Origin of the sequence: Acrocarpospora corrugata (assembly GCF_009687845.1) — a bacterium.
Classification (GTDB): Bacteria; Actinomycetota; Actinomycetes; order Streptosporangiales; family Streptosporangiaceae; genus Acrocarpospora; species Acrocarpospora corrugata.
On the sequence record NZ_BLAD01000084.1, the window covers coordinates 1 to 57,671 of the forward strand.

37 protein-coding genes (1 of these 37 running past the window's edge) are annotated in these 57,671 nt (G+C 68.7%); 21 read left to right on the plus strand and 16 right to left on the minus strand.

All coding sequences use genetic code 11. From position 1 onward, the window contains the following. The 5 genes from Acor_RS32880 to Acor_RS32900 all read left to right on the plus strand — a co-directional run. Positions 1-1,104 (plus strand): DUF3427 domain-containing protein (locus Acor_RS32880; RefSeq protein ID WP_155340677.1); only part of this gene is annotated, 1,104 nt, incomplete at its 5' end. Between the two features lie 74 nt (positions 1,105-1,178). Beyond that, positions 1,179-1,550, plus strand: a complete 372-nt coding sequence (locus Acor_RS32885; RefSeq protein WP_155340678.1) for a DoxX family protein — start codon at positions 1,179-1,181, stop codon at positions 1,548-1,550. 1 nt (position 1,551) lies between these two features. Continuing rightward, on the plus strand, positions 1,552-2,010 hold the full coding sequence (locus Acor_RS32890) for a MarR family winged helix-turn-helix transcriptional regulator (protein ID WP_170317187.1): 459 nt from the start codon (positions 1,552-1,554) through the stop codon (positions 2,008-2,010). Positions 2,011-2,026: 16 nt separating this feature from the next. After that, positions 2,027-2,614 carry a phosphoribosylanthranilate isomerase gene (locus tag Acor_RS32895; RefSeq protein ID WP_155340680.1) on the plus strand — a complete coding sequence of 196 codons (588 nt, stop codon included), beginning with the start codon at positions 2,027-2,029 and terminating at the stop codon, positions 2,612-2,614. Positions 2,615-2,844: 230 nt separating this feature from the next. Continuing rightward, complete coding sequence (locus Acor_RS32900; RefSeq protein WP_218034622.1) at positions 2,845-4,686, plus strand: DUF2075 domain-containing protein; 1,842 nt, start codon at positions 2,845-2,847, stop codon at positions 4,684-4,686. Here Acor_RS32900 and Acor_RS32905 read toward each other — a convergent pair. Next, complete coding sequence (locus Acor_RS32905; RefSeq protein WP_246239468.1) at positions 4,676-6,529, minus strand: DUF2075 domain-containing protein; 1,854 nt, start codon at positions 6,527-6,529, stop codon at positions 4,676-4,678. The genes Acor_RS32900 and Acor_RS32905 overlap by 11 nt on opposite strands. A gap of 202 nt (positions 6,530-6,731) precedes the next feature. Here Acor_RS32905 and Acor_RS32910 point away from each other — a divergent pair, with 202 nt between their 5' ends. After that, positions 6,732-7,976: a cytochrome P450 gene (locus Acor_RS32910; protein ID WP_246239475.1), complete on the plus strand. Its 1,245-nt coding sequence runs from the start codon at positions 6,732-6,734 to the stop codon at positions 7,974-7,976. On the opposite strand, the gene Acor_RS32915 is transcribed toward Acor_RS32910, so the two are convergent. Beyond that, positions 7,963-8,760 (minus strand): response regulator transcription factor, encoded by a 798-nt coding sequence (locus Acor_RS32915; RefSeq protein ID WP_170317188.1) that lies wholly within the window; start codon positions 8,758-8,760, stop codon positions 7,963-7,965. The two genes, Acor_RS32910 and Acor_RS32915, sit on opposite strands and share 14 nt — an antisense overlap. A 151-nt stretch (positions 8,761-8,911) precedes the next feature. Between Acor_RS32915 and Acor_RS32920 the strand changes: the two genes are divergently transcribed. Next, positions 8,912-9,754: a hypothetical protein gene (locus Acor_RS32920; protein WP_155340682.1), complete on the plus strand. Its 843-nt coding sequence runs from the start codon at positions 8,912-8,914 to the stop codon at positions 9,752-9,754. Between the two features lie 10 nt (positions 9,755-9,764). On the opposite strand, the gene Acor_RS32925 is transcribed toward Acor_RS32920, so the two are convergent. After that, positions 9,765-10,121: a nucleotide pyrophosphohydrolase gene (locus tag Acor_RS32925; protein WP_155340683.1), complete on the minus strand. Its 357-nt coding sequence runs from the start codon at positions 10,119-10,121 to the stop codon at positions 9,765-9,767. Positions 10,122-10,329: 208 nt separating this feature from the next. Here Acor_RS32925 and Acor_RS32930 point away from each other — a divergent pair, with 208 nt between their 5' ends. The 7 genes from Acor_RS32930 to Acor_RS32960 all read left to right on the plus strand — a co-directional run bounded on the left by Acor_RS32930 (position 10,330) and on the right by Acor_RS32960 (position 20,107). Continuing rightward, the gene (locus tag Acor_RS32930; RefSeq protein WP_155340684.1) at positions 10,330-10,500 is read left to right on the plus strand and encodes a hypothetical protein; all 171 of its coding nucleotides are present in this window, start codon (positions 10,330-10,332) and stop codon (positions 10,498-10,500) included. After that, complete coding sequence (locus tag Acor_RS32935; RefSeq protein ID WP_155340685.1) at positions 10,497-11,378, plus strand: hypothetical protein; 882 nt, start codon at positions 10,497-10,499, stop codon at positions 11,376-11,378. Before Acor_RS32930 ends, Acor_RS32935 begins: the two co-directional genes overlap by 4 nt. A gap of 103 nt (positions 11,379-11,481) precedes the next feature. Next, the gene (locus Acor_RS32940; protein WP_170317189.1) at positions 11,482-11,946 is read left to right on the plus strand and encodes a hypothetical protein; all 465 of its coding nucleotides are present in this window, start codon (positions 11,482-11,484) and stop codon (positions 11,944-11,946) included. Between the two features lie 164 nt (positions 11,947-12,110). Next, a complete protein-coding gene (locus Acor_RS32945; protein WP_155340687.1) occupies positions 12,111-13,640 on the plus strand; it encodes a TIGR02677 family protein in 1,530 nt (509 codons plus the stop codon). Further along, the gene (locus Acor_RS32950; RefSeq protein WP_155340688.1) at positions 13,637-14,794 is read left to right on the plus strand and encodes a TIGR02678 family protein; all 1,158 of its coding nucleotides are present in this window, start codon (positions 13,637-13,639) and stop codon (positions 14,792-14,794) included. The genes Acor_RS32945 and Acor_RS32950 overlap by 4 nt, the downstream gene beginning before the upstream one ends. Next, positions 14,794-18,882 (plus strand): TIGR02680 family protein, encoded by a 4,089-nt coding sequence (locus Acor_RS32955; RefSeq protein ID WP_155340689.1) that lies wholly within the window; start codon positions 14,794-14,796, stop codon positions 18,880-18,882. The genes Acor_RS32950 and Acor_RS32955 overlap by 1 nt, the downstream gene beginning before the upstream one ends. Then, positions 18,875-20,107: a TIGR02679 family protein gene (locus Acor_RS32960; protein ID WP_155340690.1), complete on the plus strand. Its 1,233-nt coding sequence runs from the start codon at positions 18,875-18,877 to the stop codon at positions 20,105-20,107. Before Acor_RS32955 ends, Acor_RS32960 begins: the two co-directional genes overlap by 8 nt. Positions 20,108-20,153: 46 nt before the next feature. On the opposite strand, the gene Acor_RS43545 is transcribed toward Acor_RS32960, so the two are convergent. The 6 genes from Acor_RS43545 to Acor_RS32995 all read right to left on the minus strand — a co-directional run bounded on the left by Acor_RS43545 (position 20,154) and on the right by Acor_RS32995 (position 33,531). Next, positions 20,154-26,813 carry a discoidin domain-containing protein gene (locus Acor_RS43545; RefSeq protein WP_218034623.1) on the minus strand — a complete coding sequence of 2,220 codons (6,660 nt, stop codon included), beginning with the start codon at positions 26,811-26,813 and terminating at the stop codon, positions 20,154-20,156. Then, positions 26,810-29,410: a glycoside hydrolase family 2 protein gene (locus tag Acor_RS32975; protein WP_155340691.1), complete on the minus strand. Its 2,601-nt coding sequence runs from the start codon at positions 29,408-29,410 to the stop codon at positions 26,810-26,812. The genes Acor_RS43545 and Acor_RS32975 overlap by 4 nt, the downstream gene beginning before the upstream one ends. Then, positions 29,407-30,237: a carbohydrate ABC transporter permease gene (locus Acor_RS32980; protein WP_155340692.1), complete on the minus strand. Its 831-nt coding sequence runs from the start codon at positions 30,235-30,237 to the stop codon at positions 29,407-29,409. Before Acor_RS32980 ends, Acor_RS32975 begins: the two co-directional genes overlap by 4 nt. Beyond that, on the minus strand, positions 30,234-31,127 hold the full coding sequence (locus Acor_RS32985) for a carbohydrate ABC transporter permease (RefSeq protein ID WP_155340693.1): 894 nt from the start codon (positions 31,125-31,127) through the stop codon (positions 30,234-30,236). The genes Acor_RS32980 and Acor_RS32985 overlap by 4 nt, the downstream gene beginning before the upstream one ends. Positions 31,128-31,192: 65 nt before the next feature. Continuing rightward, positions 31,193-32,518, minus strand: a complete 1,326-nt coding sequence (locus Acor_RS32990) for an ABC transporter substrate-binding protein (RefSeq protein ID WP_155340694.1) — start codon at positions 32,516-32,518, stop codon at positions 31,193-31,195. Between the two features lie 149 nt (positions 32,519-32,667). Further along, positions 32,668-33,531, minus strand: a complete 864-nt coding sequence (locus tag Acor_RS32995; RefSeq protein ID WP_218034624.1) for a LacI family DNA-binding transcriptional regulator — start codon at positions 33,529-33,531, stop codon at positions 32,668-32,670. Positions 33,532-33,618: 87 nt separating this feature from the next. Here Acor_RS32995 and Acor_RS33000 point away from each other — a divergent pair, with 87 nt between their 5' ends. The 4 genes from Acor_RS33000 to Acor_RS33025 all read left to right on the plus strand — a co-directional run bounded on the left by Acor_RS33000 (position 33,619) and on the right by Acor_RS33025 (position 41,933). Continuing rightward, positions 33,619-34,848: an ROK family transcriptional regulator gene (locus Acor_RS33000; protein ID WP_155340695.1), complete on the plus strand. Its 1,230-nt coding sequence runs from the start codon at positions 33,619-33,621 to the stop codon at positions 34,846-34,848. A 182-nt stretch (positions 34,849-35,030) separates the two neighbouring features. After that, the gene (locus Acor_RS43550) at positions 35,031-37,997 is read left to right on the plus strand and encodes a lamin tail domain-containing protein (RefSeq protein WP_218034625.1); all 2,967 of its coding nucleotides are present in this window, start codon (positions 35,031-35,033) and stop codon (positions 37,995-37,997) included. Positions 37,998-38,181: 184 nt separating this feature from the next. After that, positions 38,182-40,545 (plus strand): alpha/beta hydrolase family protein, encoded by a 2,364-nt coding sequence (locus tag Acor_RS33020; RefSeq protein WP_155340696.1) that lies wholly within the window; start codon positions 38,182-38,184, stop codon positions 40,543-40,545. A 122-nt stretch (positions 40,546-40,667) separates the two neighbouring features. Next, positions 40,668-41,933, plus strand: coding sequence for a hypothetical protein (locus tag Acor_RS33025; protein WP_155340697.1), 1,266 nt, complete (start codon positions 40,668-40,670; stop codon positions 41,931-41,933). On the opposite strand, the gene Acor_RS33030 is transcribed toward Acor_RS33025, so the two are convergent. Together Acor_RS33030 and Acor_RS33035 are read right to left on the minus strand one after the other, a co-directional pair. Next, the gene (locus Acor_RS33030) at positions 41,930-43,630 is read right to left on the minus strand and encodes a sensor histidine kinase (RefSeq protein ID WP_170317190.1); all 1,701 of its coding nucleotides are present in this window, start codon (positions 43,628-43,630) and stop codon (positions 41,930-41,932) included. The two genes, Acor_RS33025 and Acor_RS33030, sit on opposite strands and share 4 nt — an antisense overlap. 101 nt (positions 43,631-43,731) lie before the next feature. Then, a complete protein-coding gene (locus Acor_RS33035; protein ID WP_155340699.1) occupies positions 43,732-44,391 on the minus strand; it encodes a response regulator in 660 nt (219 codons plus the stop codon). Between the two features lie 173 nt (positions 44,392-44,564). Here Acor_RS33035 and Acor_RS33040 point away from each other — a divergent pair, with 173 nt between their 5' ends. After that, a complete protein-coding gene (locus tag Acor_RS33040; RefSeq protein ID WP_155340700.1) occupies positions 44,565-45,011 on the plus strand; it encodes a hypothetical protein in 447 nt (148 codons plus the stop codon). Between the two features lie 83 nt (positions 45,012-45,094). On the opposite strand, the gene Acor_RS33045 is transcribed toward Acor_RS33040, so the two are convergent. The 3 genes from Acor_RS33045 to Acor_RS33055 form a co-directional block, all read right to left on the minus strand. Next, on the minus strand, positions 45,095-46,417 hold the full coding sequence (locus Acor_RS33045; protein WP_218034626.1) for a HAMP domain-containing sensor histidine kinase: 1,323 nt from the start codon (positions 46,415-46,417) through the stop codon (positions 45,095-45,097). 200 nt (positions 46,418-46,617) lie between these two features. Beyond that, positions 46,618-51,063: a caspase, EACC1-associated type gene (locus Acor_RS33050; protein ID WP_155340702.1), complete on the minus strand. Its 4,446-nt coding sequence runs from the start codon at positions 51,061-51,063 to the stop codon at positions 46,618-46,620. Further along, positions 51,050-51,454, minus strand: a complete 405-nt coding sequence (locus Acor_RS33055) for an effector-associated constant component EACC1 (RefSeq protein WP_155340703.1) — start codon at positions 51,452-51,454, stop codon at positions 51,050-51,052. The genes Acor_RS33050 and Acor_RS33055 overlap by 14 nt, the downstream gene beginning before the upstream one ends. A gap of 402 nt (positions 51,455-51,856) precedes the next feature. On the opposite strand from Acor_RS33055, the gene Acor_RS33060 reads away from it, so the two are divergent. Beyond that, entirely contained in the window at positions 51,857-53,962 is a 2,106-nt protein-coding gene (locus Acor_RS33060) for an ATP-binding protein (RefSeq protein ID WP_155340704.1), read from the plus strand. On the opposite strand, the gene Acor_RS33065 is transcribed toward Acor_RS33060, so the two are convergent. Together Acor_RS33065 and Acor_RS33070 are read right to left on the minus strand one after the other, a co-directional pair. Beyond that, entirely contained in the window at positions 53,930-54,886 is a 957-nt protein-coding gene (locus Acor_RS33065; RefSeq protein WP_170317192.1) for a carbohydrate kinase family protein, read from the minus strand. The two genes, Acor_RS33060 and Acor_RS33065, sit on opposite strands and share 33 nt — an antisense overlap. A 2-nt stretch (positions 54,887-54,888) precedes the next feature. Next, positions 54,889-56,031 (minus strand): hypothetical protein, encoded by a 1,143-nt coding sequence (locus Acor_RS33070; RefSeq protein ID WP_246239476.1) that lies wholly within the window; start codon positions 56,029-56,031, stop codon positions 54,889-54,891. 240 nt (positions 56,032-56,271) lie between these two features. On the opposite strand from Acor_RS33070, the gene Acor_RS33075 reads away from it, so the two are divergent. Beyond that, positions 56,272-57,671: the 5' portion of an AfsR/SARP family transcriptional regulator gene (locus Acor_RS33075; RefSeq protein WP_155340707.1), read on the plus strand. It continues 1,750 nt past the right edge of the window; only the first 1,400 of its 3,150 coding nucleotides appear in the window; its start codon is at positions 56,272-56,274; its stop codon lies off the right edge, out of view.

Sequence of the window (57,671 nt, forward strand, 5' to 3'; positions counted from 1 at the left end):
TTGGATTTCATCGGCAACCAGCACCGGCGGTTCCGGTTCGACCGTCGCTATCGCGCGCTGACGGGCGCGAGCCGTACCGGCGTGGCCCGGGATGTGGAGGCGGGGTTTCCGCTGCTTCCCGCCGGCTGCCATATCGATCTCGATCGTGAAGTGGCCCGGCTGGTGCTGGCCAACATCCGGCAGACGCTCCAGCTGCGCTGGGCCGACCTGGCCGCCGAACTGGCCGCGCTGCCCGAGCCGACCACGCTGGCCGCCTTTCTCGAAGAGACCGGGCTGGAAGTCGGAGACCTCTACCGCCGCAGGAAGGGCTGGTCGGAACTTCGCCGTGCGGCTGGGCGAGGAAAGGCGGCCGGGCCTGACGACAAGAAGCTCGGGCAGGCGTTCGGACGCATGCTCCACACCGACGACGCGGAGCGCCTCGATTTCGTCCGGCACATTGTCGACGGCGGGGCCCTGCGCGGCGTCCGCCACCATCGGTTGCTCGCCATGTTGGACGCCACGCTTTGGGGCGGCACGAATCCGGCGTCCACCGCTGAGGCGCGGCTCGCGGATTTACTCCGTCATCCCGACCGGGTGAGCGAACTCCGCGAGCTGTCCGCCCTGCTGGCCGACGGTCGGCGGCGCGTGACGCTCCCGTTGTCCGGCGATATTCCGCTGCATGTGCACGCGACGTACAGCAAGAACGAGGCTCTGGCCGCATTCGGTGTGGACAAGCCCGGCCATATGCGGGAAGGCGTGAAGTGGGTGCCCGAGGCGCAGGCCGACCTGTTCTTCGTCACCATCGACAAGTCGACCGGCCACTATTCGCCCACCACCATGTACCACGACCGGGCGATCACCCGGGAGAGCTTCCAATGGGAATCGCAGTCCACCCTGCGCCAGGTCAATCCCACCGCGCAGCGCTACAGGTCCGGGCGGTCCTCGGTTCACCTGTTCATGCGCGAACACAAACGAGACGAGGGTCTCGGCGCCCCGCCGTACACCTATGCCGGACCCATGTCCTTCGACCACTGCGACGGCGACCGGCCCGTCCGGTTCCGCTGGCGACTGGAGCACGCGCTCCCCGCTGAGGTCTTCCACTACGCCAAGGTCACCGCCGGCTGATCCGCCCCGGCCAATACATGAGGCTTCAAGTTGCCTCCGATAGCTTGAAGCATCAAGTTTCTAGGGAGCGCAATGTGAACGTATTCCTCTGGGTCCTGCAGGGACTGCTCGCCGCCTTCTTCGGGCTCGCCGGGGTCATGAAGGCCACCCAGCCGAAGGAGAAGCTTCAGGCGAACATGGCCTGGACCGAGGACTTCTCCGACGGGGCCATCAAGGCGATCGGCGGGCTCGAACTGCTGGCCGCGATCGGCCTGATCCTGCCCGCCGTCACCGGCATCGCGCCGATCCTCACCCCGCTCGCCGCCACCGGACTCGTCATCGTCATGATCGGCGCCGCGATCACCCACCTGCGCCGCAAGGAGCCCCAGGCGGTCGCCATCAATGTCGTCCTGCTCGTCCTCGCCGCCGTCGTCGCATGGGGAAGGTTCGGTACGTACGCTTTCTAGCGTGGAACCACGGGGCGGATGGCTGGACGACACGGAACAGCGGGCATGGCAGGGCCTCCTCGCCTTCGCCATGCTCGCACTCCCCGAACTCGAACGCGCCCAACGCCGCCACGGCCTCGTCCACATCGAGTACGGCCTGCTCGCCGCCCTCACCGAACGCCCGTTCCGGCTGAGCGACCTGGCCTCGATGCTGAACATGTCCCAGAGCCGGCTGAGCCACCGCATGAACAAACTCCGCGACCGCGGCTGGGTGTCGGTCCGCCAGTGCCCCGAGGACGGGCGCGTGACGATCGCCGAAATCACCCCGACCGGCCGCTCCCTGGTCGAGAAGATCGCCCCCGAACACGTCGAAGACGTCCGCAGACTCGTCTTCGACAACCTCGACCCCAAACAGACCCGCGCCCTGGCGGACGCGCTCACCGCCGTCATGTCCGGCTTACGCACCTGCTCCCCGGACTGACGTAGTCTCTCGATTCGTGTACGTGAAGATCTGCGGCCTGCGCGAACCCGCCCATGTGACCGCCGCCGTCGAAGCGGGCGCCGACGCCATCGGTTTCGTCCTGACCAAGAGCAAACGCCAGATCACCCCCGCCGAGGCGAGAACGCTCGCGGAGGCGATTCCTCCGCATGTCCTCACGGTCGCGGTGTTCGCCGGTGAACCACCGGAAGTCGTGCGCGCGCTGGCTGTCGAGGCGGGAGTGCAGGCCGTCCAACTGCACGGAAACCATCCGCACAGCGACTTCGTCGCCCTCAAAGACCTCGGAATCACCCTGGTGCGCGCGGTGACTTCGGACGCCGACCTCCGCTGCGGCGCCTACGACGAGGACCTGCTGATCGTGGACGCGCCCAAACCCGGCTCCGGCGAACCATGGAACTGGTCGGCCGTCCGCGACCGCCCTACGGGCAACTGGATGCTGGCCGGCGGCCTCGACCCACACAACGTGCGGCAGGCCATCACGGAGGCGAACCCCTGGGGCGTGGACGTATCCAGCGGCGTCGAACATGAAGGCCGAAAGAGCCCCGACCTCATCCAAGAATTCGTGGCAGCGGCCCGGCACAGCTGAATCCTTGGATCACTACTGATTCATGAGACACCTGGGCCTTTCGTCCGACTACTGCCGTTAGCATCGAACCCGTTGATACCGCGGCCGACGGGCTTCCGCTCAGAACCTGAGCACGGATACGTCCCCATACCGCACGAGCTTTCGTGCTGTCTGGGGGTCTACTGGTGGTACCCGCTCACCGATCATCGGCCGCAGCCTTACGCCGTGATCTGTCCGCGAACAGATCACTCGTGGAGAACACCCTGCTCAAAAAGCTGGCCGAGAATGTCAAACGCCAGCGCGGGCAGGCGGTCAGGACGGCTGAGAAGAAGGCGTGGCTTCATAGCCTGTCCGAATTCGTCCGCGTGCTGGACGACGCGGGGTTGGGCGCCGTCGAGGTCCTGGTCGAGTTCCCTATGCCGCACTGCAAGCTCAGCAGTGCCGACGTGGTGCTCGCAGGTGTGCACCCGGTAACGCGAGCCGACGCCTATGTTGTCGTCGAGCTCAAGCAGTGGGGCAGCGCCACTGCCGTCGATGCAGATGCAGACCTGTTCGAAGTACCCGGACTGCCTCCCAAAAGCCACCCAGCCGAGCAAGTCCTCAAGTACCGCAACCAGATAGCGAACAACTTTGGAGCGCTCGATGGGCATCCCGAAGCAGTCAAAGCAGTGGTCTATTTACACAACGCCACCCACACCACCGTGGGAGACCTTCTGCTCGGCGCGGCTGTCGAGGGCGTCCCTCTGTTCACCAGTTCCGAGCGCGGCGGTCTGATCGAGTATCTGCGCCGCAATCTCGCCGACGAGCCGGGCCATCTGTCAGCGGACCGGCTGCTGCAAAGCCCCATCCGCCCCAACCAGCACTTCCTACGCAAGGCCGCCGACGTGATTCGCGGGGTTGGGCAATTCGACCTGCTCGATCAGCAGCTCGACGCGTATAACCTGGTGAACGCCCGGACACGCCTAGCCTCCCAGGCGAATACGAAACGCGTGGTGATCATCGTCGGCGGGCCGGGCAGCGGCAAATCGGCGATCGCCCTTTCCCTGGTTCGGGAGCATATTAGGCAGAACAACAGGGTCGCATACGCCACCGGCTCACGAACCGTCACCAAGACACTGCGCCAGCACGTGGCTCGGAAGGACGCGCAATTCGAGGGGTTCTTCAGATACTTCATGGAATTCGCCAACAGCAAGCACAACGGACTCGATCTTCTCATAGCCGATGAAGCACACCGCGTGCGCAAGAACTCCTCCGACCGGTTCCGAGCGGAATGGCGAAGCAACGATCCGCAGATCAAAAGCATCATTAACGCCGCCCACGTGCCGGTCTTCCTGTTGGACGAGCACCAGGTCGTCAAGCCGGACGAGGTCGGCACCGTCGCGGCGATCATCGCGCAGGCACAGGCACTGGACGTTGCGTATGACGTGATTCGCTTGGATGGGCAGTGGCGTTGCGGCGGTAGCGCGGTCTATGACCAGTGGGTGCTAGATCTGCTCGGCCTCGGTCCCTCCGACGGCGAATGGAACGGCGGTATCGACCCGGAGAAATGGCCCGGCGACCCGAACTTCGACGTCGTTCTCGCGAACTCTCCGGAAGACATGGAAGAGTTTCTGCGTGCCAAGCTCAGCGACGGGCTCAGCGCCCGCATGACCGCGGGGTTCTGCTGGCCGTGGAGCGATCCCAACCCCGACAAGACGCTGATTCCCGACGTCATCCTTGGGACGTGGGCGCGTCCGTGGAATGCCAAGACCACACGTGACAGGATAGGCTCCGCCCCTTCCAGCCACTACTGGGCCACGGCGGACGGCGGATTCGAGCAAATCGGCTGCGTGTATACGGCGCAAGGACTGGAATTCGACTGGGTGGGCGTGATCATCGGTCCAGATCTGGTGGCGCGCGCGGGAAAATTCGTCCCGCGCCGCGAGTACAGCAGGGACAAGGACCTCATTCCCGCCCGCGTAACATACGAGCAGTTCGGCCGACATGTACGGAATGTCTACAAGGTTCTGCTAACCCGAGGGCTGCGAGGAGTCGTGATCTACGCCGCCGACCCGGAGACCCGCGAATTCCTGGCGGCGCTGATCAACGCATGATCGTGGCCAGGTAGCGCTGGAGGTCCGGATCCACGGCATAAATCAGTGTTCCGCGCATGCCTCTGGTCAGCAAAACCTTGTAGACGTTGCGGACGAGCTGGTCGAAGTCCGTGTCGGGGACGGATCGGCTCTTGAACGCGGGATCTCTGTTCTTGCTGCGTACGGTGACCAGACGCCCGTCCCGGACGGTGAGGTCGGGGCCGAGGATGACGCCATTCCAGTCGTACTCGAAACCCTGCGCAGTGTAGACGCAGCCCACCTGGCCGAAACCGCCAGGTTCGCTGGCCCAAAGCATGCTGGGCGGTGCGTCGCCTACGGAGCGGTCCTTCTTGACGTTCCAGGGCCGGGCCCAGTCGCCTATGACGATGTCGTCGACGAGGGTGTCGTTGGGGAGTGGGTCGCTCCACGGCCAGCAGAATCCGGCGGTCATTCGGGCGGTGCCGGATTTGCGGCGCAGTTCTGATTCCAGCTCGTCCGGAGAGCCGACCAGCCGGACTTCGAAATCATCGTCTCCGTTCCAGGGCCGCGGGGCGTCGTCAGCCAGGCCGAGAAGGCTCAGCACCCATCGTTCGTATTTGCGGCTGCCGCCGCATCGGAACTGCTCGTCGAGGGAAACGTGATGCACCTCGTAGCCCTGGGCGCGGGCGAGGGTTTCGATGCGTTCCACGGTGCCGACTTCGCCGGGCCGTACAACCTGGTGCTGGTCGAGGAGGAAAACCGGGACGCGCGCGGCCGACAGGAGTTCGTCAAGCTGGCTGCGGCCGGTGCGTTTCGCGGCGGGGGTGAAGCGATTGGTGGAGGTTTCGCGGATCCGGTGGGCCTCGTCGCAGATCAGCACTTCCAGGTCTTTGGGGTCGGCGTCCGTGAAACTGTTGAAGTAGGTGAACAGGTTCTTGATCCGGGTGCTGCCCCGGCCCGGGTAACGGCGCAGTGTCTGGGTGAAGGATTGGGAACCTGTGGCATGCAGGGCGGTGCGGCCCTGACGGTATAGCTCGCCCAGCAAGGACAGGGCAATGACGCTTTTTCCGCTGCCGGGACCTCCGGTGACCAGGACCACTTGTTTGGTGCCGGTTCGGCGGGCCCTCACGACGGCGCGCATCACCAGTTCATACGCGACTTGCTGTTCGTCCAGGAGAGTGAACTGTTCTCTTTCCCGGATCTCCTTGGCCGCGTACGCCATGAGTTGCTTGCTCGGGGCGACAGCGCTGTGCAGGAGCCGGTCGGCGGCGTCGGCACCGGACTTGTCGGCCAGCCGATCGCCCAGATAGCGCAGGAATTCGCCGCGGCGCTGTTTGGTGAAGAGGCGGCTGCGGTCGTCGCGGACCTGGTCGGCGAGACCGTCTACATCCAGGTCCATGGCATTGTGCAGGTAGGCGGCACCGTGCACGGCGTCTGGGCTGTCCTTGAGGACACCCAGGAAGTCGCGCATGTATTCGCAGTAGCGGCGGACCTGTTCGGCTGGGTTGAGGGTCTCCCCGCCGGGAGCGCCGTCCACAATGACCAGGTGTTCGCCCTCTTCGGACGGCTCGGCGCGGCTCCACTGCTTCAGTTCGACCACCACGTACGAGTCTGCGCCCGTACGGGGATGGACGCCGGCCAGAACCACGTCGGCGCGTCTGCTGGTCAGCGGGAGTTTGTACTCCACCAGCATCTCGACCTTGTTCAAGCCCGCGTCCGCCAGGTCGCGAGCCAGCGCGGGCAGACTCCGCTGCCAGGACCTGACCTCCGCCGGGGACGGGCCGCGCCCGGTCGTCATGCGCACGTGTTCCGCGATCGCCGCCGCCAGGGCGGCCTCGTTCGGTGACGCGAGCAGGTTCTCGACAGACAGCCGCAACGCCGTCACAGATTTCCCCCGGGCAGCACGAGAAGACTCGTGCGGGTGGGGGCCTATCCAGATAACGCCGGAAGCCCGTCGGGCCGCATCACATGGTCATCTAGAGGTTAGCGGGGGCACCTCGCAGACGGAACCGAGATCTCACATCATCGAGGGCCATACGTAATTCTCCTCATATGCCGTTGCTGCCTGCCATTTTACTGTCGGCGCATTGGGCCAAGAAGAGGAGATCGTGCCCGTGGCCAGCAACGACCTGACTGCTCCGGACATCCTGTCGACCGACTTCGCACTCGATCCCTATTCGGTGTACGAGACGCTGCGTTCCGGCTATCCGCTGATGTGGCATGAAGCCATGGGGAGTTACATCATCAGCCGGTACGCCGATGTGGAACGCGCCATGAAGGATCCGGCCTTCTCCAACAGGAACTATGACTGGCAGCTCGAACCCGTGCATGGGCGGACGATCCTGCAGATGGATGGGCGTGAGCATGCGACCAAGCGGGCGCTGATCAGTCCCGCGTTGCGGGGGCGGGATCTGGCGGAGAAGTTCACGCCGATCATCGAGCGGAACAGTCGCGAGCTGATCGACGGGTTCGCCTCGGAGGGGCGTACGGATCTGGTGGCGAGTTTCGCCAACCGGCTGCCGATCAGCGTGATCGTCGACATGCTGGGGCTGCCCAGGGACGATCATGAGCGGTTCCACCAGTGGTACAGCTCGATTGTGGCGTTCATCTCCAATCTCACGCAGGATCCGGCGGTGGCCGAAGCCGGGTTGCGGACGAAGGAGGAGCTGACGGCCTATCTCATGCCGATCATCGAGGCGCGCCGGGCCGCGCCGCGCGACGATCTGCTGTCCACGCTGTGCACAGCCGAGATCGACGGGGTGCGGATGACGAACGAGGAGATCAAATCGTTCGTGAGTCTGCTGCTCGCGGCCGCGGGTGAGACCACTGACAAGGCCATCACCTGCCTGGTCCGGAATCTGCTCGACAATCCCGACCAGCTGGCGGCGGTCCGCGCCGACCGTACCCTCATCGACCGGGCCCTCGCCGAGACCCTGCGCTACTCCCCCGTCGTCCAGATGGTGATGCGCCAGCCCGACGCCGACGTCGAACTGAGCGGCGGCGTGATCCCGGCCGGCAGCACGGTCACCTGTCTGATCGGCGCCGCCAACCGCGACCCTGACCGTTTCGCCGAACCCGATGTGTTCGACCTGTTCCGTACCGACCTTGACCTGAAACGGGCCTTCACCGCGGGTGCCAATCACACCGCGTTCGCGTTGGGACGGCATTTCTGTGTCGGCGCGCAGCTCGCCCGCGCCGAAGTCGCCGTCGGCATCGGCCTGCTCCTCGACGCCGTACCCGACCTGCGGCTGGCTCCCGGCTTCACCCCCGTGGACGCGGGCGTGTTCACCCGCGCGCCCGAACGCCTCCTCGTCGAGTTCACTCCCGCCTGACCCCGGGCGCGCGCAGGATCCCGAGGCGCTGCGCGCGCAGGACGGCCGACAGGCGGTCGGCGGCGCCGAGCTTGCGGTAGAGCTTCTCCTGGTGTTTTTCGACGGTACGGATGGAGATGTTCAGGCGGCGGGCGATGCCGTACGCCGAATGACCGTCGGCCATCGCGGTGAGGACCACCAGCTCCCTTGGGGTGATCTTGAGGTCGGTCACCACCGCGTCCGCCGAGCGTGACCCGCTCTCGCGCCATCGGTCCAGGTAGCGCAGGTGCCGGTCGACGGCGATCAGCAGCGGCTGGAGCCGCCGGGCGACCGAGAGGTCGCGTTCGGCGAAGTCACGGTTGGCGAGCTGGATGGAGAGCCCGCGGAACGGTTTGGCCTGTAGGGGGACGCCGAGCGCGTGGGTGGTGCCGAAGAGTTCGCGCATCTTCGCGTACGCCTCGGTGCGGCGCCACGATCGATTGGGCATCAGGTCGCTGCCCCGCATGGGGGTGAGCGATTCGGTCACGCCGTAATGCACGGAAAGCGGATGTTCGGTGATGATCGTCCGGTGGACCGGCGAGCCTGGCGGGACCTGGTGGGCCGCCAGGCCTGGCTCGATGTCGAGCATTTCGCCGTCGAATCGGGAGTAGTCCACCTTCACGCGGGTGAACACGTCGGCCCGGAAAAGCGAGTCGAGCAGTTCCTGGCCGATGAGCTGCCACGCGTCCCCCGGTTCGCGGGCCTGAATGAGGGCGGCGGCGAGCCCGATCATCCGGTCGTAGTCACGCGTGGACGGCTGCGACATGGACTCCCCCGACCTCGCTCGTCTCCCCTCCATTGATACGTAAGCGGAGACCTGCCGTCGATAGCCGCCTTGTTTCGGCTCTGGAAACCATTTGTGCACGCCGCCGGCCGCGCGGTTCCATTGGATCACTACCAGTCACTCATGGAGAAACGTGGCCCACAAACAGCTGAGACCTGCCAACGCGCGCCAGACCGACGACCGGCTCAAACTCCACCTGCGGACGATCCGAGCCGACGGCCGCGAATTCCAGGTCATCACCCTGCGGCCCGGCACCCGAGCCAGATTCTCGACGAACTATTACCACGGAACCTGGCACGTCCTCTCCGACCCACACGGCGCCCGGCTACTGGCCAGACTGCTCTGGGGCCTTTCCTACCAACGCCGTCCGGACACCCTCATCGTCATCGGCCACGACCACCTCGACCCCAACCCCTTCGACGCGGAAACGCCCACGCCCATCGCGCTGGTCCCCGCCGACCTGACCCACCTTCCCCACAAGACCGCCAATCGAGTACGGCAAAGCCTCTCCGCGCCAGGACCCTCGCGAAGCACGGTTCGCTGGCACACCTGGGGACTGGACGCCGAAGTCGACCGCTACCGGTCGATGCGGGCCGATCGCAGCTGGTGGCAGGAATACCACCCCGATCCCGACAGCCGGGGAGCCGAAGTGAACATGATCGGCGGCATGCTCACCTTCCGCGGCTCCGCAACCCTCCTCCGCAGCTGGGCACTTGGCGTGGCCACGCTGGGCGAGCACCTCTACTACGGCATGGACTACGTCGAAATCGACCATCCCGATTACGAGGTATGCAGATCCAACGGCGAAGTCCAAACCTTCCTCGACTACCACCGGAAGGTATCCACCGCCAAAGTCTCCAGACGCGAAATCCTGAGTTCCGCCCCGGCATCAACCGACCCGGCCACTCTCCGCCCACTCATCTGGAACCACACCGAAACGATCCGCGACCGCCGACGGCCTTTGAAGGCTACGTAGAGCGCCGAATTCAGTTGGTTGCCGGTGGCGCCTTGCGGGCGGAACCCCGGTAGAGAGCAGGGTCGTAGCGGCGGGCGCTTTCATCGAGCTTGGCGTGTGCGGCGGCGACTAGGTCGATACCGAGAACATCGGCGAGGCGGATCAGGTAGAGGGTTACATCGCCGATCTCCGCACGCACCCGACCAAGCGCCTCGTCGTCCAGGTGCTGGGACTCATCAGCCGTCAGCCACTGAAATTCGGCCACCAACTCGCCGACTTCACCGGAAAGCGCCATGGCGAGGTTCTTGGGCGTGTGGAACTGCTCCCATTCCCGGACCCGCACGAATTCCCGCAGGCGCACGGCCAGCTCTTCGAGATCGGTCGTCATGTCTGGTGACCCTAACGCACCTGAGCAGGGCGTCCTGGTGTCGGCCAGCCCTCCTGATATCAGGATCCAGTCGCACACATGCTCGACATCTCCTGTACCTTGATCGCTGCGCTTCGTTTCCTCACCAAGCGGATCAGGCCAGCCGACCATGAGCACTCCCTTTGACGTGTACACCCGACTGCGTCACCTTTTCCCCGATCATGGGTGTTTGTCCTGGATCAGAACCGGCGACACAACCTTCCCCAACCTGGTCCGCTGCTTAGGCGGGGACGAAGCCACCACAGAAGCGGCCACGTGGGATGAGGTGGGAAGCACGGCGTACGAGGATCTGGACGAGGACACCGCGGGCATCATGCTGGTCGCCCGGCACGGCGAGTGACGGTGCTGGTGGAGCCGTTCACCGTGCGCGGCTCCAGTCCGACGATCCTGCGTGCAGTCGCCGCAGACATTGAGGCTTACAGCATCCTCTGGACGACAAATCTGGATATCGCCATCACGTACGTGGCGAAAGGGCAGCTTGTCGCCACTCTTGACGCGTTCGATCTGGACAGTATGCCCCCGAGATCCGGTCGTGCCTGGCTGGCGGCGCTGCCCGTGACGGCGGAGCAGTGGTCGGACAACTGGATGGCCGCCGCGCTGGCCGTCGGCGAAGAACTGTCCGGGGTTCGCCTGGACCGCGCATGGCTTGGACAATCACACCAAAGCGTCCGGCTCTATCCTCTTCCACCCCGGGAACCGAGCCTGGAAGACCTACTCGACGCCGACATGCGCGCCATCGCCGCCCAGGATCCCCGCATCGGGGCAATCACGGCAGAACCCACCCACGACAAACTCCCGGAGATCATTCGCATCGCAGCCGAACTGGCCGTGACCACCACCGGCCTGGACGGCCCTCTCATCGACGAGGCGATGCGCCTGATCGACACCGGCGACCGTGGCGAAGCCGCCCGCGAGGTGAGCGACCGCCTCCACGCCCTCCGCGACGAATACCGGGCCCAGATCCCCATCGCGCAACGCGCTACGACCGATCGGGGAGAGGTAGACATCGTTGGTCACGACAGCGAATATGGCCGCCTGGTGCTGAAGACCAACGCGGTGGAAGCGCTCTGCTACGCGCTGAACCCCACCATCGAACTCGTCGACGCGGCCCGTCGAACCGTCCTAGCCGCCGGCATGACCCAGCTCAGCCAGGAAAACGGCGACAGCGATCGGGAACGCACACTGAGCGTGATCACCTACTGCCTCCAAACCCGGTAGTTCGCACAAACAGATCCGGAGGCAGAAAGTGGCATATAACGCTCGCGTCGCCCCGGTGCGGCAGTCGTATACCCTGTTCTGGTGGTGGTGGCTGGCCTTCGGCGTGGCGTTGTCGGACTCGGCTTGGATGATCTTTTTTCTGGTGCTACCCGAGTTCGCGATGTACGGATCGATCAGCTGCGGTTGGACGACCTACAGCGATTCGCCTCAGTGGAAGTGGGAGTGGCTGGCCAGGCTCGCACCCGTCGACGCCTTCCTGGTCATCGCGATACCCGTCCTGCTGATCCTGTTAATCATCCTGATCGCCCGTCGCGGCGCAGGTCATCCCCGCGCACATCAGTGGAGCGCTTTCGCCGCCATCACCCTGTTCGTCGTCGACTATCTGGTGATGCGCGCCTCGATCTGCGTGAATCCAATCCCGCTGGGCGCCAACTGCACCGCGGACCCGGCCACCTTCAGCACCCTGACCTGGGAACAGGTCACGTGGGCCTTCGCTCCGGCCATATTCGTCGTGATCGGCGCGGCGATGGGCCTGCGCCCGATGACAGCCTCGCGGCGCCGGCCCTGAGGTCGGCGAGAGCCACCCCGACTAGCACCCACACCTGAGGATCCAGCCGGGCCACCCGCGATTGAGGTCATGCTCTTGGCGAATGAGGTGCCGTCATTGTCCGAGACGGATAATGATCTGCGATTCCGCCGTCGTTCGTCCTTTCCATCGGGGAAACTGGCGGCATGGCCCCTCAACCCGAGGATGTGCTCACGTTCGCCCATCTGAGTGCGCCGAATTCGGCGCTGTACCGGGACATCCTGCGTGTCTTCGCGCGGGCGAAAGAACGGTTCACCGTGCATCTCCGCCCGGAGGACGTCGCCGCCGAATTGCGCCGGGACAGCGATGAGCAGATCGGGGCGGCGCTGGAGAAGCTGGTGGCCTGGGGCAACCTGCACGCGGACGCCGACACCAGCCGGGTCACGTCGGTGGAGGATTTCCACCGCAAACGACAGCTGTTCCAGCTGACTCCGGCGGGACACGCGACCGAGCAGGCCATCGCGTTCTACGAGGAGGCGATCGGGCGGCGTGGCGCGCTGCAGTCGGTGGCGCTCGGCGATATCGCGGAGCAGCTCCGGGCGCTGGCGAGTCTGGCGGGTGAGGCCGAGCCCGATCCGGCCAAGGTGCATCTGCTCCTGATCTCTCTGGCGGAGCGGTTCTCGTCGCTGGCCGACAACGCGCAGGCGTTCATGGGCTCGCTCCGGCGGGCGATCGATTTCTCCGACGGCAATGTGGCGGGGTTCATCGCGTACAAGGAACGGCTGATCGACTACATCAATCGGTTCATCGCCGATCTGGCGAATTCGGGTGCTCGAATCGCCACCCTCCTGAACGAATTGGAGGAGCGCGAACACGAACGGCTGCTGTGGCAGGCCGCGCATCGCGAGGCCACCGACGCCGTGCCTGAGGGGGACGACACCGCCGACGCGTACGCCATCGCGGCGAACGACGCGTTCACGTCCTGGCAGAACCGGTGGCGTGGGCTCAGGGACTGGTTTCTCTCCCGGGACGGCGGGCGGCTGTCGCAGGCCAGGCTGCTGCGGCAGGCGGCGATCACCGCGATCAAGCAGCTCATCGACACCGTCGGGCTGCTCAACGAACGCCGCTCGGGTCGTTCGGACCGGGCCGCGGACTTCCGCGTGCTGGCTCGCTGGTTCGCCGAGGCCCCGGACGAGGAGGCGATGCACCGGCTCTGGCGGTCGGCCTTCGGGCTGACCTCCGCGCGGCATCTCACCGTCACACCCGCGACGGTTGACCTGTGGCAGGACGTCCCGGCCTCGACGCCTTGGCGCGAGGCGCCGCCGATCAGGATCTCGCCTCAGCTTCGCCGTACCGGATCGTATGAGCGCCGGGGCAAGCCGAATCGGGTCACCGATCGCAGTCAGGCTCGCCAGTTGCTGCGGGAGTTCGCTGACCGGGAAGCCGCGGAGACGGCCGCCGCTCGGGCGCGGCTGCATACCGATGGGCCTGTGCTGCTGTCGGAACTGGGGGTGCTCGATCCTCGGGCTTTCCGCCTGTTTCTCGGGCTGCTGGGTGACGCGCTGGCCGCGCGGCACCCGGACGAGACCGAGGTGAAGACGGTGACCAGTGACGGCTCGATGGAGGTGCGGCTCACCGTGGTCCCCGACGGGGGTCCGGTCCGCGTTCTGACGGCCGACGGTGTGCTCACCGGGCCCGAGCATGTGATCGAGATCACCGACCTGATGGCCTCATGACGCCGGAAGACCTGGCCCAGGCCCGGAAGGCGCTTCGGGGCCTGCTGGTCAAGCCGCTCCTGACCGTCGAGCACGACGCCGAGCTGCTGATCCTGGTCCGCCGTCATCTGACCGTGCTGCGTGAGTGGCTGACCCGCGAGACCGGATGGCGGCTGACGGCCGATTCGGAGACCGCACGGCTCTTCAAGGTGACGGCGGACACGTCCGACGTCACCCATCCGGCCAGGAGCGCACGGGGCGAGCCGTTCGGCAGGCGACGGTATGTGGTGCTCTGCCTGGCTCTGGCCGCGTTGGAGCGAGCGGATGCGCAGACGACGCTCGGAAGGTTGGCCGAGGACGTGCTCAGCTCCGCGGCCGAGCCTGAGCTGTCGGGAGGATCCTTTGTGTTCACCCTCGACAGCCGAGGCGAACGCACCGATCTGGTGGCCGTCGTGCGGCTGTTGCTGAACTGGGGAGTGTTGCGCAGGGTTTCGGGTGACGAGGAGGCGTACCTGACCGAGACCGGCGACGTGCTCTACGACGTGCGCCGGCCGGTGCTGGCGGCGCTGCTCACCGGGACGCGAGGACCGTCCACCATCACCGCGACCGCCTTCGAGGAACGGCTGGCCGAACTGACGGCCGAGCCCGTCGCCGACACCGACGACCTGCGCAATCAGGAACTCCGCCGCCGCCTCACCCGGAAGCTTCTGGAGGACCCCGTGCTCTACTATCGCGGCCTGGACGAAGCCGAGCGCGCTTACCTGACGTCGCAACGGCATGCGATCACCAACAGGATCGAGCAGGCGACCGGCCTGATCGCGGAAGTGCGGGCCGAGGGCATCGCGATGGTGGACCCTGCCGACGAGCTGACCGACGTACGGATGCCTGAGCAGCGAACCGACGGCCACGTCACTCTCCTGGTCGCCGAACGCCTGTCCACGGGCGAGGAATACACTCTCGACGAGCTCAGAGCTTTTGTCCGGCAGGCCGCCCTGAAGCACCTCGGGTTCTGGCGTAAGGGCGTCACCGACACCGGCGCCGAGCACGGCCTGCTGGCCCAGGCGCTGACCAGGCTCACCGCCCTCCGCCTGGCCGAGGTGGACGGGGATACCGTCCGCGGCCTGCCCGCCATCGCCCGCTATGCCGTGGCCAACCCCGTCATCAAGGGAGACTGATGCCGACCGCCCCGACCTCGGAACGCTGGAAGCCGCTGCGTGCCGGGCTCGTCGACATGTTCTACTACGACGTGGAAGAGTTCCACTTCCACCAGGGCCGCCTGCTCCTGCGCGGCAACAACGGCACGGGCAAATCCAAAGTGCTGGCGCTGACCCTGCCTTTCCTCCTCGATGGAGAGCTCTCCCCGCACCGCGTCGAACCGGATGGCGACCACCGGAAGCGGATGGAGTGGAATCTGCTGCTGGACGGCAAGCACCCGCATCCGGAACGGCTCGGCTACACCTGGCTGGAGTTCGGCCGCCTGAACGCGGACGGAAGCCCGGAGTTCCGTACCATCGGGTGCGGCCTGAAGGCGGTCAAGGACCGCGGTATCGCCCGGAGCTGGTTCTTCGTCACCCAGCAGCGCGTCGGCGTCGACCTGCACCTGATATCTCCGAGCGGCACCGCGCTCACCAGGGACAAGCTCCGCGACGCCGTCGAAGGAGCCGGACTGGTCTTCGACCGCGCCGCCGACTATCGCCGCGCGGTCGACGACGCCCTGTTCGGACTGGGCGAATACCGTTACGCGGCGCTGGTCAACCTGCTCATCCAGCTACGCCAGCCGCAACTGTCCAAGAAACCGGATGAGAAGCGCCTCTCCCGAGCCCTCACCGAGGCACTGCCCCCGCTGAGCCCCGCCTTGATCGCGACGGTGGCCGACGCGTTCCGCGGCCTCGACGAGGAACGCGACGCGCTCCGCACCCTGACGGAGGCGCGCCAGGCGGCGGACGACTTCCTGACCCACTACCGCCGGTACGCCGCCATCGCCGCCAAACGCAAGGCCGCCGCCCCCCGGCAGACCCACAGCCGGTACGAACACCTCAGCCGCGACCTGATCGACGCCGACACCCGGCACACCCGCGCCGACGCCGACCTGGTGACCGCGCGTGCCACGCTCGACGACCTGGCGGCCCAGCAGGTCAGACTCGACGCCAGAGCCGAAGCGCTCCGGCAGAGCCCCGAGATGCGGGACGCGGAACGCCTCAGGCAGACCGGCGCCGAGGCGAGCCGGCTGGCCGCTCACGCCCTGCGGAGCGAGCAGGAACGCGACCGCCTCGCCATCGACGTCGGCCGGGTGCGGATCAGGGCCACGGCCGCCGACGGCAAAGCCGAAGCGGCGGCCCGCGAACTCCTTGCCGCCGGTGACCTGGCCGTGGCGGCGTCCCGCGCGGCGCGCTGCGAGACGGCGCATCTGGCCCTCGTGGACGGGGTCACCGATCCCGGTCAGGTGCGCGCGGCCAAGCGGGAATCCGAAGCCTTGGCCGTACGGCGCGAGCAGGCGGTGACCGGCCTGGAACGGCTCCTGAAACAGGTGGCGGAGGCGCGAGGACGGCTGGCCGGAGCGCAGGCCGACGTGGATCGGCTGAGTGCGGAGCTGCAGGCCGCCGCCGAACGCATCGGTGCCGCCGAGGAGGCCACGGACGCGGCGAGGGACGAGCTCAGCCGCGCCTACGGGCGCTATCTGGCGGAGCTCACCGAACTGCGGATCGAGGATCCCGACGCCGTACTGGCGGCGATGGACTCCTGGGCGGTCACGGCCAACGGGCCCAACCCGGCCACAGTGCTGGTGGACGACGCGGCCAGAGCCGCCCCCATCCTGCTCGGCGGCCAAGGGGCCGAGCTCAACGGCGCACTGCGCGCAGCCCGCGCGACCGCCGCCGAACTGGGCGCCGAGATCGCCAAGCTGGAGGCGGGCGGCCATGACACCCCGCCGATCCCGCACACGCGCGGGCCACAGGCGCGGCTCGGCCGTCCCGGCGCGCCGCTGTGGAAGGTGATCGACTTCGCCGGGGCCGTACCCGCCGATCATCGCGCCGGGCTCGAAGGCGCGCTGGAGGCCGCCGGGATCCTGGACGCCTGGGTGACTCCGGACGGAAACCTCCTCGTCGAGAACGACACGGTCGTCCTGCCAGTCGGGCCCGTGGCCGGACCTACCTGCGCCGGTCTCCTGCGTCCGGTCATCGATCGCGCCGACCCGCAGGCCGCCGCCCTGTCCGATGACGTGGTCGAGCGCGTGCTCGCCGCGATCGGGCTCGGCGCGGGGCACGGGCCGGCCTGGGTGACCGTGGACGGGCGATGGGCCAACGGCGTGCTCACGGGGTCGTACCGCAAAACCAGCGCCGACTACATCGGCGAGGGGGCCCGCGAGGCCGCGCGCCGCGCCAAACTGATCGGGCTCCGCGCCGAGCTGGCGCGGAAGGAACGCCAGATCGACGACCTGGCTTCGCAGGTCAGGGCGCTGACCGTGCGCCAGGACGCGCTCGCCGCCGAACATCGTGCCCTGCCGTCCGACGCCCCCGTCCGTGAGGCGCACGTCAGGCTCGCCGCCGAGCACGGCAGACGCCGGGAACTGGTCGCCCAGCACACCCGCGCGGCCACGATCGCGCTCGAACGGCAACACGACCTGACGGAGGCCCGCACCCGTACCGACGAATTCGCCGGCGACGTCGGCCTGCCCACCGACGCGGAAAGCCTGGCCGACGTCAAGGCCGGTGTGGGCGAATATCGGCTGAGCTTGGCCCGGCTGTGGCCGGCCTTTCACGCCCTGCGCGAAGCGCGCGAAACCGTCGCCGACACCAGGACGCAGCTGGCCGAGGCCCAGCAGCGCCTGGACGCCGCGATCGAACTCTCGCTCGGCGCGCGAGCCGAGGCGGACGGGGCAGCGGAGATCCACCGCGTGCTGACCGAGACCGCCGGCGCGGCCGTCTCGGCTCTCAACCAGCAGTTCGATGAGGTACGGAAGGCGCAGCAGACCCGCGCGCAGGCGGAACGCGAGGTGCGCGGTCAGGAGCGGAAGGCGCTGGAGGAACGCGGGAAGGCGGAAGGCCAGCGCAACAACCTGCGCGTCCAGCTCGAAGAGGCGGCCATCGCGCGGGAAACGGCGATCCGGGAGTTCCGCGCTTTCACCGCCACCGGTCTCCTGAAGCTCGCCCTCCCCGACCAGGAGATCCCCGACCCGGCCACGGAGTGGGCCGCCAAACCGGCCGTGCTGCTGGCCAGAGAGGTGAACGCGCGCCTCGAAAGCATCGACGACGGGGACCCGCTTTGGGAGCGGATCCAGCGAAAGGTCGCCGAAGAGCACAAGCTGCTTTCTGACGTCATGGCCCGGCAAGGCAACTCGGTCGGCCTCAGCGTCCCGAACGGTGTGATGATCGTCGACGTGGTCTTCCACGGCCGCCGCCAGGACGTCGCCGGTCTCGCCGGGGGCCTGGCCCGGGAGAGCGCCGACCGCGCCGAGCTGCTGTCGGCGAAAGAGCGCGAGATCCTGGAGAACCATCTGCTCAACGAGGTGGCGGGCACCCTGCAGGAGCTGATCACCGATGCCGAGTCCGAGGTCCGCGAGATGAACGCCGAGCTGGAGTCCCGGCCCACCTCGACCGGGATGCGCCTGCGCCTGATCTGGAAACCCGCCAAGGACGCCCCGGACGGGCTCGTCCGGGTCCGCGACAAGCTCCGCCAGCAGGTCGACGCGTGGGCGGTCGCCGACCGGGCCTCGGTCGGCGCGTTCCTGCAGCAGCAGATCGCCCGCCAGCACTCCGACAATCCTGCCGCCGGCTGGACCGAGGCCCTGACGAAGGCACTGGACTATCGGGGCTGGCACGAGTTCGCCATCCAGCGTCTGCAGGACGGCCAGTGGCGGTCCGCCTCCGGTCCGGCCTCGGGTGGAGAGCGTGTGCTCGCCGCGTCCATCCCGCTCTTCGCCGCCGCGTCCGCGCACTACAAGTCGGCGGGCAACCCGTACGCGCCCAGGCTGGTCGCGCTGGATGAGGCCTTCGCCGGGGTGGATGACGATTCCCGGGCCAAGTGCCTGGGGCTGCTGGCCACCTTCGACATGGATGTGGTGATGACCAGCGAGCGGGAGTGGGGCTGCTACCCGCAGGTTCCCGGCCTCGCCATCTGCCAGCTTTCCCGCCGTGACGGCATCGACGCGGTCCTCGTCACGACGTGGCGATGGGACGGCCAGGAACGCCGGAGGACGGAACAGTCCGTCCCTTCGCTGCCGATCGAGCGATCAGCGATCCCGCAGGGCGGTCTGTTCGATGAGTGAATCGGCCGAACGCCTGGAACGGCTGCTCGGCCGGGACGAGATCGCCTGGCTGGTTGAGCGGGTTCGTCGCCGCATCGCCCAGGGCAGGCCGCTGACCGGCAGCGTCTCACTCGGGAAGGCGACGCCGTCGCAGCGGCGGACGGTCGAGTCCCTGCTGGGCCGCAGAGCGGGCACCGGTGCCTCGCTCACGGTCTCCCTCGACGAGGTGGACCAGGTGCTGCGCGCCAGCGGGGCCGCCCCCGAAGGTCTGGCCCAAGCCGTCACGTTGCTCCGCGGCCCGGTCGTGAACACGGCCGAGGAGAACGCGGCAGGTGACGCGCGCTGGCAGGCGGCGTTCGCGCCCCTGGATGCCCACCTCGCCGCGCGCCCGGTCCTGCACAGGTGGCGCTCCTGGTTGGACGCCACCGGCTTGGTCCGGCGGCTTGCCCCCACTCCCGACCAGGCGGCCCCTTTGCTGGAGGTGCTGACCGCCGTGCTGGCCCGGCTTCCCTCTCCCGGCCTGCCCATCGGCCGGCTGGCCGCCGAGACCTGCTCGGACGCGCACGCGCTCGACGAAGGCCGCCCGCTGGCCACCCTCGCCCTGTCCGCGGCGAAAGCCCTGTCCGGTCTGCCGTTCGCGGCCGACGGCGGCGCCGACACCCGCCGCCGCGCCTGGGCCGCCGTCGGCGTGCATCTGGACGAGCTGTCCTCGCTCGTCCTGTGCCTGGGACTGCCCGGCGACGACACCACCCCGACGGGGCGCATGCTCGCCATCGCCCGGGCCGCGGGCGAGCCGTGCGCCCTCACCCTCCGCCAGCTCGGCCGGCACGACGGTTCCCTCGCGGGCGGCTTGGTCCGCCTCTGCGAGAACCCCGTCGTGGTCGCCAGCGCCGCCGACCAGCTCGGGCCCGCCTGTCCGCCCCTGGTCTGCGTGAGTGGCAGACCGTCCGTGGCGGTGTGGCGGCTGCTGGACCTGCTCGCCGCCGGGGGCGCGTCGTTCGCCTACCACGGCGACTTCGACTGGGGTGGGATCGCCATCGCCACCGCGATCCATGAGCGGTACGGAATCGTGCCGTGGCGGTTCGACACCGCCGCCTACGAAGCCGTGCCGTCCGCGAGACCGCTCACCGGACGGCCGCTCCCGACCCCGTGGGACTCCGGGCTGGCCGGCGCGATGGCCCGGCGCGGCGTCCGCGTGGAGGAGGAACTCGTCCTCGCGGACCTCCTGAGCGACCTGACCACGTAAAAGGGGTGCCGGGGCGAACCCCGGCACCCCCCCTGTCTGGTCGGGCTTAGACGGCTGTGCCGTCGTTGGCGACGATCAGGGTGTTCGCGTCGCGGATGAACACCGCCCGTACGGCCGGGTCAGAGACGATCTTCGGGTCGTTGACCGCCTCGATGAAGCGGGTCAGCTTCTTGACGATCTTCTTCTTGTCCCGTTCGCGCTCCTTGTCCTCGGACACCATGACCTTGGAGATCTTGTCCTCCAGCTTCGCCGCGCCGGTGGGCGACAGCTGGCTGGTGTTCTGGAAGCGCTCGATCAGCGCCGAGATCTCGTCGGTCGAGGTGACCGTGGTGAAGTTCACCGACTGCTCCAGCGTGGCGCCGGTCCGGGGTTCCACGGTCACGGTGAGCGTGTGGTCCCCCAGGCTCAGCTGGTAGAGATGCTGGACTGTGCCGGAGGTGAACGGCTGGCCGTCCAGGGTGCCGGTGACGCTCTTGACGCCGGCGCCGACGACTTCCCAGGCGATGGTCAGGTCCTGGCTGTCGCCGTACTCGGCGCCGTCGGCGACGCCGGAGATGGTGATGGTGGTCGTGGTGTCCGGGAGGGCGCCGTAGACCTTCATCTCGTAGATCGAGTAGCCCCACTGGCCGGACTTCTCCACGCCCTGCATCCGGACGTAGCGGGTGTCGGTGTTGAGGTTGATCAGGTCCGTGCCGCCGTTGCTGGCGGTTTCGGTGAAGGCGTCGGTCCAGGTGTCGCCGTCGGGCGAGGTCTGGATCTTGTAGCCCTTGGCGTAGCTGTCCTCCCAGTCGATGGCGACCTGGTAGACGGTGTAGGTGTCGCCGAGGTCCACCTGGACCCAGTTGTTGGCGGATTCGCTCGCGCCCCAGCGGGTGGCGCCTTCGCCGTCGAAGGCGGCGGCGGCGGTCTGCTGGGCGTTCGACGCCGACGACGCGGTGGCCGTCTTGCCGAGAGCGATGTTCGGCGCGGGCTGGCCGTACACCTCCATCTCGTAGAGCGAGTAGCCCCACGGGCCGGACTTCTCCACGCCCTGCATGCGCACGAAGCGGCCCAGCGCGCTCACCGGGATCCTCTCCGTGCCGCCGTGCGAGGCGGACTGGGTGTGCACGTCCTTCCAGCTGGTGCCGTCCATCGACACCTGCAGCTTGTAGCGCTTGGCGTAGGAGTCCTCCCAGAGGAGGTCGACCTCGGTGAGGGCGTAGATGCCGCCCAGGTCGACCTGGAGGGAGTTGTCGGCGTTCTCGCCGGCGCCCCAGCGGGAGACCGGGTCGCCGTCGAAGGCCTTGGCGGCGGCGTACTCGGCGCTGGACTGGGAGGTGGCGCTGGCGGGCTTGTTCAGGGCCAGGTTGACCCGGGTGGTGTCCCGCAGGGTCAGGTCGAGCGTGACCTGCTGGTCCTTCTTCAGGGGAAGGACGCGGGCGATGTTGCCCAGCGGCGAGTTCTGGACCGTGAGGCCGGTCGCGGTGATCTCGTCGATGCCGGAACGCTGGATCAGCGTGAGGTTCTGGTCGACGTCGGAGGTCAGCGTCACCTTCACCTTGCGGGTGTCGGTGTCCCAGTCGAGCTTGTCGATGGTGAACCGGCTCTTGCCGAGCAGGCCGGAGATGGAGCCCTTCTTCAGGCCCTTCGGCAGCGCGGGAAGCAGCTCCAGCGTGCCGGGGTCGGTCGTGGCCAGCATCTCCATCATGATCGTCGGGACGGAGTTGACGACGTCGGTGGCGAACACGCCGTGGTTGTTGTAGTGCGACGTCGACAGGCTGTTGTAGTAGTAGTCGTCCTTGGCGAAGCGCATCAGCTTCGCGTTGACGGAGTCGGCGTTGTTGAGGTTGGCGGCGATCAGCGCGCCGTGCAGCAGGCCGTGGCCGGCGTTCTCGTAGCTGCCGCCGTCCTTCTTCTGCAGGAAGACCTTGGCCGCGTCGTACAGCGGCTTGCTCTTCTCCGGCGTGACCTCGCGGTACGGCCAGACGGGCATCAGCCCGCTGGAGTGCCGGTGCTGGTAGGCGTTCTTGTTCGCCAGATCCGGCCAGGCCCACTCGGCCAGCGCGCCGTCGTTGTTGATCAGGTACGGCGGCAGGTGGTCGAGCTTCTCCTGCCAGACCGCGATCTTGTCCGCGTCCTTGCCGAGGGCCTTGCTGGTCTCGATCAGCGTGGACAGCGCGAACCGGGCGCCGGCGATGTCGTACACCGAGTTGACGGACAGCGGCACGCCGCCGGCCGGTCGGTTCTCCGGCGAGATGGAGCCGGCGAAGATGTACTTGCCGTTGGCGTCCTTGTCGACGAGGAAGTCCTCGTAGAAGTCACCCATGTCGCGGATCAGCGGGTAGTACTGCTGCTCCAGGAACGTCTTGTCGCCGGTGATCTGGTAGTGCTCCCAGAACGGGTAGAGCAGCCAGGACTCGCCGCCGGTGACGTACTGGTACGGGTAGTCGAAGTTGATGTTGGAGATGAGGCCTTCGCCGTTGGGCGTGTTGCCGCCGGTCAGCATGCCCCGGGTGCCCAGCAGCTTCTGGGCGTTGGTCCGGAAGTCGGCCTGCCACCGCTTGTTGATGTCGAAGTAGCCGGCCATCACCTCCGGCAGGTTGCCGATGTTGCCACCGGAGATCTGCAGGTTGAGGTTGGCGTCCAGGTGGTAGTAGCCGTCCCAGCCGACGTTGCTGTCGCCGGTCCAGTTGCCGAGCAGGTCGGGCGGGGCCGTCGGGCTGCTCGACCCGATCAGGTGGTAGCGGCCCGAGTTGAACATCCGCTCGAACAGCGCCAGGTTCGGCGTGGTCGCGGACTTCTGCTCGGCGAGCAGTTCCTCGTTGGACTTCGAGCGGTCGGTCGGGCTGGCCCCGAATTCGACGGAGACCCGGTTGAAGAGCTCGCTGTGCTTGGTGGTGTGGCGGGTGAGCAGCGTCTGGTAGTCGCCGGAGAGCGCCGCCAGCTTCGCCTGGAGGAGCTGCTTGTTCCAGTCCTGCTCGGCGGGGACGCCGCCCTCGTAGGTGCCGTCGTAGCGCTGGGTCAGCGACAGCAGCGTCACGTAGGTCGCGCCGGTGACCTGCACGTCGGTGCCGGCCATGGTCTTGACGCCGTCGGTGACGATCCGGGTGACGCCCTCGTATCCGGCGTTGTAGCTGCCGGTCGGGTATTTCGCCCGCAGGTTGAGGTAGTCGACGGTGGAGTTGTTGACGTAGGTGACGCCCTTGTTGAGCAGGTTCATGCCCGGGTCGATGGACAGGCCGAGTTTGACGTCGAGCCGCTGACCGGCCGGGGCGGGCAGGTGCTGGACGGTGACGCCGTCGGTCTGCGACACGAAGGCGTCGCGCTTCCAGTCGCCCTTGTCGTCGGTCCAGTTCACCGAGACGACGCCGGAGGCGTAGTCGGTGGAGCGGACGTAGTTGGTGACCTCGCCGCTGGCCGGCGACTGGAGGGTCATCTTGAAGCCGGGGTGCTTGCTGCCTTCGCCGCCGCCCTGGTAGCCCTGCACGTCGGCCGCGAGCTGGTTGGCCTCCTGGTACTTGCCGGCGATCAGCAGGTCCCTGATCTTCTTGATGTTCTCCTGGCTGACGGTGTTGAACGTGCGGTGCGGGCGGGTCTGCGACCGCGCCATGAAGAAGTCGCGGTCGTTGAAGACGACCGTCTCGTCGCGCGGGTCGCCGAAGGCGATGATGCCCTGCTTGCCGTCACCCGCGAGCAGGCCGTCCTCCCAGTCCGCGTAGGCGCGCGGGTAGCTGGTGGACAGCGCCCTGGTCGCCGGGTTGCCGGGCGTGGTGAACGTTTTGATCAGGCCGGCGCTCTCGTTGCCGTTGGCGTCGAGCGCGATGACCTTCACCGAGTAGGTCCGGCCGGCGGCCAGGCCGGTGACGCCGTAGGTGCGGGCGTCGGCGCCGAGGGTGGCCTTCAGGGTCTGGCCGAGGAAGACCTTGTAGCCGGTCACGGCCTGGTTGTCGGTCGCGGCCGGCCAGGTGGCGGTCGCGGTGGCGCCGGTCAGCGCGCTGATCTGGACCTGCGCGGAGGCCGGCCAGGTCGGGGCGGTGTCGGCCGCGGGCAGTTTGCCGTAGACCTCGAACTCCCAGAGCGACAGGCCCCACTGGGTCGCGGCCTTGGTGCCCTGCATGCGGACGAAACGTCCCTGCGCCGGCGGGTCGAGCACGATCGTGTCGATGTGGTCGCCGGTCGGCGTGGTGTCGTTGTGGGAGTGCGCGTCGGTCCAGGCGCTGCCGTCCGCCGACGTCTGGATCTTGTACGTCGAGGAGTAGGCGGCCTCCCAGTTCAGCACGACCTTGTCGACGAGGTGCGTCTTGCCCAGGTCGACCTGGATCCACTGAGTGTCGCCCCCGTTGGAGCCCCAGCGCGTCGCGGGGTTGCCGTCGAACGCGCGGAACGCCGACCGGTCGTTCTGCGGCTGGCTGTTGGTCTCGCCGCTGCCGTCGTTGGACTGCGACGACGCCGTGTACGCCGACGGCGCGAGGTTCAGCGCGAGGTTGACCGGGACCTCCGGCTGGACCGGGGTGCCGTAGATCTCGAACTCGTACAGGGAGTAGCCGTACTGCGTCTGCGGCAGCACGCCCTGCATGCGGACATAACGGGCGACCTTGCGGATCTGCACCGTCTCGACGCCGCCACCGCCGGTGGTGGTCGAGAACACGTCCTCCCACTGCTGCGCGTCGCCCGAGATCTGGATCTTGTACGACTTCCCGTAGGCCGCCTCCCACGACAGGACGGCCCTGGACACGTCGTACTCGTCACCGAGGTCGACGTAGATCCAGGCGTTCGGGTCGTTGCTGTGGTCGGTGGACCAGCGCGACGAGCCGTTGCCGTCGATCGCGTTCGCGGCGAGCAGGTTGCCGTCCTGGTAGGAGGCGACGGCCTTCGCGTCGGGGTTGCGCGACAGGTTGACCGGCACGTCGGTCGGCGGGGCCGGGGGCGTCGGCACGACCTGGCCGGCCGGGGGCCACAGGGTGAAGGAGTTGGCGCCGTTCTTCGCCTCGGCGAACGGTCCCGCCATCAGGTTCTGGGCGGCGACCGGCTTGCCGAAGAAGTCGGTGGTGACGTCGGCGGCGATGCTCTCGTTGGCGAGCGGGATGGTCCCGACCCTGGCCTGGGTCACCGGGGTCAGCCCCGTGATGCCGGCGGCGTTGAGGTCGAAGCCGAGCTTCATCTCCCGGTTGCTCGCCGTGACCTGGACGTTGGACAGCACGCCGGTGGAGTTGCCCTCCTTGACGTGCGTCTTGCCGGCCGCGTCGACCGGCAGCGTCGAGCCCTGGACCAGGTTGTTGTACCAGAAGAACTTCTGGACCGGGTTGGGGGCGCTGGTCTCGTTCATCGTGCCGGGCGCGAAGTAGTAGTTGTCCCGGCCGCCGCCGTCGACCGCGAAGCGGCCGTTGTCGATGAACATGTTGTTGGCGTACACGATGCCGGTGGCGTCCAGCATGCGGATGTCGTTGTTGCCGATGAAGACGTTGTTGTCCACGAGGATGGGGCCGTGGACGGCTTCCGCGTAGTAGCCCCACGGGCTGTTCATGACGATGTTGCCGGTGACGCGGACGTTCTGGTTACCCCAGTCCGTCCAGATGCCGGCGGAGTTGCCGCCCTTGGAGTTCTTGAGGTAGTTGCCCTTGATGAGCCCCTCGTTCATGTAGTGAACCTTGATCGGGGCCGTCTCCGCGCCGCTGAACTCGCCGCGGTAGTTGGTGTCCTCGATCATGTTGTACAGAATGTCGGAGTTCCAGGAGAAGACGCCCGCGATGCCGGACTGGCCGGACTTGGCGATGTAGTTGTTGCGGACGATGTGCGAGCCGTACTTGGCGGTGTCGCGGAAGTGCGTCCGCGTCTCGCCGGGCCGGTTGCCGGCCCATTCGTCACAGCCGAGGCCGATGTCGATGGCGATCGTGCGCGCGTTGATGACCGTGTTGCTCTCGATGATCCACTTCAGGCCGCCGTTGACGCTGATGGCGCCCGCCTGCCGCCGGGAGGGGCTGCTCGGGAAGTCGGAGTAGGTGTTGGCCGCGTGCTTGACGGTGAACCCGTGCACGGTGATGTAGCCCAGGCCCCACGCGTCCGGCGCGAACACCTGCCGGCGCACGTTGATCTCCGCCAGCTTGGCGTTCGGGTCGGCGCCGTCGAAGTTGGCGTAGATCGTGGTGTTGCCGCCGACCACCTCGGAGAACCAGGTGTTGGGCGCGGACTGCACGTTGGCCAGGGTGGCCTTCTCGAAGTACGCCTGCTCGTTCAGGTAGACGTCACCGGCGGTGTAGCCGGGGAAGGAGCCGTCGCCGCCGCCCTGCGGCTGCTTGGCGGAGTACGGGTTGTAGTCGCCGAAGTAGGCGGCCGGCAGGGTGACCTTCCACACGTCGCCGGTCTGCTTGGCCCAGGTGTCGATCTCCTCCGAGCCCTTGATGACGACTTCGCCGTCGCCGGCGTTGGTGTAGGTGATGCGCGTCGTCTCGTCGGCGCCGCCGCGGGCCGGCTTGACGGTCTCGCGGTACAGCCCGGCGTGGACGATCACCGTGTCGCCCGGCTGGGCTTCCTGCGCCGCGTGGTTGATGGTCTGGTACGGCGCGGCCGCCGTACCGGCGTTGGTGTCCCTACCGGTCTTGGCCACGTGGATCTGGCGCCCGTCCTGGGCCACCCGCGCCGCCGCGATCGATGGCACCGCCATCGACGTGGCCACGGCGACGCTGAGTATCGCGCCCAGCGCGATCCTTAGAGTCCTTCGGTGTTTCATGAGGTTCCTTTGTTGCGGAGCGAATTACCAATGGAGCCGGTGACCTCGCCGAAGGACCGGACGGATTCGTCAAGAAGCGCGGTTGAGAGAGCGGCGGCCCGGTCCTGCGGGATCGCGCGGCCGTCTCGGCGGGTGATTCGGAAGACCTGGCTCTCGCCGGGCAGGAGCGTGCGGAGCGCGTCGTCCACGGCGAGCGCGGACGGCTCCAGGCCGAGCGGCTGGGCCAGCCGGTCGGCGGACACGCAGACATCGCGCAGCAGGGTCACGGCGCCGACCGTGACGTGCAGCGCGCCGTCGACGACGGTGACGCCGACGGTGCGTTCGGGGCTCGGGGCGGCCAGTTCCCGCTCCGGGCGGTAGGCCCAGGTGGTCCGCACGCCCTCGGCGTCGATGACGAGCAGTTCCGCCCGCGGGTCGGCGGGGAGCGCGACCTCGGGGTCGACGGCCAGCCGGACCAGGCCGCCGGCCGGGCATTCGGCCCGGACCTGGGCTCGCGCGTGTTCCCGGCCGTCCAGTCCGACCCGCCGGATGAGCACGTCGGGACTCCAGCTGGCGTCCGCGTCGTTCACGAGCACCAGCACCAGGCCCTCGTCACCGGTGGGGTCGTGGGTCGGCCCGGGGTTGACCGGCTGGATCGTGACGAGCCGGGGGGCGAACGAGTGGCGCAGGGCGTGCCAGAGGGGTTTCTCGATGCCCTCGCTGTCGACGGCCGACCAGCTGATCACCGGCCAGCAGTCGTTGAGCTGCCAGACGACGGCCCCGCCGCAGCGTTCGCGGGAGCGCAACCATTCGACGCCGGCCGAGACGGCGCGGGCCTGGACGACCTGGGTGGCGAAGTGCCAGTCGGCGTCGCCGCGCGGGGTGGGCACGTGCGGCTGGAGGCCGCGGGTCAGCTTGTGCATGCCGTCGATGGCGCGCAGGTGGTGGCGCGTCTGCGGCGAGTCGGGTCCTGGGCTCTCGCCCACGACGACGCGCCCGAGCGTGGTCCAGGCGGGGGGACCGCACCAGCCCATCTCCGCGACGAACGCCGGGTCGTGGTAGCGATAGTGCACGTAGTCGCGCTCGTTCCAGGCGTCCCACAGGTGGCTCAGGCCGTGCGTGTCGACGGCCGGATCCCGGTCCAGGGAGCCGGACCAGGGCGAGTTGGGCACGTAGGGCCTGGTCGGGTCGAGGCGGGCCAGCACGCCGGGCAGCACGTCGAGGTAGTAGCGCGCGCCCCAGCCCCGGACGCCCATCTGGTCGGGCCAGCCCCAGTGGCGCCAGCCGAGGACGGTCTCGTTGCCGCCGCACCAGAGCACCAGGCTCGGGTGGGCCGACATCCGGGCGACGGCCTGCTCCGCTTCGGCGGTCACCAGCTCGACCATCTCGTCGTCCTCGCAGTAGGCAGCGCATGCGAAGAGGAAATCGTGCCATACCAGGACACCACGCTCATCACAAGCGTTCAGGAACTCTTCGGTCGCAAAGTGACCGCCGCCCCAGACTCGGAGGAGGTTCGCGTTCCCGGCGACGGCCTGGTCGATCCGGTGTGCCACCCGTTCGGGCGTGGCGCGGCTGGCCAGGGTGTCGTCGGGGATCCAGTTGTAGCCGCGCACCCGTACGGGCCGGCCGTTGACGACCAGCGCCCAGCGTGTCCCGAGCGGGTCCGGGGTCTCCTCGACCGCGACGCTGCGCAGGCCCACCCGGACGGCGGTGGAGTCGAGCACCACGCCGATGTGCTCGAGCTCCACCCGCAGGCCGTACATCGGCTGCCCGCCCAGACCGACCGGCCACCACAGGTCGGGGTCGTCGACCCGCAGGACGACGGCCGCCTCGTCGCCGACGACCGTGCCGACCGCCGACCCGGCGCGCCGGCCCGCCGGGTCGGTCAGTTCGACACGCACGTCCGAGCCGTCGGGCGCGTCCACCCGGACGTGCGCCGTCACCTGGGCGACGGCGTGCCCGGCGTCGAGCCGTACCAGCGGGCGGACGTGGTCGATCCGGCCCGCGTAGGTCTCCAGCCGGATGTCGCGCCAGATGCCGGCCGTGACGTAGTGCGGTCCCCAGTCCCAGCCGAAGTTGGCCGCGGCCTTGCGCACGTGCGGGTAGGGCTCGTCGTACGGGCTCGGCAGCGGGCCGTGCGCGCGCTCGTGCTCGCGGGCGGCGTCCCAGGCCGAGGCGAACCGCACCTCGACGAGGTTGTCGCCCGGCACCAGGGCCTCGTCCACCCGCCACCGGTAGGCCAGGTGCTGGTCCCTGGCGGCCCCGACCCGCCGGCCGTTGACGTAGACGTCGGCGATCGTGTCCAGGCCGTCGGCCACCAGGTCGGTACGGGCCCCCGGCGTCGGCGACCACCGCACGTGGCGCCGGTACACCCAGTGCGAGTGCCCGACCCACTGCTGCGCCAGCTCACCCCACCCGACGTCGGGATCGGCGAGCAGACCGGCCGCGAGCAGTGCCGTGTGCACCTCGCCGGGCACCTGCGCGGGAATGGCCGCCGTGCGGACGGCCTCGGGGACGTCATCCGGGCCCGCCGACCAGGTCAGCTCCCACTCGCCACCGAGATCGAGCCGGGTGGCGGCGGAGGTGTTTACCTGCGGGGCCTGCGTGGTCTGCGTCATCCCTTGACTGCTCCTGCGGTGAGTGCTTCCTGCATACGACGGTTCATGAGCGAGTACGCGACATACACCGGCAGCACGGCGAGCACGGTGCCGGCGGCGAGAACGCCGAGGTTGGTCGCGTCGGAGACAAGCATGGGCAGCGCGACCTGGACGGTCCTGACGTCCGGCGCCGTGCCGGTGATGGTCAGCGAGAACAGGTACTCGTTCCAGAAGGTGAGCAGCTGGAGGATGGTCACGCTGACCACGCCGGGCCTCGCGATGGGCACGTAGACGCTGATCAGCAGCCGCCAGTGCCCGGCGCCTTCGAGGGCGGCCGACTCCACCAGCGCCTGCGGCACGGTGCGCATGAACTGCGTCAGGAGGAGCACGGACAGCGGAAGCGCGCTCGCGGGCAGGAACAGCATCTGGAACTCGCGCGTGCCGAAGAGCCCCGACTCGATCGCCAGCACGACCGTGGGGATCAGCGCGGCGAACGGCGGGATGAGGAACCCGGCGGAGAAGGTGCCCGTGATCACCCGGGCCAGCCGGTTGTCCTGCCGGGCCAGCGCGTACGCCGCGGGAACGGCCAGGCACAGGGTCAGCACGATGGCCACGACCGAGATGAACACGGAGTTGACCAGGGCCCGCCCCAGGTCGGCGGTCCGCCAGGCGGTGCCGAAGTTGTCCCACAGCCACCGCGCCGGCAGCGCGAACGGCCGGGTGAAGATCTCGATGTTGGTCTTCAGCGCGCTGACCACGAGGTAGTAGAGCGGCGCGGCGAGCAGCAGCGCGTACAGCCAGGAGAGAATGGTCGCCAGCGGGCTGCGGTTGCGGCGGGGCGCGCTCATCGGGAGTCCTCCTCGGAGCCGCGCAGCAGCGCTCGGATGAGCAGCATCCCGGCGACGCCGGCCAGGAGCAGCACTACGCCGACCACCTGGCTGTAGCCGAGATCCCGCTGGGAGAAGGCCTTCGCGTAGACCAGGTAGGACAGCGTGGTCGAGGAGGTGCCGGGCCCGCCCTTGGTGAGCAGGAGGATCAGCGCGGCCGAGGTGAACAGCGTCCAGAGGAACTGCAGCATCGCCAGCGTGCGCACGTAGTCCTTGATCATCGGGAAGGCGATCTGCCACATGGTGCGCAGCCGTCCGGCGCCGTCCATCTGGGCCGCCTCGATCACTTCGGCCGGCAGGCTGGACAGGCGGGCCGCGAACAGCACCGCGGTCCAGCCGATGCCGCGCCACAGGTCGATGGCGATGAGGGTCGGCAGCGCGGTGCTCGGGTCGGCCAGCCAGGCCGTGGCCCAGGAGTCCAGGCCGAGCGTGCTCAGCAGGCCGTTGACCCCGCCGTTCGGGGACATCACCCCGTAGAAGATCATTCCCGTCATCGAGATCGAGATCAGGCCCGGCGAGAAGTAGAGCACCGACAGCACGCGGTAGCCGCGCGGCTTGGTGTAGAGGTGATAGCCGAGCATGAAGGCCAGCGGGATCATCACCGGGATCGCGATGGCGACCTGGATCACGCTGTTGCGCACCGCGGCGTGGAACGTCGGGTCGGCGAAGACCTTGCCGACGTTCTCCAGGCCGATGTACGTGGGCTCGTACAGCAGCCCTTTCCATCGCAAGGTGGCGATGACGAACATGGCGGCGAGGGGGCCGACCGAGAAGACGGCGAACCACACGAGAGACGGGACGGTCAGCCAGAGGACCCGGGGCGCCTGCACGCGGGTGCTGGTCGATGACATTCGGGTGTTTCCTTCGGGGCGTGGTGGGGCCGCCGGGTGCGGCGGCCCCACGCGTCGGGCGGGTGTCAGCCCTTGGTGGCGGTGTCGAGCCCCTCGCAGATCTCCTGCGGGGTCGCCTCGCCGTAGGCCCCGGTGAGGACCTGGGTGATCGGGTCGGACGCGGCGCCGATCCAGACGTCAGGCAGGACCGCGTAGTCGACGTTGGCGTCCAGGCCGAGGGAGGCCTTCAGCAGCGGGTCGGTCGCGAACGAGGCGAAGTCGCCGGTGACCGGGGGCAGGATGCTGGCGTCCTTGACGAAGTTGCCGACGGTCGGCTGGTCGTAGAACTTGGTCACCAGCTGGCGGATCTTGTCGATCTTCTCGGGCGAGGCGCCCTGCTTCGTGATCATGAAGCCGACGCCGGTGAAGCCCTGGAAGGCCGTCGGCTTCGTGTAGGCCGCGCCGCTCGGGACGGGGAACCCGCCGAGGGAGGTGTGCTGCTCGATCCCGGTGCCCGAGGCCTTGGACTCGGTGTACGCCCACGAGCCGGCCGACATGATGGCGGCCTTGCCGGAGTAGAAGGAGGCGTACATGTCGTCGGCGGTGAGGCCGGCCACGTTGTCGACGAACACCTTGGCGTCGCGCAGCTCGGTGAAGAGCTTGATGCCGTTGAGCACCGAAGGCGTCGAGCAGTAGCCGCCGCCCTGCATGACCTTCTGCATCGACGCGGCGTCGGTGAACGACTGGGCGATCTGGTAGAAGAGCTTCTGGCCGGTCCAGTCGTTGCCGCCGACGGTGACGGGCCCGACGCCCGCCTCGCGCAGCTTCTTGGCGGCGGCGATGAGCTCGTCGGTGGTCTTCGGAACCTCGGTGACGCCGGCCTTGGTCAGCAGGTCGGTGTTGTACCAGAGCGGCCAGCTGAACCCGGAGAACGGCAGGCCCTGCAGCTCGCCGCTGGCGACGCCGCCGACCCGCCACTCGTCGAGGGCCTCCGGCTTCATCTTGTCGGCCAGGCCCCAGTCCTTGACGTACTGGTCGACGGGGACGGTGACGCCCGCGTCCAGCCAGCCCACCGTCTTGTCGAACAGGTTGACGATCACCAGGTCGGGGGACTTGCCGGCGGCCACGGCGGTCTCCACCTGGTCGTCGATGGTCTCCAGTCCTTCGATGACGTTGATCTTGATGCCGGTGTCCGCGGTGAAGGCGTCGAAGACACCCTTCTGGGCCGCGGCCGCGGAGTTGCCCGACGTCCATCGGGTGACGACGTCGATGGAGCCGCCGCCGGTCGCCGCCGGGGCGGCGGCGGGGCCTGCGGCCGGTTCGTCGGAGCCGCAGGAGGCGAGGGAGAGGACGAGGGCTCCGACGGCGAACGCGGCCACCCCGCGTACGGCCCGTGGCGTGGTGCGGTGCATGGGGCTTCCTTTGCTTCAAGTTCCGGGGGGTGATCGGGAGGCGTGTGTCCCGTGGGTTACTCAGGGGTTGCGTAGACATTGCTGAGGCTGCTCGAACGACATCGTGCAGGACGGGAGGCCCCGAGTCAATAAGAAAGATTAGTAATCTATTAAATGCTGGAGCCGCGAACCACCAGCGTCGCCGGCGCAGCCGTGATCACTCGCGGCGCGGCCCCCGACAGAACCCCGGCCAGGGCGTCGCCGACCAGTTCGCCCAGCGCCTGCACATCATGGCTGACGGCGCTGAGCGGCGGCTCGGCGAGCTGGCACAGCGCGGAGTCGTCCCACGCCACCAGAGAAAGATCGGCCGGGACGGCCAAGCCGAGGCGGGTCGCCTCGTGCAGGGCGCCGAGCGCCATCACGTCGTTGTCGAAGACCAGCGCCGTCGGACGGGCCTCGATCCGCAGCAGGCTGGTGACGGCGCGCACGCCGGCCGCCTCGGAGTAGTCGCCGTCGAACGTGGTCGTGCGCACGCCGTGCTCGGACGCGACGGCGTCGAACGTCCGGCGGCGGATGATCGTGTGCGCCATCTCGGCCGGCCCGGCGACATGGCCGAGATGGGTGTGCCCGCCCGCGACCAGCGCGGCGACCACGTCGCGCATGGCCACCTCGTCCTGCGTCCACACCGTCGGCAGTCCCCCGGCGGTGACCGGGTCGCCGATGACCACGGCGGGCAGGCCCAGTTCGCGGACGAGCGCGACCCGCTCGTCGCCGGGCAGCAGGTCGATCAGGATCGCGCCCTGCACCTGGCCCTGCGCCGCCCAGGCGCGCATCCGGTCGCTCGCCTGCTGGATGGTGGCGACCACCTGGAGGAGCACGGGCACGCCCAGCGGGACGAGGATCCGCTCCATGCCGGCGATGAACTCGTGGAAGAACGGCTCGGCACCGAGAACCTCGGCGTCGCGGACGAGGGCGAGGCCCACCGGTGTGCCCGCACGCGGACGTGTCGCCGTGCCCGTTAATGCCGCGACCATCGGTCCCTCTCCCTCGTGCATTGAACTAACCTCGTCCCCCGTAAGGTAGTGGTGCCGTACATACGGCCGGGGGAGAGGCGGTTGAGCGTGGCCCGACGAGAGTCCGCGGCCGCAGGGCCCGGGAGCCGTGCGCTCGTCGTCGACCTCATCAGGTCCGCCGGGCCGATCAGCCGGGTGGAACTCGTCAAGGCGACCGGGCTGACCCAGCCGACGATCTCCAACATCGTCCGCCGCCTGATCGACGACGACGTCGTGCGCGAGACCGGCGCCACCGTCGCGACCGGTGGCAAGCCGCGGACCATGCTCGTGATCAACTCCCGCTCAGCATACGGCGTCGGGATCCGGGTCGGAGCCGACACCCTCACCTGCGTCGTGACGGACACGCGGGGCGGCACGATCGGGCGCGAGCTCGTCTCCGCGCCCCCGGCCGAGAAGCCGGAGGACGTGGTGGCCCAGCTGGCGGCACTCTACCGCGATGTCACGCACGGTCTGGGGCTGCTGCCGCAGAGCGTGGTGGGGCTGGCCGTCGTCGGTCCCGGCCCGGTCGACGTCGCCAGGGGCAGGTTCCTGGCGCTCCCCGGGCTGGAGCAGTGGGCCGACCTCGACCTCGGCCAGACCCTCACCGCCGAGCTGGGCGTGCCGGTGCTCGTCGACTGCGACGCGGCCGCGGCCGCCGTGGGCGAGTTCTGGGGGCGGCAGGTGTCGCGGGAGCGGACCTTCGGCTGTCTCTACATGAACTCGGGAATCGGCTCGGGAGTCGTCCTGGACGGCGCGCTCCACCGCGGCGCCAGCTCCAACGCCGGTGAGATCGGTCACGTCTCGGTGGTCCGCGACGGCGCGCGCTGCCGCTGCGGCAACCGCGGCTGCCTGGAGCTGTACGCCGCGCCCGCCGCGCTGGTCAGCCGGGCCAGGGCCACCCCGGGCCTGGCGGACCGCCTGGGGATCCGCCCCGACGACCAGTACGCGCGGGCGTTCGACGTCCTCGCCCGCGCGGCGATCTACGGCGACGGGCAGGCCCGCGCGCTGATCGACGAGTCGGCCCTGCTCCTCGCCGACGGCGCCATGACGCTCAGCAACCTCTGGGACCTCGACACCCTCGTCCTCGCCGGGCCGGGCTTCGCCGTCGCCGGTTCGCTCTACGTCACCGAGATCCGCCGCCGCCTCGCGGGGCGGGCGTTCTCGCGCGGGCTCCACACCGTGCAGGTCGACCTGTCGAGCAATCCCCGCGACTCGGCCGCCATCGGCGGAGCCGCCCTGGTGCTGCAGGGATCCGTCGCCCCCGGCCACGGGCCACAGGTCAGCGCGCCGCAATCGTAGGGCGCTCACTCACTGTTCGCTCCTCATTTGCCTGCCGGTCGCCGCGATACACAAGGCTGCGAGGACGTTACTGCTAGTGGTCTGCTGCGGCGACCTGTGAAGAGGGCTCAACATTGTTTAAGCACTGGCGTGGGACAGCCACCTTAGCCATCGCGTTCCTGACCGCCATTCCGCTTCTGCCCGTGTCGTCCGCCGCGGCGGCCGAGGTTCCGTCCATCAAGGTCAACGAGGTCGAGTCCAACGGCGGCACGCCGGGCGACTGGACGGAACTGGTCAACACCGGGACGACACCCGTCGACGTGTCCGGCTGGCTCGTCAAGGACAACGACGACACCCACATCTACACGATCGCCGCCGGAACCGTGATGGCCCCCGGCGCTTTCCTGGCGGTCGACGTGGAGACGGCGTACGGCCTGGGCGGCGCGGACTCGGCCCGGCTGTACCTGCCGGACGGCCTGACCCTGGTGGATTCCCACAGCTGGACCGCGCACGCCCCGATCACCTACGGCCGCTGCCCCGACGGGACCGGCGCGTTCGCCGCCACCGTGGTGGCGACCAAGGGCGCGGCCAACGACTGCGGCACGCCCTCGGCTTTCATCAAGGTCAACGAGATCGAGTCCAACGGCGGCACCCCCGGCGACTGGACGGAACTGGTCAACATCGGCCCGATCCCGGTGGACCTGTCGGGCTGGCTCGTCAAGGACAACGACGACACCCACATCTACACGATCGCCGCCGGAACCGTGATGGCCCCCGGCGCCTTCCTGGCGCTGGACGTCGAGTCGGCCTACGGCCTGGGCGCCGCCGACTCCGTCCGCCTGTTCCTGCCGGACGGCCTCACGCTCGCCGACTCGCACAGCTGGACCGCGCACGCCCCGGTCACCTACGGCCGCTGCCCGAACGGGACCGGCGCGTTCGCGAGCAACGCCACGGCGACCAAGGGCGCGGCGAACAACTGCGGCAGCACCCCGGCGGCCGTGGTGAAGGTCAACGAGGTCGAGTCCAACGGCGGCACCCCCGGCGACTGGGTCGAACTGGTCAACACCGGCGCCACCCCCGTCGACGTGTCGGGCTGGCTCGTCAAGGACAACGACGACACGCACATCTTCACGATCGCGCCGGGCTCCACGATCGCCCCCGGCGCCTTCCTGATCGCTGACGTGGAGACGTCCTACGGTCTCGGCGCCGCGGACTCCGCCCGGCTGTTCCTGCCGGACGGCCTGACCCTCATGGACTTCCACACCTGGACCGCGCACGCCCAGGCCACCTACGGCCGCTGCCCCGACGGCACCGGCCCGTTCGCCGAGACGACGGCGTCGACCAAGGGCGCGGCCAACACGTGCGCCGGGCAGGTTCCCGCCTCGCCGTGGCCCGGTGGCGCGGCTGTCGCCACCGCCGACCCGGCCGGCACGCTCGGCGGCAACATGAGCGGCCTGGCCTACGAGCCGTCCGGCGTGCTCTGGGCGGTCAAGAACGGCCCCGGCATGCTGTACCGCCTGGAGTGGGACGGCGCCACCTGGGCGCCCGCCACCAGCAACGGCTGGAACAACGGCAAGACGCTGCGCTACCCCACCGGCATCGGCGACCCCGACGCCGAGGGCGTGACCCTGACCGGAGCCGGTCTCACCGGCGGCGTGTTCGTCTCGACCGAACGCGACAACACCAACAGCGGCGTCAGCCGCCCCACCGTGCTCCGCTTCGACCCGGCCGGTACGGGCAGCACCCTCACCGCCACGAAGGAATGGAACCTCACCGCGGACCTGCCGCCGGTGGCCGCGAACAGCGGTCTTGAGGCGATCTCCTGGATCCCCGACTCGTTCCTGACCGCGCGCGGCTTCCGCGACGAGCACACCGGCGCGGCCTACAACCCGTCCGCCTACCCGGGCCACGGCGACGGCCTGTTCTTCGTCGGCCTTGAGGGCAACGGCAGCGTCTACGCGTACGCGCTCGACCAGGTCGGCGGCGGATTCACCCGGATCGCCACGATCGTGAGCGGGTTCCCCGGCGTGATGGACCTGGAGTTCGAGCCCGAGTCGAAGCACTTCTGGGTGGTGTGCGACGACACCTGCCAGGGCCGCACCGCGACCCTGGACATCGACGACACCGGCAAGTTCGCCGTCACCCACCTGTACGACCGTCCGGGTTCGATGCCCAACCTCAACAACGAGGGCTTCGCGATCACGCCGCAGTCGGAGTGCGCGGACGGCCACAAGCCCGTCTTCTGGTCCGACGACAGCAACACCGGCGGCAACGCGCTGCGCAGCGGCACCCTCGACTGCACGGTGCTGGACCTCGACGCGGACAATGACGGCGTCAACGACAACGTGGACGTGACGTTCCCGCCGGGCACCGCGCAGGCCAGCAACCCGGGCAACCAGACGTTCTCCGACCGGCTCCTCGGCGGCACCACGTCCGGCAAGATCACCAACCGGAACGGCCGTACGCTCACGATCTCCGACGCCAACTACCCCGCCGGGGTCCTGGTGGAGGTCGGCGCGGGCGTACTCCCGGCACGGTTCCAGCTGGCCGACACCTTCGGGACGATCGAGCTGGGCAGCGGCTCCTACAAGCTGACCGCCGCCGGCAAGACCAGCACGATCACCACGGTCATCGGCGAGCCCGCGGTCGTCACGGTCACGGTGAACGGCACGCCGATCACGCTGACCGTCGAGGCGGGCGAATCCGTCACCTACACCGAGACGCCGGGCAACGGCACGGTCGCCGGGCTGACCGGCATCCAGCAGAGCGGGACCGTCGGCCTCCGGGCCAACGGCCTGCCCGCCACCGCCTGCGCCGACATCGTGATCCAGAACGTCATCGTCGCCTCCAGCGCCGGCAACGCCATCGCCGGCACCGGCGGCAACGACCTGATCGTCGGGCGGCACGACAACGACCACGTCACCGGCAACGGCGGCAGCGACTGCGTCGCGACGCAGGGCGGCGACGACGTGATCGTCACGACCGGCGGCGACGACTGGATCGACGCGGGCGGCGGCGACAACGTGGTGAACGCCGGCGGCGGCGCCGACACCATCGCGGCCGGGAACGGCGACGACAGCATCGACTGCGGCACGGGGGTGGACACGGCGCGCGCGGGCCGTGGCACCAACGCCAACGTGAGCGACCAGTGTGAGACGTTCGCCAGCTGATCGCTTGTGACCGAAAAGAGCCCGTGACCTTTTCCGCAGGTCACGGGCTCTTTTCGGCAGAGGTGGCTGATCGTTAACGCAGCCGCAACGCGAGTTAATGCAGTGACAAAACGTGAACGTTCTACTTAGTGCAGTTTCGTGAGCTTTGTGTGGCTTGCGTGACTTTCAGCACGAGAGGAATGTCATGAGGCTTTCTAGGGCTGCGCGCTGGCGCGGTCTGGCCGCCGTAATCGTCGCGGTGGTGACGGGGGCCGTGTCGCTCCCCATCCCCGCGACCGCCGCCGACACGTGGTCGGTTGTGCCGGTCGACGGCGGATATCAGGTGACGTTACGTCTGGACGAACCCCTGCCGGTGCGTAACGCCGCACCAGAACTGGCGATCAACGGGCAATCGCTCGGTTACGCGACAGAAAGCGACGAGGGCCATACGCTCACGCTGCTGACCCCCGACCCCCGGGCCGGCCAGGCCACGAGCGTCCAGGTCGCCTGGAACGGCGTGGTCGAATCCAGGGTCACCGCCAAGGCCATCTACATCCCGCCGGCCGAGCCGCAGCCGTCGACGATCCCCACCGACCCCGGCGTGCTCGGGCCGTACGAGGTCGAGGAGAGCGGCTACGACCTGGGCCAGACCGCGATCACGCTTGACGGGCTCGGCGGCCGGTTGGGCGAACTCCGCGCCCAGGTCTATCTGCCGAAGGGCGTGACAGGACGCCGCCCGCTGGTGCTCTTCCTGCACGGCCGCCACTCGGCCTGCTACAACCCGATCACCCGGCAGACCAGCAACAGCGCCTGGCCGTGCCCGGCCGGGCAGCAGCCGATCGAGAGCTTCAAGGGCTACAAGGGCCCGGCCGACGCGCTGGCCAGCCACGGCTACGCGGTCGTGTCGGTGAGCGCCAACGCCGTCAACGCCTTCGACGCCAACTTCTCCGAGGACCGGGGCGCGCTGGCCCGCGGCGAAGTCGTCATGCGCCACCTCGACCTGCTCAACGCCGCCGAGAGCGGCAAGGGCGACCCCCAGCTGGTCTCTCTGTTCCGGGGCAGGATCGACCTGGACAACGTCGGCCTGATGGGGCACTCGCGTGGCGGCGAGGGCGTCGCCAAGGCCGTGCTCATGAACGCCGGCCGGGCCAAGCCGTACGGCATCCGGGCCGTGCTGCCGCTCGCGCCGACCGACTTCGCCCGGATGTCGCTGCCGGGCATCCCGACCGCGACGATCCTGCCGTACTGCGACGGCGACGTCTCCAACCAGCAGGGCCAGCACTTCTACGACGACTCGCTGTACGCCGTCCCCGGCGACACCGCGTTCCGGTCGTCGTTGATGGTGATGGGCACCGACCACAACTTCTTCAACACCGAGTGGACGCCCGGCGTGGCGACCGCGCCCGCCTCCGACGACTGGTCCAACAACAACGACCCGGTCTGCGGCAACCGGGCGGCGTCCCGGCTGAGCGCGGCCGAGCAGTACGCCGTCGGCACCGCCTTCATGGCCGGGTTCTTCCGGCTGGTCCAGGGCCGGGAGACCGCGCTGCTGCCGCTGTTCGACGGCAGCGGCAAGACGGTGGCCTCCACCGGTCGCGCCGTCGTGTACACCGTCGCCCAGGCTCCCGCCTCCAGCCGGATCGACGTGGCGACCTTCGCCGGGTCCTCCCCCGCCCTCGTGTCGGGCGCGGCCACCGGCACGGTCTGCGCGAGCATGCTCGACCGGTCGCCGCAGAGCGGGCTTCCGTCCTGCGCGACCAAGCTGACCACCTCGCAGGCGCCGTCCTGGACGCCCGCGACCTACCTGCCGAACGCCGTCGCCACCCCGTTGCTGCGGTTCGCCTGGCAAGACACGTCCGGAAAAATCACCATTCCTCTGGCGGAGGGCTCGCGGAACATCTCCAAGGCCGAACTGCTCACCTTCCGGGTCGCCCGGGATGAGAACATCGCGGCGTCCGCCCCGCTCGACCTGAACATCACCCTGGTCGACGGGCGCGACCGCAGCGTCACCGTGCCGGTGTCGTCGCTCAGCACCGCGCTGACCGCGCTGCCCGGCCTCGCTTCTCCGCTGCCTAAGACCTGGCTGCGGACGGTACGGATGCCGCTCAGCGGCCTCAACGGTCTCGACAAGAAGGACATCAAGGAGGTGACGCTCACCGGAACCTCCGACACCGGCGGCGTCTACCTGGCTGACCTGTCCTTCACCCGGTTCCGGGTCGGCGAGGAGACCATCGCCGCCCTGCCTCAGGTGTCCGTCGGCGACCTGACCGTCCTGGAAGGCAACGGCCCCGGCACGGCGCAGATCCCGGTGGCCCTGTCCAAGCCGTCGGACGTGCCGGTGACCGTGACCGTCCAGGCGCTCGCCGCCGGAACCGGCCCGGTCATCACGCAGGTCGCGGCCACCGTCACCATCCCCGCCGGGCAGACCGGCGGCCTGTTCACCGTCCCGCTGGTGGGCAACACCGTCAAGACGACGGCCGCCCAGTCCTACCAGGTGATCGCGGGCGTCTCCGCGAACGCGACCATCGGGGACGGCTTCGCCCGCCTGGTCGTCACCGACGACGACTGACCCAGCCCGAACCGCTCCACCACGGCGGCGGCCTCCGGGTCGCCGCCGTCTTCGACCGCCGACGAACCAAAGCGCGTGACCGGACATCACACCTATGACGGTGTCGAGCTGGAGGTTCCGGGATGCGCATGCGGTGGCTCAGCGGACTGGCGGTCGGCTGCCTCCTCCTGGCGGGATGCCAGGCGTCCCTCCCGGGATGGACGGATTCGCTGCTGCTCGGACCCGACGAGTTGTACGGCGCGGAGCCCGTCCCCCGCTCCCCCGGCGAGGATCCCCCGCTCCCGCCGATGCCGTGCCCCGGCGAGCCGCCCCCGTCTCCCACCGAAGAACGGGCGATCACCGCGACCGTCAGCCCCGGCGGCGAACGCCAGTACAAGATCCACCAGTACGTGGGCCGATTCCGGACCGGCGAGCCCCAGCAGTACCTCATGGAACTGCACAGCCACATCCTCCGCTGCGGACGTGCCGAATCCGCGCCGGGCAAGGACGGCTACCAACTGGTGTCGACCAACACCGGCACGCCCGGTTCGATCGTCCTGCTTCGGTACGCGACTGAGGAGGGCGGCGGGGAGAAGGTCAGCGCCATCCTCATAGCGGCGGTCGGCGACCATCTGATCGCGGTCGCGGAGAGCACCGCCGGCGACGTCACCATGGTCAACGAAATCGGCGACCGCGCGTTACGCAAAGCCGGCGCTCCGACGGCCGACGCCCCTCCCGCGCCGAGCGTGGACACCAGCTGGCTCACATACTCGGTGTCCGGCATATCCGCAGTGCGGCTGTCCGAGGACGGCCGGGTGCTGACTCTGGACGCGTCGCTGCCGGGTGGCGCGGACGGCTGTGCACGCGGGCTGACCGGACGGCTGGAAAGCATGGAGCCGAAACTGATCCGAATCGACCTGCGATTCGAGTCACGGCTGGCGGGCGTTTCCAACGGCTGCCCTCAACAGGTCATCGTTCCCGTGGACGTACACCTGCCGAAACCACTCGGCAAGCGGGACGTATACGTGAACATGTCCTGGCTGTACACGCTTGATTCGCCCGGCGTGCTCCGCCGCTGCGGCGAACTGGGATGCCACCCCGCCCCCACCGGATGCACAAAAGACTCCTACTACCAGGCCGCCCGCGACGCCGACACGCCCCGGCACAGCCGCTGGGATGCCCGCGGCTGCGACGGCGAATGGCTGATCCTGGACATCTCCATCGGCGCGGGCCCGGTCTGCGAGCCCGGCCAATCCTGCCCGTCCAACACCAACCGATGGTTCTACCGCGCCACCCCCTCCGGCTGGCGCGTGATCACCGCCACCCAGACAGCGGGCTGCACCACCGTCCAAAAGGCCGAACCCGCCTTTCCTGCCAGCCTGTGCAGCGAACTTTCCCAGCCAGGCTAGTTCGTGTCCAGCTGAGCGGATGGGCTGGCGTCGAGCGGAATGTTCGCGGTGATCGTGGCCCCGTTTGCCGTGGCGTCCACGGTGAGGGTGCCGCCGATCTGTTCGACGCGGTCGCGCATGGAGCGTAGGCCGACGCCCGGGGTCCAGTTCGCGGTGTTGTGGCCTTGGTCGTGGACCTCGATTCGCAGGGCGGGGCCGGGGGTCAGGGCGAAGGTGATGGTGGCTTCGGCGGCGCCGGAGTGGCGGGCCGCGTTGGTCACGGCTTCGACCGTCATTCGGTAGGCCGCCACTTCGACGGCGGCCGGTAGGTCTGGCAGGTCTTCGGGGGTGTGGATGGTGACGGCGAGGGGGCGGCCGTCGGCGGTGCGCATGGGTGCGATCTGTTGCCGTACCGCGCCGACCAGGCCCAGTTCGTCGAGGGCGCGCGGGCGCAGGCCGTACACGATGCGGCGGATCTCGGCGATCGCCTCGCCAGCGCCGCCGCGCAGGTCGCGGAGGATCTCCAGGGCGTCGTCGGGGGCGGAACGCAGCAGGTTCGCCGCCGCGTCAGCGCTGTAGGCGATGCCGGTGAGAGTGGGGCCCAGCCCGTCGTGGAGGTCATGGCGCATCCGGCGGCGTTCTTCTTCCAGGGCGTTGACCGCCTGGCCGCGGGATGCGCGTAGTTCTTCGGTCAGGCGTGCGGCGTGCAGGGCCTGCGCCAGGGGCACGCTCACCAGGCTGAGCACCGCGGAGGTGGCGGGGGCCGGACGCAGGTCGTCGGCGGGGAGCGCGACGACGAGGTCGCCGACGTGCGCGGCATCGGTGCGCAATTCGGTGACCACGGTGAGGGAGGCCCCGAACTCGCCGGACGACGCGATGATCTTCTCTCCTTGGCGTAGCGCGACACCCCGGACGGCCAGCGCGGTACGCAACGTGTCGAGCCATTTGGGCGGTGACGAACCGGCGGCCAGGTGGGTGCCGAGCCGGGTCAGGGTGTCGATGGGATCCGCTCTGCCGCCGAAGAGCATCTCGTCCACGCTGGTTCGTACCCAGCGCAGCATCGGGTGAAAGCCCGCGGCGACACCGACGGCGATGAGCACCCGCACGCCACGGGGTGGGATGTCGCCGGTGAGGGCGAGAATGGTCGCCTCCGTTCCCGCGTACAACGCGGCACCGAACGCGAACATGATCGTCAGGACGGTCAGGTTCGCGAGAACGGCACGCACGTCCACCACCCGCGGATTGATCACCGCGATCGCGGTGGCCAGGGGAAGCGACAGCGACAACACGGCCGCGACGACCCCCAAGAGGAGCGCGACACCAGGAGCGGCACCGCTGATGAAAACGAACAGCAACAGGCTCGTCGGGGCACTCACGACGAGCCCGAGAATCATCCACAACACCTGGCGCCGCTCATCACCCGAGGTCATCTCGAACAGCGCGAGCCCAGCACCCAGCATGACCACCCCGCAAACGGTCACAAGAAGCACCGCCGTCCGCGTGAACCCGGCCATCGTGGCGTACACCGCCGCGAGCCCAACAAGCGTGGCCAGAATGTCGGCCCACCGCATCACCGACGGTGCCGGCCCGGGCCGAACCACACGCCGCAGCGCCGCCGGGATCACGACCAGCACGGCGGCGACCCGCAGACCGCCAGCAAGATCAGAACGGCCAGCCGCGAGCGCGGCAAAGAAGATCAGCGCCGCCAGAATCAGCAACCGCCCAACCACAACTCCTCGACCAACCAGGACGATGGCATAGCCAGCCACCGCACAGCCAAGACCCACGATCAGCTGCCAGGCCACCGCCCACGCCGGCGTCATGATCGTGTGCCCTGGTCGCCGAGGCCTTTCTCGCGCGCCCTGACGATGGCCTCGGCACGGCTGGCCACCCGCAGCTTGGCGAAGATCGCCGACACATGGTTGCCAACCGTTTTCGGTGCCACACCGAGCTCCGCGGCGATGGCGCCGTTGCTCTGCCCTTGGGCGAGGCGGTCGAGGATCGCCCGTTCACGCGGCGTGAGATCCGGAAACGGATCGGGGGGCTGCGCGGTGCCGAGATAGCCGACCAGCCGTCCGGCGACACCCGGCCCGATGACCATCTGACCGGCGGCGACCGACCGGATGGCGGCGAGCAAGTCCTGCTGCTGCGCGCCTTTGAGCAGATATCCCCGCGCACCCGCCCGCATCGCCGACAGTACGCTCGCATCGTCCTCGAACATGGTCAGCACGAGCACCGCAGCGTCAGGCACCAGCACACTGAGCCGCCGCGTCGCCTCGATCCCATCCAAGTCCGGCATCTGGATGTCCATAATGATCACGTCCGGGCGGGTCAGCTGCGCTTGGCGCACCGTCTCCGCACCGGTCGCCGCCTCAGCCACCACCTCGACCGCGTCGAGCGAAGCCAGCAACGCGCCGATGCCACGGCGTACCACAAAATGATCGTCAGCAATGAGCACCCGGATCGGCGCATCGGTCATGCCCAGAGCATGACCGATCACCTCCCGCGACCGCATCGCCTCATGCCCACCCCAGACGGGCATATTTCCCGGCCCAACCGGGAACCGCACCCGATGCCACCCGGACGCACGCAAGCGCATGCTGCCCCATGCCGGACAATTACCCGGCTGACGCGCAGACGGGAGAAACCCGCATGACCACCCATCCGCCCCTCACCACCCAGAACAAGATAGGACTTGTCCTGGCGGCGGCCCTCGCACTCGCGGACCTCGGCCTGACCCGCACCGGCCTGGCCATCGGATTCGACTTCCCCGACCTCGACGTCGAAAACCAACCAAACCTCCCCCTCATTTGGGGCGGCCTCATCATCAGCTCAGTACCCGCGATAACAACGCTCGTCGCCATCGTCTACACCTGGCTAACCGCCAACCGAATCGGCTCCCGCATCATCGCCGGCGCCCGAGTCCTCTCCCTACTCCTCACCATCCCCATCTTCTTCGCCATAGGAATGGACGAATACGGCCACGTCTTCGGCCTACCAATCGTGCCCTTCACCGCCGGACACGTCCTGATCACCATCATCACGGTCATACTCGTACTCTCCCGCCCAACTGCCGCGCCCTTGCGACCTGGGCGGTGATCCGGCAGAAGCAGGAGCCGCTGACGGCGGCGAGCCAACTGGTCCAGGTCGCGGACATGGTGGGCCGGCCAGGCTGCCGAGGGTTACGTCGCGGGCCCGTCCGCCGTGTCCATCAATGGCAGCCGGAGGACGAAGCGTGCGCCTCGTGGTGCGTCCTCGACCAGCAGGGTTCCCTTGTGGGCCTGGGCGATGTCTCGGGAGATGGCCAGGCCGAGTCCGCTGCCGCCGGGTTCGCGGCGGCGGGCGGCGTCGAGGCGGACGAAGCGTTCGAAGACGCGTTCGCGGTCCTGGGGGGCGATGCCGTCGCCGTCGTCGGTCACGGTCACCACCGCCTGGTCGTCCGTGCGTTCGGCGGTGACCTCGACTTCGGCGTCGGCGTGCCGCCGGGCGTTGGCCACGAGGTTGCTCAGGATCCGGATCAGCTGGATGCGGTTGCCCCAGACCTTCACCTCACGGTCGATGTGGACGTGCACCGGCACGCCGTCCGCCAGGGTCGCCGTCTCCTGTGCGATCAGGGCGCTGAGGTCGATCGGCTCGTGCACGGCGGGGGCGCCGGCGCGGAGACGGGACAGCACCAGCAGGTCGTCGACGATCGCCACCAGCCGGTCGGTGACCGACAGGGCCTTGTGAACGGTTTCGCGGGGGTCGACGTCGCCGGGATAGAGGACCGCCTCCTCCAGCTGGGCGTGCAGGCCGGCGAGCGGGTTTCTGAGCTCGTGGGAGGTGGTGGAGGCGAAGCGGCGTTGCAGCTCCACCGACTCCTCCAGACGGGCCAGCGTCTGGTTGACGGTGAAAGCGAGGCGCCCGAACTCGTCGCACACCGGCGGCTGGGGCACCCGCAGGCTCAGGTCGCTCACCGTGATCTCCGACATCCGCTCCCGGATCGCCTCCACCCGGCTCATCAGCCGAGTCGCGAACCGCCAGTTTCCCCACGCCACGAGGAAGGTGACCAGCAGCACTCCGGCGGCGGTGGCGACTTCCAGGCCGTGGGAGACCAGGATGGCCGGTTGGCGCATGCCGGCGTAGACGAAATGCGCCTCACCCCCCGGGATCAGACGGTTGGTCTGGGGGAGAAGCCGGCTGGCGGTGAACAGGATGCACCCGCCTTCCGGGGAGCAAACCGTGCCGTCCTGGATCCGGTCGTCGTCCGGGGGCCGCAGCGCGCTCAGCGGCGGCAGGCCCGCCGCCGCCTCGCTGGCGGCGACCACCTGGCCGCCGGAGTCGACGAGTTGCAGCAGGTCGACACTGGTCGACGACGACGTCGCCGACGGTATCCCGTCCGCTGCGAAGGACCCGATCCACTCGGTGGAGGCTCGCTGTGTCTCATGGAAAGCCTGAACCCGGACCCTGTCCAGGACCAGAAAGTCGAGGCTGACACCGATCACGGTGAGGAAGATCAACGCCATCACCGCGACACCGAACGTGGTACGCGCGCGAACCGAATGCGGCAGAAGAGATGCCCATCCGCCTCCCACCACAATCCCCCTCCTTGCAAAAGCCCAGGTCAGGACGTTGTCAAGAGTAGTCATCAGGAGAGCAACCACCCACCAATCCGCCCATATCAGACCAAAAGAAGGCCAATGTTTTACCCGCCCTCAATGCGCGATCAGGCGGCGGCGCACGGCCGTTCGTACGGGATCAGCGGAACGAACAGCTCCCACTCGCCCTTGGTGATCTGGTTTCCCACGTTCTCGCAGATCCGCTCCGCCGCCCGCGTGATGTCCAGATCCCAGAGCCGGACCGTCCCGTCCAGCGCCGAGGAGACCAGGGTCCGCCCGTCCTGACTGAACGCGACCCCGAAGAGATCATCCGTGTGGCCGACCAGCGCGCCGGCGTCGATCGGGATCGCGGTGTCAGAGATCTCCAGCAGCCGGATCGTGCCGTCCGACGCGGTGACCGCCAGCGTCCGGCCGTCCGGGCTGAACGCCCATCTGCTCCAGATGTAGGGGGTGTCCTGGGGGTCGGCCACCTCGACGTCGATGGTCGCCATCAGCGCGGGCCGCAGCCGGTCGGTGATCTGCCAGAACTGCAGCGTCTGGTTGCCCAGCGCCACCGCCAGGATCCGGCCGTCCGGGCTGAAGATCGCGTCCTTGCTTTCCACCCTGACCCGGATGATGCCCGGCTCGCCCCCTTTGTCGAGGTCCCACAGCCGAATGTCGGAGAAGCCGCCGCCGGAGGCCAGCACGCGGCCGTCCGCGCTGAAGGTGTGCAGCCCGCTGGTCCCCGCCTCGTACGGCAGTGGACGGCCCCGCCTGACCGCGCGCCCCGAGGGGCCGATCAAATCCCAGAGCTGGGTCCCGCCCTCGCTGGCCCAGCTGGCCAAGGTGTGGCCGTCCGGGCTGAGCAGGATCATGGGGGTCTCCTCCTCGGCGGGCAACCCGAAATCGAAGATCCTGGGCCGACCGGGGCGCCACGGATCCGTCACGTCCCAGAGCCACACCTTGATCTCGGTCTCGGACATGGCGGCCAGCGTCTTCCCGTCCTTGCTGAACACCAGCAGGAGGTTGGGGTCGGAGGGCGCCTCCGGCAGCGGGGCGTAAGGGAGCAGCTTGGGGCCGCGCGTCTCAAAGAGGCGTACGGTGTCCGACGTCGTCGCCAGGACGGGCCGAGTGGGGCTGAACGCGATCCCGATCGTGTTCGTTTTAGCGTCCCCCGTGGGCCTGGCTCCCTTGACGGTGTAGGCGGCGGACCTGGCCACGTCGGCCAGGTTCCACTGCCGCAGGGTGCCGAGCAGGGAGCCGGTGACCAGGCTGTCGCCGTCCGCGGCGAAGTTGAGCGCGGTGAGCGCGTCCCCGCCGGTCCTGAAACGGTAGTTGCTGACCGGGAACCTGGTGCCGATCCGGGTCCACAGCCGGACCTCGCCGTCCTCGAACGCGGTGGCGAGCCGGGTCCCCTTGTCGTCGAACGCCAGATGGTTCACCGCCACGGTACCGATCTGGACCTGGGCCCGGGGGGCCCGGTTCTCGCTGTCGACGTCCCAGAACTCCACCGCGCCGGAATCCCGGCTGATCGCGAGGGCCGATCCGTTGGGGGAGATAGTGAGGGCCACCGCGTCGCCGCGGACCGGGGCAAGCCCTGCCGGCGCGTTGATGTCGGCGATGTTCCAGAGCTGAAGCTCCTCGACGGCCTGGCCGATCAGCGTCCTGCCGTCCGGGCTGAGCACGAGGTGGTCCTTGGGGCTCTCCTTGGTGGAACCGCTGTTGGTACGCACCCGGTAGGTGAGGGTCACGCTCGCCCCCGCGACCGGTTTCGCGGGATTCTCAATATTGAAGACCTGAATCAGCTGGTCAAAGTCTCCCGGCGACATCGCGACCGCCAGCCGGCGGCCGTCGGCGCTCAGCGCGACGAGGTTGACGCCCTTGGCGACGGGCACCTTCCGAGCCAGGACCGGCTTGGCCGGGTCACTCACGTCCCACAGTTCGACGGCCTTGTCGGTCCAGGTGGCCAGCACCGGCCGGCCGCTGCTCAGCGCCATCCCGAGGATCGACTGCGCCTCGCCGCCCAGGACCTTCACGGTCACCGGTCCGGCGGCCCCGCCGGTCTTCCACAGCCGGACCGTTCCATCACCGTTGGAGAACGTGGCCATCGTCCCTCGGCCGGGGCCGAAGGCGATGGTGTCCACCGAGTGGGTGTGGCCGGAGACGGCGGTGCCGATGGGGTGGGTGAGGGTTCGCAGCAGCGCGCTACGCGCTTCCGGGGTCTGCGCGATCTTGTGGGCGGCCACGGCGAGCTGGGCGGCCAGCAGCGGGTCCTTGATCCGGCGGGCGGTCTCCGCGACCCGGCGGGAGATGCCGTCGTCACGCTGCTCGACGGCTTCGACGTTCTTCGTCGTCCCGTACACGAGCGCCGACATCGCCAGCACGAGCAGGGCCGCGAGGGCCGCGATGACCTGATAGGTGACCCTGGTACGGCGACGCGCCCGCCGCGTACTCTCGGCCAGGAACTCCGCCTCCAGGCCGGACAGCTCCGCGGCCGGGTCCGCCACGGCGGACCGGGCGTCGGCCACCCGGTTGTCGGTGTAGAGGTAGGCGGGGTCGCGCTTGTTGCGCTGCCACTTGACGGCGTCCTCGCCCAGCTGCTGGCGGACCACCAGGGCCGTGCGGTCCGCCTCGATCCAGGCCCTGAACCGGGGCCAGGCGCGGATCAGCGCCTCGTGGGTGATCTCCACGCCGTCGTCGTCGACGGTCAGCAGCCGCGCGTGCACGAACCGGTCCAGCACATGCCGGGCGTCGTCATGCTGGGCCGAGGCGGCCGACGGGAGCAGCTCCGCCACCGGCACCTTCCTGCGGGTGTCCTCGGTGCCTTCGCCGAACCGGACCAGCCGGACCAGGAGCCGCCGGGCGGTCTCGTGGTCGCCCAGGTCGAGGCGCTTGAGGGTCTCGTCGGCGGTCTGGGCCAGCGCGCGCTTGATCCCGCCGGTGGCCCGGTAGCCGGCCAGCGTCAGCGTCCTGTCCTCGCGGTGGTGCCAGGTGGCGAGCAGGGCGTGGGACAGCAGCGGCAGGACCCGTCCGGCGCCGACCGAGCTGAGCTCGGCGCTCGTGCCGAGGTCTTCGAGCAGGAGGTCGACGAGCCCGTCCTGGAGAGTGAGGTCGCTCAGCATGGCCGGCCCCTCGATGACCTCCCGCAGCTGGGCCGGCGTCATCGGGCTGACGACCACGGGCCGGCCGAGGGCGGCGACCAGCTCGGGATAGGCGGCGCAGTGCCCGAAGAAGTCCGACCGCACGCCGATCACAACGACGGCGGGCGCGTCCTCCACCGGGTCGGCGCAGGCCGCGTCCAGCGCCTGGACGAAGGCCCGGCGGCTCTGCTCGTCGGGGCAGAGCGTGAAAAGCTCCTCGAACTGGTCGACGATGAGGACCGCGCGGCGGGTGGAGTCGGCCGCCGCGCTCCTGAGTAAGGTCCTGAAGTGACCCGGGTCGGCCAGCAGCCGCTCCCGCAGGTCCATCGGATGGGAGCCGTCGGCCTGGGCGAACCGCTCGGCCAGCGTTCTCAGCGGATCGTTCCCCGGCGTGAGGATCATGAACTCGGTGGCGCTGCCGTCCGCCCGCGAGGAGCCCCCCAGCGCGGGCACCAGCCCGGCGTAGAGCAGTGACGACTTCCCCGCCCCCGACGGGCCGGTCACCACGAGCGGGCCGGCCTGCGAGAACTGCCCGGCCACCCGGTCGATGAGCGAGAGCGTCAGCTCCGACCGCCCGAAGAAGAAGTCGGCGTCGTCCGCGCCGAAGGGGGTCAGCCCACGGTAGGGGCTGAACTCACCCACCCGCTCCCCCGGCGAGCCGGCGACGCCGAGGTAGGCGGCGTTGGGGGCGAGCACCTTCAGGTCGCCGTAGTCGGTGGCCTGACGCCGCGGCTCGGGCAGGCCGGCAACCGTCAGGGTCCGCGACAGCGACCGGTAGGCGTCGTCGAGGGTCAGCCACCGAGGGGCGGTGGCGTCACCCGCCGTGAACAAGTCGATGAGCGCCCCGCTGAACGCGGTGTGCCGCCGCCCCGGCGGAGCCCAGGCGACCTCGTCGCCGCTCGTCGAGGTCAGCACGTACGCCCCTGACCGCTGGGTGGTCTTGAACACCTCGTCCACGTCGCCCCGGCTGACCCCCTGAGCCCGCCCGGAGAAGCAGCAGTCCAGCACGACCAGCACCAGCGGCGCCCGGCAGTCGGTCAGCACCTCCCGCATCACCGCGTACGGGAGTGCCTCGTAGGCGGGGACGCCCTCGGTCAGGTCGATCGTCGAGTAGGTGGCGAGATGCAGCTCGTTTCGGGGGCTGACCAGGCCGTGGCCGACGTAGTAGACGACCAGGACTTCGCTGGCCTCGCCTGCCGTACGGGCCAGGGCGCGGGCGAACTCACGGGGGTCCTGGGGGTCTACCAGGGTCGTCAGGTGCGAGGGATCCAGCCCGGAGCGCTCCACCAGGCAGCGCCCGAGATCGGCGACCGTGTCCGGGATGGCGGGAACGGTGGTCAGCGTCGACCCCGCGGCGTAGGTCCCCGATCCGACGATCAGCACCCGCGCCCCGGGCACCGCGAGCATCGCCCGCCCTGGCTCAGCCCCCGCCATGATCGCCTTGGTTGCCGTTGGGGGCGGTCTCGCGGAGGACTTCGGCGATGTGGCTGGTCAGCGCGCGGGCGGCCGCGACGTCCAGCGATTTCACGCCCTTGGCGGTCACCTCGACCCGGGTCTCCTCAGCGCCCCTGGTCAGGCTCACGCTGACTTCCCCGCGCCGGGTCCGCAGCCACGCGATCACTACGGTCGCCATGGTGGCCACGGCGCCTCCCGCGCCGAGCAGCACCTGGAGCCCGTCTGTTCCGGCGCCGAGCGCGCCGGGCTCGATCTCCGCGTCGACCACGCGGACGAGGCCACGAAGTTCCTGTTCCTCCCGGAGCCACGCGTAGAGGTCGCGGACCCCGTCAGCTGAGTCCTGGGCAGTGATAGTCAGCAGAACGGTCACATTACGAGTATGGACACGATCTACGGTCCGGCATATGAGTACATCCCTACTCAATCCGGCTCGCCTGGTCCACAACCAGTGCGCGCCGACGAGAACAGCGGGGCTCCGTGAGACTGGAGACCCGCCCGTTTCTCCATGTCAGCGGCTGGATCCGCTGGTCAGGATTTGGTGCGCCTCCGCCACTACCCACCGAGGGTGGAGACGAATATCACCAGTGCAATAACCTCGCGAATCAGGCGATACGGTCAAACCCATACTTGGATGATCGTCTATAGATTTTCGGCTACTTCTCTGTGGCTATTTCCAGACATCGGATGCCTCCGCATACCGGACAGCTGGTAGACCAATCGGTGATAAAACCATTGATGATGATCTCGACAACGAACTTCCGCCTCCAGGGCCATGCGCCGAAATCCCGGTGACGGCGGCTTAACCTACGAACGTGTCAACCGGATCGACGGGACCGTTCTGGGCCCGGCGCTGCAGATTCACACGCTGATCGGCGATGTCAACTCGCACATCGGCGCTCGGCTACCCCCGCCTCAGCAACTCCCGCGTCCATGCACGCTTGTCGGCCGCGGGGAGCAACTGGATTCGCTCCACCGGGAGCTCGCCGCCGAAACCACGCGCGTGATCCTCGTGACCGGATCTCCTGGGGTCGGCAAGACCTCGATCGTGGTCCGTTGCGCACACAACATGATCGCCGGCTTCCCAGATGGCCAGCTCTACGTGGACCTGCAGGGGTACGCGCCAGTGGCGGCGCTGAATCCGGCTGACATCCTCGCCGGGTTCATCCGCGCGTTCGGGATCGCACACGAGCGAATCCCAGCGAATCCAGCTGAAAGATCCGCCCTTTTCAAGTCCCTGGTGGCCGGCCGGCGCGTCCTCGTCGTCCTGGACAACGCGAACTCGGCCGCACAGGTGGCTGACCTGGTGCCCGGTGACTGCATGGTCCTGGTCACCAGCCGAGAGAAGTTGGTCGGACTCGTCTGTGACGGCGCCCGGTTGATCCAGTTACGGCCGCTCTCCAGAAACGACGCGCTCGACCTGCTCCGCCAGATCGTCGATCCCGCGCGTCTGGAGCGCGAGCCGGAGTCGGCACATGAGCTGGTGGCCCTGTGCGAGGGGGTTCCGCTCGCTCTGTCGATCGTCGCGGCGCGACTGGCCGGCCGGGAGCACTTGGCGCTGTCGGACATGGTCCGGGACCTCGCGCAGGAGAAGCAACGACTGGATCGACTGTCCGCCGAGAACAGGGGAGTTCGGACTGCGCTGTGGATGTCCTACCGGCGCCTACCGGATGAGGTGGCGCGCCTGTACCGAGCGCTGGGGCGCTTTCCCGGCGTGATATTTGATGACTCGGTGGCGGCGGCCCTGCTCGATCAGCGTCCCGACCAGGTCCGACCGCTGATCGAGCGGCTCATCGAGGCCAACCTTCTGGACGACGTGCCCGGACGCGGCTACACCTTTCACGCGCTGGTGCGCCTGCATGCGCGGGAAATGGCCGACTCGACGGACCCGTCCGAACTCCGGACAACGATCGAACGTGCGGTGAACTGGTATGTCCAGTCCGCACGGTCGGCCTCTCGCTCGGTCAAGCCTTCCCGCAGAATTCCCGTTCCGGACTCGGACCTCAGCTTCAACAGCCCCGCGGCCGCACTGGACTGGATGCACCAGGAGTACAGCAATATCCGAACGGCCGCCAAGCTGGCCTTCGAACACCACCTCTACGAGGACACCTGGCACCTGGTCGACACCTTGTGGTCTCTGTTCCTGCACCGTGGTTACCAAGTGGAACGGCTGAACATCGAAGAGCTCGGGCTCTTAGCGGCCCAGGCGTGCCACAACCTCGAAGGGGAGGCCAAGATGCTGAACCGGGTCGGTCACTCGCTTCGCGCCCAGGCCAGATATGACGACGCCAAGAAACATTTCGAGCTCGCGCTGGACATCTGGCGTCAGCTGGACGACAACTACCGGATCGCGGGCGCGTACCGCCGGCTGGGGCTGGTGGAGCTGGATTGCGGCCGATATCAGGAAGCCGCCGCCCTCTTCCGGACGGCGATCAAGGGCTACGACGCGACCAGAGAGCCCCAGGCGGCCGCGCGCGCCACATGTGACCTCGCGCACACGATGATCGAGGATGGACGCCGTGGAGAGGCCGCGCCGCTCTTGGCCGGAGCGCTCACCGCCCTGGATGGTGACCCCTACAACAAGGCGAGAGCTTTGGTCCTGCTCGGGCTCGCACACTCGGACCAGCCCGGCATCGCGGAAGAACACCTCCAGCAAGGGCTGAAGCTGATGAGGGAGATCAAGTCTCCCGACGGCGAAGCCTTCGCCCTCCAGACCCTCGGGTTGGTAGCCCAAAGGTCTGGACAGCTGGAAAAGGCATCCGAGTACTACTGGTTGGCCCGCGTACTGCTGGCGGGGATGGATTCCGACACCGCCGAGATCGACCAGCGGCTCCGCCAGGTCACCTCCTCAGACGTCCCACCGGGACACCTCGGTCGGTGACGACGGGAGGGCGCACAGTTCGGTGAGGGTCAATGCGACCTTCCCCGGGATGCGATCCCCGATCTTCCAGCCGGCGTGCAGGACCGCCCGTTGCAGCGCGTGTACGGGATCCCCGGTGAACACCCAGAAGTGGAGGAACGTGGCGAACAGTGCGTCCCCGGCACCGGACGTGCTGACCACGCCCCGGGGGGCGGCGGCGTCCACGGTGACCAAGCGGCCGTCCCGCAGCCCCAGCATCGCGCCCTCCGGTCCCCGGCCGACCCCCACCAGGTGGCAACGGGGGTATCGCTCGAAGATCTGACGAATCCACAGTTCCGGCGGGACGGGGAGACGCTCGTGGCTGGAGAAGACGATTCTGGCCGCTCGTAACCACGGCTGGCTGTAGGAATCGGACAGGTCGGCGATGAGGTGGGTGTCCACCGCGATCGGGATGCCGAGCAGGTCCGCGCGGGCGACCAGCGGGCGGACGAACTTCGCGTTCGTCATCACCAGCAGGTCGGCCCCCTGGGCCTGGGCCGCGAACGTCTCGTACGGATACTCGACGTCGTTGACCGGCGAGAGATGCGGATACCCCATGCGACGCCCGTCGGGGCCGACCAGCACCACGCCCATCGACGAACCGTGGCCGGGGATCACCCCGGGGCCGAGCAGGCCGTCGTGGTCGAGTTCGGCCCGGATGCCGGCGCCGACGATGTCGGACCCGACGACCGTGCAGAGGCGGATGTCGCCGCCCAGCGTGCGCATCGTGCGGGCGATGTGCGCGGCGGCGCCGAATACCCCGCCCGACAACCACCTGGGCGTACAGGTCGGGAGATACCGGATAGGGAACCCCTCCACCCCGAGTGACAGGTAGAAACTGGTGGCGCCCGCCACCACGATGGTCCGGCCCATGTCATCACCTCGGCGGGGCGGTTCGACCAGCATGATCATCCTTCCTGGTGCGCGATGACGAACGGCATCGGGACCGGCGTGGCGACCGGGATCGTCGCGGGCTGCCGCAGGCCCATCAGCCGGTAGAGCAGGCGGCGCATGTTGCGGTGGAATTGGCCGGGCGCGGAGGTGACGCGCTCCCCCACCCGCCGGTACTGGTCCGGTTCCAGCGCGGCCACGGCCCGGTCTAGCTGGCTGCGGAGCGGCCGGTCCCGGTTGATCCGGGGCGCGACGGCGGCCAGCTCGGCGAGCGGCGACTCCGGGGCCACCTCGGCCGCCTCGAAGCTGGCCAGCATGACGGGCACCCCGATGGCGGCCCCGTAGAGGGTCGCAGAACCGTGATCGCCGATCACCCAGTCGGCCGCCACCAGCACCCCGCGCCAGTCCTGTTCGGGCATCAGCACGCGCAGCCCCCGGCGCTGGCAGTCGGCCAGCCAGGTCAGGATCTGCCAGGGTCCGTGCCCGAACCACACGTTGGGGTGGAGCAGCGCCACCACCAGGTACTCGCTGGCCGGCAGCTCGTCGACCAGGCGCGACAGCAGGCCGGACCGCTTGGCGAACAGCGAGTGCGGCCCCCAGGTGGAGCTCACCGCGACCACCTTCTGGCGCGGCCCTGCCCCCAGTGCGCGCCGGTAGCGGTCCCGGCCGGGCCTGCTGGCCGACAGCCGGTCGAAACTCGGGTCGCCCACCACCTCGGCCACCGGGACCGCCTGCGGGCAGGCCCGCCCCAACCGCCCGAGCTCGGCCTGGTGGGACAGCACGATCGAGGACGCGACCACGCTGCCGTCCCGGATCAGGCGCTGCGCGTCCAGGCCGTAAGTGGAACGTTCCCCCATGTTCTGCTTGCCCGGCGGCGGCGACACCCGTTTGTTGAATCCGGTGCCGTGCTCCATCACGATCAGCGGCGCGTGCACCTCGTGCACCGACCCGTGCGCGGCCGCGATGGCCAGATCGAACGACATTGTCACGGCCTGCCGCCAGGGCAGCAGCAGGGCTCCGATACTTTCGACGAACTCCTCGACGCCGTTGTTGAATACGTCCGGCGCCATCGTGAACATGACCTGAATCCGCAGATCGGATTCGACCAGCTCGACCACGTCCATCAGCCGCTGCCCTGAGGTGACCGTGTGCACGATCACCAGCAGCGTTTTGCAGTTCCCCCGGGTCGCCCACCGTCGGGCGTCCCGCCCCACCGGTACCCGGCACCATTCCTGAGTCGGCATTACGCTTCTACAGCCCCCTCGCTCATCCAGTCCTCGGCGACCCCCGATCGCCTCACCGTGAGCGTCCACGCCGTACATTGCGGAAACCTTGCGGGGACCTTACTGACATTGTCATGACGGCCAGAATGCGATTCCACTGGATTTCGGGGACCGGAGATGAAAAGATCCCGGCAAACGTTCCCTGCAATGGGATTTAACGTGGATTTTCGTATCCTAGGGCAGATTCAGGCCCTGTCCGAAAACGGGCCTGTCGACATTGGGCATGCGCGGGAACGCCACCTCCTGGCCATACTGCTGCTCACCCCGGGCCAACCGGTGTCGCTCAATTCCCTTATAGATCGCATATGGGACGGTAATCCGCCCGCGGAAGCACGGTCCCAAATTTATCCGCCCATGTCTCGGCTCAGAAAAAGGCTGGCTAAAAGCGGGACGAAACTCCTCACCCGGTCCGGCGCGTACGTTCTGGAGACCGAGCCGGACAGCGTGGATCTCCATCGGTTCCGGAGGCTGCGGACCCGGGCGCGAACCGCCGAGAAAAACGGCGACGACGAACAGGCCATCCGGCTGCTCCGCGAGGCGGCCCAGCTCTCCCAGGGCGAACCGCTGGCCGGCCTGTCCGGCTCCTGGGCGGAGAGCACCCGCAGGACCATTGAGGAGGAACTGCTCTCCGCCGTCATCGGCCGGGTGAAGCTCGAACTCCGCTCAGGACGCCACGCCGAACTCGTCGCCGAACTGGGCGAACTCGCCCTCCGCCATCCGCTCAACGGCCGCCTGGTCGCCATGCGCATGCTCGCCCTGCACCGCAGCGGCAGGCAAACCGACGCCATCGAGCTCTACCACGAGACGAAGGAGCGCCTCGACGACCAGGGTCTGAGCACCAGCCCCGAACTCCGCGAACTCCTCCAACGGATCTCCAACAACGACCCGGCCCTGCTCCCCCGCCCACGCCCTGCCAGAGCACCCGCCCGCCTGCCCCGCGACCTGTCCATCTTCACCGGCAGAACCGAGGAACTCTCCCGGCTCACCGCCATGGCCGCCGCGCACACCACCGCCGTCACCGTCCTGTGCGTCGACGGGATGCCCGGAGTCGGAAAATCCGCCCTGGTCCTGCATCTGGCCCACCTGCTGGAGTCGCAGTTCCCGGACGGTCAGCACTATGTCCGGCTGCACGGTCACGATGCCGAGCAGACCGTCGTGGACGCGGCCGGCGCCCTTCGCCAACTGCTCCGCGAAATCGGCATCCCCCAGGAGCAGATCCCCCAGGGGCTGGACGAACGGGCGACCCTGTGGCGGGCTCAGCTGGCGCGGCGCCGCGTCCTCATCATCCTCGACGACGCCACCAGCCACGAGCAGATCAGCCACCTGCTGCCCGGCACCCCCGGCAGCCTCGTCCTGATCACCAGCCGGCGGCGTCTGACGGGGCTCGACGACGCGCTGCCTCTCACCTTGCGCCCGCTACCGGAGGATGACGCGACCGAGCTTCTCGGCCGCATCATCAAGAGCCCACTCAACCGCGAAACCGACCAGGTGGCCACGGCCGCGCGCCTCTGCGGCTA

Excerpts from the sequence above, each read along its gene's own strand:
- Acor_RS32915 (WP_170317188.1), bottom strand. The coding sequence starts at position 8,760 with ATGTCGCAGCCGTCCACGCGTGACTACGACCGGATGATCGGGCTCGCC.
- Acor_RS32925 (WP_155340683.1), bottom strand. The coding sequence starts at position 10,121 with ATGACGACCGATCTCGAAGAGCTGGCCGTGCGCCTGCGGGAATTCGTG.
- Acor_RS32945 (WP_155340687.1), top strand. The coding sequence starts at position 12,111 with ATGGCCCCTCAACCCGAGGATGTGCTCACGTTCGCCCATCTGAGTGCG.
- Acor_RS32950 (WP_155340688.1), top strand. The coding sequence starts at position 13,637 with ATGACGCCGGAAGACCTGGCCCAGGCCCGGAAGGCGCTTCGGGGCCTG.
- Acor_RS32955 (WP_155340689.1), top strand. The coding sequence starts at position 14,794 with ATGCCGACCGCCCCGACCTCGGAACGCTGGAAGCCGCTGCGTGCCGGG.
- Acor_RS32960 (WP_155340690.1), top strand. The coding sequence starts at position 18,875 with ATGAGTGAATCGGCCGAACGCCTGGAACGGCTGCTCGGCCGGGACGAG.
- Acor_RS43545 (WP_218034623.1), bottom strand. The coding sequence starts at position 26,813 with ATGAAACACCGAAGGACTCTAAGGATCGCGCTGGGCGCGATACTCAGC.
- Acor_RS32975 (WP_155340691.1), bottom strand. The coding sequence starts at position 29,410 with ATGACGCAGACCACGCAGGCCCCGCAGGTAAACACCTCCGCCGCCACC.
- Acor_RS32980 (WP_155340692.1), bottom strand. The coding sequence starts at position 30,237 with ATGAGCGCGCCCCGCCGCAACCGCAGCCCGCTGGCGACCATTCTCTCC.
- Acor_RS32985 (WP_155340693.1), bottom strand. The coding sequence starts at position 31,127 with ATGTCATCGACCAGCACCCGCGTGCAGGCGCCCCGGGTCCTCTGGCTG.
- Acor_RS32990 (WP_155340694.1), bottom strand. The coding sequence starts at position 32,518 with ATGCACCGCACCACGCCACGGGCCGTACGCGGGGTGGCCGCGTTCGCC.
- Acor_RS32995 (WP_218034624.1), bottom strand. The coding sequence starts at position 33,531 with ATGGTCGCGGCATTAACGGGCACGGCGACACGTCCGCGTGCGGGCACA.
- Acor_RS33020 (WP_155340696.1), top strand. The coding sequence starts at position 38,182 with ATGAGGCTTTCTAGGGCTGCGCGCTGGCGCGGTCTGGCCGCCGTAATC.
- Acor_RS33025 (WP_155340697.1), top strand. The coding sequence starts at position 40,668 with ATGCGCATGCGGTGGCTCAGCGGACTGGCGGTCGGCTGCCTCCTCCTG.
- Acor_RS33035 (WP_155340699.1), bottom strand. The coding sequence starts at position 44,391 with ATGACCGATGCGCCGATCCGGGTGCTCATTGCTGACGATCATTTTGTG.
- Acor_RS33040 (WP_155340700.1), top strand. The coding sequence starts at position 44,565 with ATGACCACCCATCCGCCCCTCACCACCCAGAACAAGATAGGACTTGTC.
- Acor_RS33045 (WP_218034626.1), bottom strand. The coding sequence starts at position 46,417 with ATGGCGTTGATCTTCCTCACCGTGATCGGTGTCAGCCTCGACTTTCTG.
- Acor_RS33050 (WP_155340702.1), bottom strand. The coding sequence starts at position 51,063 with ATGGCGGGGGCTGAGCCAGGGCGGGCGATGCTCGCGGTGCCCGGGGCG.
- Acor_RS33060 (WP_155340704.1), top strand. The coding sequence starts at position 51,857 with ATGCGCCGAAATCCCGGTGACGGCGGCTTAACCTACGAACGTGTCAAC.
- Acor_RS33065 (WP_170317192.1), bottom strand. The coding sequence starts at position 54,886 with ATGCTGGTCGAACCGCCCCGCCGAGGTGATGACATGGGCCGGACCATC.